The 42058-nt window shown below is 38.5% G+C and carries 36 protein-coding genes and 2 tRNA genes; 14 read left to right on the forward strand and 24 right to left on the reverse strand.

What is annotated here, in order from left to right; all coding sequences use genetic code 11:
- Positions 1-328: 328 nt before the first annotated feature.
- Positions 329-2677, forward strand: a complete 2349-nt coding sequence (gene hsdR / locus PN450_RS22090) for an EcoAI/FtnUII family type I restriction enzme subunit R (RefSeq protein ID WP_271837570.1) — start codon at positions 329-331, stop codon at positions 2675-2677.
- A gap of 71 nt (positions 2678-2748) precedes the next feature.
- On the opposite strand, the gene PN450_RS22095 is transcribed toward hsdR, so the two are convergent.
- The 3 genes from PN450_RS22095 to psaC form a co-directional block, all read right to left on the reverse strand.
- On the reverse strand, positions 2749-3378 hold the full coding sequence (locus tag PN450_RS22095) for a thermonuclease family protein (RefSeq protein WP_271837571.1): 630 nt from the start codon (positions 3376-3378) through the stop codon (positions 2749-2751).
- Positions 3379-3735: 357 nt separating this feature from the next.
- The gene (gene glmS / locus PN450_RS22100) at positions 3736-5613 is read right to left on the reverse strand and encodes a glutamine--fructose-6-phosphate transaminase (isomerizing) (RefSeq protein WP_271837572.1); all 1878 of its coding nucleotides are present in this window, start codon (positions 5611-5613) and stop codon (positions 3736-3738) included.
- A gap of 319 nt (positions 5614-5932) precedes the next feature.
- Complete coding sequence (gene psaC, locus PN450_RS22105; RefSeq protein ID WP_015080270.1) at positions 5933-6178, reverse strand: photosystem I iron-sulfur center protein PsaC; 246 nt, start codon at positions 6176-6178, stop codon at positions 5933-5935.
- 361 nt (positions 6179-6539) lie between these two features.
- On the opposite strand from psaC, the gene PN450_RS22110 reads away from it, so the two are divergent.
- Positions 6540-8183, forward strand: a complete 1644-nt coding sequence (locus tag PN450_RS22110) for a dipeptide ABC transporter ATP-binding protein (protein ID WP_271837573.1) — start codon at positions 6540-6542, stop codon at positions 8181-8183.
- Here PN450_RS22110 and PN450_RS22115 read toward each other — a convergent pair.
- Positions 8104-8439: a hypothetical protein gene (locus tag PN450_RS22115; protein WP_271837574.1), complete on the reverse strand. Its 336-nt coding sequence runs from the start codon at positions 8437-8439 to the stop codon at positions 8104-8106. The genes PN450_RS22110 and PN450_RS22115 overlap by 80 nt on opposite strands.
- Before the next feature lie 16 nt (positions 8440-8455).
- On the opposite strand from PN450_RS22115, the gene PN450_RS22120 reads away from it, so the two are divergent.
- On the forward strand, positions 8456-9175 hold the full coding sequence (locus PN450_RS22120; protein ID WP_271837575.1) for a class I SAM-dependent methyltransferase: 720 nt from the start codon (positions 8456-8458) through the stop codon (positions 9173-9175).
- A gap of 80 nt (positions 9176-9255) precedes the next feature.
- Positions 9256-9747, forward strand: a complete 492-nt coding sequence (locus tag PN450_RS22125; protein WP_271837576.1) for a GNAT family N-acetyltransferase — start codon at positions 9256-9258, stop codon at positions 9745-9747.
- Positions 9748-9831: 84 nt separating this feature from the next.
- Here PN450_RS22125 and PN450_RS22130 read toward each other — a convergent pair.
- The 7 genes from PN450_RS22130 to nuoK all read right to left on the reverse strand — a co-directional run bounded on the left by PN450_RS22130 (position 9832) and on the right by nuoK (position 17493).
- Positions 9832-9905: transfer RNA gene (locus PN450_RS22130), tRNA-Met, on the reverse strand.
- 146 nt (positions 9906-10051) lie between these two features.
- Positions 10052-12394, reverse strand: a complete 2343-nt coding sequence (locus tag PN450_RS22135; protein WP_271837577.1) for a peptidoglycan DD-metalloendopeptidase family protein — start codon at positions 12392-12394, stop codon at positions 10052-10054.
- 765 nt (positions 12395-13159) lie between these two features.
- The gene (locus tag PN450_RS22140) at positions 13160-13621 is read right to left on the reverse strand and encodes a tRNA (cytidine(34)-2'-O)-methyltransferase (protein WP_015080275.1); all 462 of its coding nucleotides are present in this window, start codon (positions 13619-13621) and stop codon (positions 13160-13162) included.
- A 213-nt stretch (positions 13622-13834) separates the two neighbouring features.
- Positions 13835-14974, reverse strand: a complete 1140-nt coding sequence (gene gshA / locus PN450_RS22145; RefSeq protein WP_271837578.1) for a glutamate--cysteine ligase — start codon at positions 14972-14974, stop codon at positions 13835-13837.
- Positions 14975-15207: 233 nt separating this feature from the next.
- Positions 15208-15996 (reverse strand): GNAT family N-acetyltransferase, encoded by a 789-nt coding sequence (locus tag PN450_RS22150; RefSeq protein WP_271837579.1) that lies wholly within the window; start codon positions 15994-15996, stop codon positions 15208-15210.
- 264 nt (positions 15997-16260) lie between these two features.
- A complete protein-coding gene (locus PN450_RS22155; RefSeq protein WP_148760329.1) occupies positions 16261-17181 on the reverse strand; it encodes an NAD(+) kinase in 921 nt (306 codons plus the stop codon).
- Between the two features lie 6 nt (positions 17182-17187).
- Positions 17188-17493 (reverse strand): NADH-quinone oxidoreductase subunit NuoK, encoded by a 306-nt coding sequence (nuoK, locus tag PN450_RS22160; RefSeq protein ID WP_015080280.1) that lies wholly within the window; start codon positions 17491-17493, stop codon positions 17188-17190.
- Positions 17494-17516: 23 nt separating this feature from the next.
- Between nuoK and PN450_RS22165 the strand changes: the two genes are divergently transcribed.
- On the forward strand, positions 17517-17651 hold the full coding sequence (locus PN450_RS22165) for a hypothetical protein (RefSeq protein ID WP_256370229.1): 135 nt from the start codon (positions 17517-17519) through the stop codon (positions 17649-17651).
- Here PN450_RS22165 and PN450_RS22170 read toward each other — a convergent pair.
- The 9 genes from PN450_RS22170 to PN450_RS22210 form a co-directional block, all read right to left on the reverse strand.
- Complete coding sequence (locus tag PN450_RS22170; RefSeq protein WP_015080281.1) at positions 17598-18209, reverse strand: NADH-quinone oxidoreductase subunit J; 612 nt, start codon at positions 18207-18209, stop codon at positions 17598-17600. The two genes, PN450_RS22165 and PN450_RS22170, sit on opposite strands and share 54 nt — an antisense overlap.
- Positions 18210-18307: 98 nt before the next feature.
- Positions 18308-18889 carry an NAD(P)H-quinone oxidoreductase subunit I gene (gene ndhI, locus PN450_RS22175; RefSeq protein ID WP_213713345.1) on the reverse strand — a complete coding sequence of 194 codons (582 nt, stop codon included), beginning with the start codon at positions 18887-18889 and terminating at the stop codon, positions 18308-18310.
- A gap of 84 nt (positions 18890-18973) precedes the next feature.
- Positions 18974-20092: an NADH-quinone oxidoreductase subunit NuoH gene (gene nuoH, locus PN450_RS22180; protein ID WP_148760333.1), complete on the reverse strand. Its 1119-nt coding sequence runs from the start codon at positions 20090-20092 to the stop codon at positions 18974-18976.
- A gap of 485 nt (positions 20093-20577) precedes the next feature.
- Positions 20578-21714: a citrate synthase gene (locus PN450_RS22185; RefSeq protein ID WP_168696122.1), complete on the reverse strand. Its 1137-nt coding sequence runs from the start codon at positions 21712-21714 to the stop codon at positions 20578-20580.
- Between the two features lie 87 nt (positions 21715-21801).
- Positions 21802-22296, reverse strand: a complete 495-nt coding sequence (gene sixA, locus PN450_RS22190) for a phosphohistidine phosphatase SixA (RefSeq protein WP_271837580.1) — start codon at positions 22294-22296, stop codon at positions 21802-21804.
- Positions 22297-22422: 126 nt separating this feature from the next.
- Complete coding sequence (locus PN450_RS22195; protein WP_271837581.1) at positions 22423-23649, reverse strand: hypothetical protein; 1227 nt, start codon at positions 23647-23649, stop codon at positions 22423-22425.
- On the reverse strand, positions 23646-24056 hold the full coding sequence (locus PN450_RS22200; RefSeq protein WP_271837582.1) for a RusA family crossover junction endodeoxyribonuclease: 411 nt from the start codon (positions 24054-24056) through the stop codon (positions 23646-23648). The genes PN450_RS22195 and PN450_RS22200 overlap by 4 nt, the downstream gene beginning before the upstream one ends.
- Before the next feature lie 194 nt (positions 24057-24250).
- On the reverse strand, positions 24251-25540 hold the full coding sequence (locus tag PN450_RS22205; RefSeq protein ID WP_148760339.1) for a DHH family phosphoesterase: 1290 nt from the start codon (positions 25538-25540) through the stop codon (positions 24251-24253).
- 653 nt (positions 25541-26193) lie between these two features.
- A complete protein-coding gene (locus PN450_RS22210; protein WP_168632120.1) occupies positions 26194-26691 on the reverse strand; it encodes an HNH endonuclease in 498 nt (165 codons plus the stop codon).
- 379 nt (positions 26692-27070) lie between these two features.
- Between PN450_RS22210 and alr the strand changes: the two genes are divergently transcribed.
- The 7 genes from alr to PN450_RS22245 all read left to right on the forward strand — a co-directional run bounded on the left by alr (position 27071) and on the right by PN450_RS22245 (position 36193).
- Positions 27071-28258: an alanine racemase gene (gene alr, locus PN450_RS22215; protein WP_148760343.1), complete on the forward strand. Its 1188-nt coding sequence runs from the start codon at positions 27071-27073 to the stop codon at positions 28256-28258.
- An 84-nt stretch (positions 28259-28342) separates the two neighbouring features.
- Positions 28343-28424: transfer RNA gene (locus PN450_RS22220), tRNA-Leu, on the forward strand.
- 182 nt (positions 28425-28606) lie between these two features.
- Positions 28607-29107, forward strand: coding sequence for a chemotaxis protein CheW (locus tag PN450_RS22225; protein WP_015080291.1), 501 nt, complete (start codon positions 28607-28609; stop codon positions 29105-29107).
- A 60-nt stretch (positions 29108-29167) separates the two neighbouring features.
- The gene (locus PN450_RS22230) at positions 29168-31792 is read left to right on the forward strand and encodes a methyl-accepting chemotaxis protein (protein WP_271837583.1); all 2625 of its coding nucleotides are present in this window, start codon (positions 29168-29170) and stop codon (positions 31790-31792) included.
- Positions 31793-31842: 50 nt separating this feature from the next.
- The gene (locus tag PN450_RS22235) at positions 31843-34752 is read left to right on the forward strand and encodes a hybrid sensor histidine kinase/response regulator (RefSeq protein ID WP_271837584.1); all 2910 of its coding nucleotides are present in this window, start codon (positions 31843-31845) and stop codon (positions 34750-34752) included.
- 69 nt (positions 34753-34821) lie between these two features.
- Positions 34822-35289 (forward strand): NUDIX hydrolase, encoded by a 468-nt coding sequence (locus tag PN450_RS22240; RefSeq protein WP_174782899.1) that lies wholly within the window; start codon positions 34822-34824, stop codon positions 35287-35289.
- A 94-nt stretch (positions 35290-35383) separates the two neighbouring features.
- Positions 35384-36193, forward strand: coding sequence for an alpha/beta fold hydrolase (locus tag PN450_RS22245; RefSeq protein WP_148760349.1), 810 nt, complete (start codon positions 35384-35386; stop codon positions 36191-36193).
- A gap of 96 nt (positions 36194-36289) precedes the next feature.
- Here PN450_RS22245 and phnE read toward each other — a convergent pair whose 3' ends face one another.
- The 4 genes from phnE to PN450_RS22265 all read right to left on the reverse strand — a co-directional run bounded on the left by phnE (position 36290) and on the right by PN450_RS22265 (position 39953).
- Positions 36290-37084, reverse strand: coding sequence for a phosphonate ABC transporter, permease protein PhnE (gene phnE, locus PN450_RS22250; protein ID WP_271822630.1), 795 nt, complete (start codon positions 37082-37084; stop codon positions 36290-36292).
- A gap of 33 nt (positions 37085-37117) precedes the next feature.
- A complete protein-coding gene (locus PN450_RS22255) occupies positions 37118-37894 on the reverse strand; it encodes a phosphonate ABC transporter ATP-binding protein (RefSeq protein ID WP_148760353.1) in 777 nt (258 codons plus the stop codon).
- 98 nt (positions 37895-37992) lie between these two features.
- Positions 37993-38964, reverse strand: coding sequence for a phosphate/phosphite/phosphonate ABC transporter substrate-binding protein (locus PN450_RS22260; RefSeq protein ID WP_271837585.1), 972 nt, complete (start codon positions 38962-38964; stop codon positions 37993-37995).
- A gap of 491 nt (positions 38965-39455) precedes the next feature.
- Positions 39456-39953, reverse strand: a complete 498-nt coding sequence (locus PN450_RS22265) for a pentapeptide repeat-containing protein (RefSeq protein WP_148760357.1) — start codon at positions 39951-39953, stop codon at positions 39456-39458.
- A gap of 148 nt (positions 39954-40101) precedes the next feature.
- On the opposite strand from PN450_RS22265, the gene gcvT reads away from it, so the two are divergent.
- Together gcvT and gcvH are read left to right on the forward strand one after the other, a co-directional pair.
- On the forward strand, positions 40102-41286 hold the full coding sequence (gene gcvT / locus PN450_RS22270; RefSeq protein ID WP_015080300.1) for a glycine cleavage system aminomethyltransferase GcvT: 1185 nt from the start codon (positions 40102-40104) through the stop codon (positions 41284-41286).
- 76 nt (positions 41287-41362) lie between these two features.
- Positions 41363-41752 (forward strand): glycine cleavage system protein GcvH, encoded by a 390-nt coding sequence (gene gcvH / locus PN450_RS22275; RefSeq protein WP_148760359.1) that lies wholly within the window; start codon positions 41363-41365, stop codon positions 41750-41752.
- The last annotated feature ends 306 nt before the right edge of the window (positions 41753-42058 follow it).

A 42058-nucleotide genomic window follows, 5' to 3' on the forward strand; every position in this document is an offset into this window, starting at 1 on the left:
GAAAACGAGTAAATCAATCCTGAAAATCCTCTAATCCTGGAAATCCTGATATGGCTAACGCCACGCTACGCTATCAGACAAAAAATGTACAGGCTGTTTATTGATATAATAAAATAGTATTTATTACCGACAGAAAACGAGTAAATCAATCCTGAAAATCCTCTAATCCTGGAAATCCTGATATGGCTAACGCCACGCTACGCTATCAGACAAAAAATGTACAGGATGTTTATTGATATAATCAAATAGTATTTATTACCGACAGAAAACAAGTAAATCAATCCTGAAAATCCTCAAATCCTGGAAATCCTGATTCAGACAAAAAATAATGAACGAAGCAGAAACCCGCGCCGAATTAATAGATCCTGCCCTCACAGCCGCAGGTTGGGGAGTTATTGAAAATAGCCGTATTCGCCGCGAAGTCATCGCCCCTGGTCGTTTAATTGGCAACAGTAAACGAGCAAAAGCAGACATCGCCGATTATGTATTAGTTTATCGTGGGGAAAAACTCGCCGTTATTGAAGCCAAAAAACGCGACTTACCCGACACCGAAGGTTTAGGACAAGCCAAAAAATACGCCGAAAAATTACAAACTCGCTTTGCTTACTCTACCAATGGTATTGGCATCTATCAAGTAGATATGCACACCGGGAAAGAAAGCTATATAAATCAATATCCCACACCCCATGAACTATGGGAAGCTACCTTTAATGAAGAAAATACATGGCGTGATTTATTTGCAACTATTCCCTTTGAAGACAAAAGCGGTACGTGGGAAGCCCGATACTATCAACATAATGCTATCAAATATGTTTTAGAAGCGATAGCTCAAGGACAAAACCGAATTTTATTAACCATGGCCACAGGTACAGGTAAAACCTTTATCGCCTTCCAACTGGCATGGAAACTGTTTCAAAGTCGCTGGAATCTCAGTCAAAAACCCACACGCCGCCCGCGAATCCTGTTTTTAGCAGATCGCAACATTTTAGCCAATCAAGCCTATAACTCCTTTTCCGCCTTTCCTGATGATGCCCTAGTCCGCATAGACCCCGAAGAGATTCGCAAGAAAAAACGAGTTCCCAAAAATGGCAGCGTCTTCTTTACCATTTTCCAAACCTTCATGACCAAAACGAGCGGCTGTCTGAGCGAAGTCGAAGACAGCACTCCCAAATTTAACGACTATCCCCCCAACTTCTTTGATTTTATCATTATTGACGAATGCCATCGAGGAGGAGCAAAAGACGAAAGCACCTGGAGAGGCATATTAGAATACTTTTCACCCGCCGTACAACTGGGACTCACAGCCACCCCCAAACGCGAACACAACGCCGATACCTACGCTTATTTTGGTGATCCAGTTTATATTTACGCCCTCAAAGACGGCATTAACGACGGGTTTTTAACTCCCTTCAAAGTCAGACAAATCGAAACTACCCTAGATGAATATACTTACAGCCTTGATGATGATGTGATAGAAGGTGCAATAGATGCAGAAAAAACCTACACCGAAAGCGACTTTAACCGCATTATTGAAATTCAGGAACGGGAACGCTACCGGGTGCAATTATTCATGGCAGAAATCAACCAAAATCAAAAAACTTTGGTATTTTGTGCTAACCAAGATCACGCCCTAGCAGTGCGAGATTTAATCAACCAAATGAAGATTAGTAATAATCCTAATTACTGTGTACGGGTAACAGCCAATGATGGGAAATTAGGAGAACAACACCTGAAAACTTTTCAAGATAATGAAAAAAATATTCCCACTATTTTAACAACTTCTCAAAAACTTTCTACCGGGGTTGATGCTCGCAATGTGCGGAATATTGTCTTAATGCGTCCTATCAATTCCATGATTGAATTTAAACAAATTATCGGTCGGGGGACTCGTTTATATGATGGAAAGGACTATTTTACTATTTATGATTTTGTCAAAGCCTACGAACATTTTAATGATCCTGAATGGGACGGAGAACCCCAAGAACCTGTGATAGTTACCCACAGAAAAGAACGGGAATTATCTCCATTTGATCAAGACAGAAAAACAGATCAAGATCCAAAAGAAAATATAGAAAATCCTACTCCTAAAACCATTAAAATTAAATTAGCTGATGGGAAAGAGCGGATTATTCAACATCAGATATCTACCAGCTTTTGGAGTCCAGACGGTAAACCCATGAGCGCGGAAGAATTTATAGAACGTCTTTTTGGGGAAATTCCCGAATTATTCAAAAATGAAGCCGAATTAAGAACTATTTGGAGTCGTCCAGATACTCGTAAAGCCCTATTAGCAGGTTTATCAGAAAAGGGTTATGATTCAGAACAATTAACAGAAATTAGTCGGTTAATTAATGCTGAAAAAAGTGATTTATATGATGTATTAGCTTATATTGCTTATGATTCCACACCTATTAGCCGCAAAGAACGAGTTTTAGCCCATAAATCCTTAATTTTCTCTCGATATATTGGTAAACAGCAGGAGTTTCTCGACTTTGTTCTAGATCAATATATTAAAGATGGAGTAGAGGAATTAGATCGGGCTAAATTACCACAACTGTTAGAGTTGAAATATCATACTGTTAGAGATGCTGTGACACAATTAGGAAGCGTTGCTAATATCAGCGAAGTATTTATCGAGTTTCAACAATATTTGTATTCCCAGAACAAAGCAGCTTAATACAGCACTTCCCGGTGTTATGAGGTACTTATTTAGCGGGCAAGATGCCCGCACTACAAGAGTTTCATGATTCAACTTTGTACCTCATAAGAGCGGAAACCGCTGTATTTTAGATCAGTGGTTCTCTTCATTCTATGTAAATTATTTGCTTTCCGATAATCCCAAGGATCAATAAATTTTCGATCACTCCAAATACCAATCCTTTGTTTTTGCGCTTGTGCTTCGGCTTGTTGAATAATATCCCTACTAGGACATTTGCTTAAATAGGGACGATATACTTTAGCTAATCCTTCTTTTAACAAGACTTCCTGTAAAAACGTACCATCTTTTGAACGAACTTCAGCAACTTTTCTCCCATAGCGATCGCTATCTGTAATATTTAACTTTACACGATTATTTGTTTGTTTAATCAGTTCCTCTATCCGTGTTTTCGCTTTCATACCCCAAACAAACTGATTGACATCTTGAGTAATTTTACTCTTCTTTTCTGTCTGAGAATGCGCTATTTCTGGAGCATCAATACAAGCAAACCGCACCGTAAACTTTTTACCATCAGCACTTTTCAATATTAATGTATCACCATCACTTACCCGTTCCACTAGATCACCTTGAGGAGCAAACAAACTATCACACGCTATTAAGCTAACTGCAATCGTAGCTGCACCTAGCCAAACTAATCCTTGTTTCACTAATTTATTCATTAGACATCTCCAAAGACAATTTAGCCTGTTATTGTGTAAAATTGCGCTAAGTAGGTCAACATAATAAAACCAAATTGTGTAAAGAAAAGTAAAATCTCCAAAAACCTCTTCACTCTTGCCTTTCCACAACGATACAGCGGTTTCCGCTCTTATGAGGTACAAAGTTGAATCATGAAACTCTTGTAGTGCGGGCATCTTGCCCGCTAGATATGTACCTCATAACTCTTGTAGTGCGGGCATACTTCGACCCTTCGACAGGCTCAGGGCATCGCAAGCTCAGTACAAGTCTTGCCTGCTAGATATGTACCTCATAACACCGGGAAGTGCTGTAATTTTTAACGCCGACCTACTTAGAATTTATTCAACTGTTACCGATTTCGCCAAATTCCTGGGTTGATCTACATCCAAACCCCGCCGCGCCGCAATATGATAAGCTAACAATTGCAACGGAATAACCGTGAGAATTGGAGACAGAATTTCCTCAACTTCAGAAACCGGAATTAAATCATTAAAAATCTCCGCCGCTTCCCCATCTTTAACAGAAGTTATCCCAATTAACCGGGAATCTCTGGCTTTTGCTTCTTGAGCGTTAGAAATTACCTTTTCATATACACTACCAGGAACAGCGATCGCTACCACCGGAACTTTCGCATCTAACAACGCAATTGGTCCATGTTTCATTTCCCCTGCTGGATATCCTTCCGCATGAATATAACTAATTTCCTTTAATTTTAAAGCCCCTTCTAACGCAATGGGAAAATTAATTCCCCTACCAATAAAGATAAAATCTTTGGTTTCTGAAAAATCATGTACTAAATGTTCAATATAACGTTCTTGCGTTTCTAAAATCGCTTCAATTTCCCCTGGTAACTGACGTAAACCTGTAAGAATTTCCTCAAATCTCGAATCACTAATTTCCTGACGACGATAAGCTAAATCTAAAGCCAAAGCATAAAACGCCATTAATTGTGCCACAAAAGTTTTCGTTGCCGCCACACCAATTTCAATTCCCCCATGAGTATTGATAATATTCGCCACCATATTACCTAAACTACTTTCTGGACGATTAGTAATCCCCAAAAGTCGTACTTGATACTTAGCTTCCTTCCCTTGTCGGCGGTCCTTTTCCATAGACAAAGCTGCCAAAGTATCAGCAGTTTCTCCAGATTGAGTTACGCCAATAGTCAAAGTATGAGGCGTTAGCGGTGATGGTGCATACCGAAATTCCGAAGCATATTGTACCTGAGTAGGAATTCCTGCCAATTGTTCTAATAAGTATTTACCTACTAATGCAGCGTGCCAACTTGTACCACAAGCGACAATTTGAATTTGTTCTAAATCTGCATAAAAATCTGCCGGTAAATCTAATTTTACTGGTGTTTCCGAACTAGCAGGGAAATAAGCCTCCAAACAATCCCGCACTACTCCCGGTTGTTCATAGATTTCCTTGAGCATAAAATGTTTGAATCCCTGTTTTTCCACCATAATGGGATTCCAGTTCAAAGTGCGGGGATGCTTCTTTAAACGATGTCCAGCGAAGTTATAGACCTCCACGCCTAAAGGAGTCAAACGAGCAATTTCGCCATTTTCTAGGGACAATACAGCGCGGGTATAGGGGGCAATGGCCGGGGTATCGGAAGCACAGAAAAACTCACCTTGGCCAAAACCAATGACTAAAGGCGCTTGTTGGCGAACTACAATCAACTCATCGGGGTAGTCAGCAGAAATAGCCGCAATAGCATAAGCCCCCTCTAATTTACTGACAGCTTCCTGCACAGCGTCTAAAAATACTGAAGGGGAAAGAGGATTTTCAGGAGAATGCTTTAAACACTCAGCAATCAAATGGGGAATTACTTCTGTATCTGTTTCTGAACGGAATTCATGTCCTAATGCTTTTAATTGTTCCCGCAATTCTCGATAATTCTCAATTATCCCATTTTGTACCACTGCTATCCGCAATGCTGTATCTAAATGAGGATGGGCATTATACTCTTCTGGTTTACCATGAGTTGCCCAGCGCGTGTGACCAATCCCTATTTGGGCAGGATTTTCGATTTGTTCCAGTTTAGAACGCAGGTTGAGTAATTTGCCTTTAGCTCGGACACAATCCACGTCACCTGCCAAAATAGTGGCAATTCCGGCTGAATCGTAACCTCTATATTCTAATTTTTCTAGTCCAGCCAGTAAAATATCTGTCGCTGGCTGAGTGCCTATATATCCAACTATTCCACACATTGCTTAAACCACTCCGGTTTCAGGATGATTAAATTTTAAGTATAGTTGCTGGAATTGGTGATTGGTCATTGGTGATTGGTGATTGGTGATTGGTCATTGGTCATTGGTGATTGGTCATTGGTCATTGGTGATTGGTCATTGGTGATTGGTCATTGGTGATTGGTGATTGGTGATTGGGTAACTTCTTTCTTTTTCCTGACAACTGACAACTGACAACTAACAACTGACAAAAAATGCTGAGGAATGAGGGAAGAATCTTGATTTTTCTCCCATTCTCACTCCTCAGCACTAAAGTACCAAGAATTTAGAAATGAAATTCTTAGTAAGCCAAGCCCATGCTGCGAGTTGTTTCAGCGCCTAGATAAACGCGAATACTCAAGAAATCGGTGGGGCAAGCAGTTTCACAACGCTTACAACCTACACAGTCTTCGGTGCGGGGAGAAGCAGCCACTTGAGCAGCTTTACAGCCATCCCAAGGAACCATTTCTAGCACGTCCGTAGGGCAAGCGCGGACGCATTGTGTACAGCCAATGCAGGTGTCGTAGATTTTAACGGTATGAGACATTTAAAAAACTGCTCCTTGCGGGTGTTCTTCTGGAGTGAAAGAATCATAATCAAGGCATAGTTTACCCCAGGGCTTGATAGCTTGTAAGCAAAAGGCTACATAACTTTAAACAATGTAATAGACACTTTAGATAATTTATCTACTAAGATCGCTGTTATCTAGCTGTAATCAGGAACATCGCCATCAAGTGTTTACCCAACCCCCTCTCTTCCCCAGATGCCGAATTGTAAAGATGTGTAAATTAACAGTCGTTTTTTAGAGGTTATCTATCATACCCATTATCTATAATCTATAGATTGATTAATCCTGGTCGAGTTATGATGAATCCCCAACAATATTAAAGGTTATAAAATAATTAATTATGAGTGAAGCTTTATTGAGTGTTGAAAATCTCCGTGTGGCTTATCCGCGACGGAGTGGAGAGGTAGAAAGCTGGGCGATTGATGGTGTATCTTTTATTCTCAAGCCTGGTGAAAGAATGGGATTGGTGGGAGAGTCCGGTTGTGGTAAATCCACTATTGGAAAAGCGATAATGCGTTTATTGCCTGCCTCTAGTCGCGTTGAAGGAATAGTAAATTTTCAAGGAAAACCTGTATTAGATTTAACACCAATTAAGATGCAAAAGTTTCGAGGTGAAGAGGTAGCTTTGATTTTTCAAGACCCCATGACGCGCCTTGATCCATTGATGACAATTGGGAATCACTGTATTGAAACTCTACAAGCCCATTTACCGGAATTATCGAAACAGCAAGCGAAGGAAAAGGCTTTAGCGACTTTGGCAAAGGTGAAAATTCCCGCTAGTCGTTGGAGTCAGTACCCCCATGAGTTTAGCGGGGGAATGCGTCAACGGGTAGCTATTGCTTTAGCTTTACTTTTAAGTCCTAAGTTAATTGTGGCTGATGAACCAACGACTAGTTTAGATGTGACTGTTTCTGCTCAGATTCTCCAAGAACTAACGCGATTGTGTGCAGAGGAAAATATGGGATTATTATTAATTTCCCATGATTTAGCAATGGTGGGGGAATATTGCGATCGCATTGGGGTAATGTATCAGGGTAAAATGGTGGAAATGGGAAAAACGGAAACTGTATTTGCTCATCCACAACATGAATATACTCAATCTTTATTAAAAGCCGCTTTACATATTCAAAAGGAAGAGGGAACAGGGAAAAAAGAACAGGGAACAGAAAAGGCAAATCCCATTTTAAAAATTACAGAACTCAAGCAACATTATACTATAGAACCGAATTTTATTGAACGGATATTTAAAGGAGAAGGACAAACGGTTAAAGCTGTAGATGGGATTAATTTAGAATTGTATGCTGGGGAAATTTTAGGATTAGTGGGAGAATCAGGTTGTGGGAAAAGTACACTTTCAAGAACTATCTTACAATTGATTAGTCCCACATCGGGAAAAGTCGAATTTTTAGGACAGGAATTAACAAGTTTATCCCGTCAAGAAATCCGTTCTTCTCGGAGACAAATCCAAATGATCTTTCAAGATCCTCATGCTTGTTTAAATCCAGCTATGACGGTAGGACAAAGTATAGCAGATCCTTTATTAATTCATAATTTAGCTAATGCTGTAAAAGCTAAAGAACAGGTTTTATGGATGTTGGAAAAAGTGGGTTTAACCCCAGCAGAACTCTATTATCACCGTTATCCCGCCGATTTATCTGGAGGACAACAACAACGGGTAGCCATAGCCAGGGCTTTAATTACTCGGCCAAAACTGGTAATATGTGATGAACCAGTGAGTATGTTAGATGCCAGTGTGCAAACTCAAGTCCTCGATTTGATGTTACAACTAAAGACAGAATTTGATTTAACCTATTTATTTATTACCCATGATTTGTGGTTAGCGCGGTTTTTGTGCGATCGCATTGCCGTAATGAATGGTGGTAAAATAGTTGAACTAGGACAGACTAAGCAAATTTTTGCTCATCCTCAACATCCCTACACCCAAACCCTCTTAGCTGCTGCACCTTTATTAGCAAAAGCTTAATAACAACTAACAACTGTACGGGCGAAGCATTTGGAGAACTATTTTTGGCAATGACTGATAATTTATCTTCCAAATGCTTCGCCCCTACTGACAATTGTACGGGCGAAGCATTTGGAGAACTATTTTTGGCAATGACTGATAATTTATCTTCCAAATGCTTCGCCCCTACTGACAATTGTACGGGCGAAGCATTTGGAGAACTATTTTTGGCAATGACCGATAATTTATCTTCCAAATGCTTCGCCCCTACTAACAACTGACAAAAATAATTAATGTCTAAAAATTTGCCTTCTAATTCTTATCAAAGAAATAGCTATTCCTCAGATAAATGGCAAGAGAGAATAGGACAAATAGCATATCGCTTTAATCATCAATATCAAAATCAGAAATTTGCAGTTCCCGACGAAGTAGAAGCAATGCCAATATTTCGAGAATGGATTAATGGCAGATTAAGTGAGAGAATAGTTTCACCATTTTGGGAAATTGCTCAACCTCAAAAAAACGAACATTGTTTAGATATTGGTTGCGGTGTCAGTTTTTTAATCTATCCTTGGAGAGATTGGCAAGCATTCTTTTATGGGCAAGAAATTAGTAATATAGCCAAAGACACCCTTAACTCCCGTGGTTCACAGTTAAACTCAAAATTATTCAAAGGTGTAGAATTAGGACCGGCTCACCATTTAAACTATGATGAAAGTCAATTTGATTTAGTCATTGCTACAGGATTTAGTTGCTATTTTCCTCTAGAATATTGGCAAGCTGTCTTGGTGGAAGTCAAACGAGTATTGAAACCAGGGGGACATTTTGTATTTGATATTCTTAATTCAGAACAGCCTTTAGCTGAAGATTGGGCTGTACTAGAAACCTATTTAGGTGCAGAGGTATTTCTAGAAACTGTCGCGGAGTGGGAAAAAACCATTAAAGTTGGAGGTGCTAAAATAGTTAAACGGCAATTAGGAGAATTATTCGAGTTGTACAAAGTTCGGTTTTAACAGAAAATTATCAAGCAATGGCCTCTTAACGCTGTATTATTTGGAGATATTTTATTAAGAATTTTGCCCAAATAGCCGCAATGATGATCCGCCATGCCCTAGAATCTGATTTACCCGCCATTGTCGCCATTTACAACGCTGCTGTTCCTAGTCGCATGGCTACCGCTGACTTAGAACCTGTGTCTGTGGAAAGTCGTTTAGCTTGGTTTCAAGGACGAGTCCCCTCACAACGTCCCCTATGGGTAGTGGACACGGAGGGTGTAATTGCTGGATGGTTGAGTTTCCAATCATTCTACGGTAGACCAGCCTATTATTCTACCGCGGAAATTAGTATTTATATTTCCCCAGATTTTCAAGGACGTGGTTTGGGAAAACAACTTTTAGAAAAAGCCATTCAAGAAAGTCCCAATTTAGGTTTAAAGACGTTAGTTAGTTTTATTTTCGCTCATAATCAACCCAGTTTAAAATTATTTGCCTGGTTCGGTTTTCAAGCCTGGGGGAATTTACCGAAAATTGCTGATTTGGACGGAGTGGAACGAGATTTGATAATTTTAGGTTTGCGAGTAATGTAGTCAAGAAAGCCTTCAAACAAATATTCAGCCCCAGTGATATAAATGACTGAAGGCTGAAACTATTATATATCAAATTGTTTTTAATGGCTCAGGTCAGATTTGAACTGACGACCCCAGGCTTATGAGTCCCGTACTCTAACCAACTGAGCTACTGAGCCACGTTGTTTTATCAACTTATATTAAGATAGCATAGAAATTTGCATCTGACAACTATCAATTTCCAAATTCTTGCCCCAAAAATAAAAAGAGGGAGGTAAACTCCCTCCATTAACCAGAGAATCACTTAATTCCAGATTATCTGCAATTAAATCCGATTTGGTAAGAAAGCGATAGGGTTAACAGCACCCTTGCCAGATGGATGAACTTCAAAATGACTGTGAGGACCAGTGCTAAAACCAGTGCTACCCATAGCCGCAATTGTCTGACCTTGTTGCACTCGTTGACCAGGTTGCACCAAAATCCGGCTATTGTGTCCATAGCGAGTTAAACTACCATCCTCATGGCGGATATCCACAACGTTACCGTAACCACCGCTATTCCAGCCAGCCTTCTCGACTGTACCAGCAGATGCAGCATAAATGGGTGTGCCTGTTGAGTTAGCAATATCAATCCCTCTGTGCATTCTTCCCCAGCGCCAGCCATAGCCAGAGGTCAGAACTCCCTTAGCTGGCCAAATGTAGCCTGTAGCGGCAGAATTAGAGGGGAAACTGGGATTGTCTTCAGTGGTTTGAGGCAAGTGTATATCCACTGCTGCTATAGGTGGTAAAGCTGGAGAAACAGAAGTTCCTCGCAATTTTCCTAAAGAGTCAGACGCATTAGCACGAGCAGGAGGCACTGTCAACTTAATACCAGATGAATTGCGGGGAGAATTCCATCTCGCACCAGTTTTACCGGGCAGGAATTCTGGGTTAATCGGCTCATTGGTGGGAGCAGATGCTGTTACTAGAGTCTTGAGCGGTTGATGACTATAACTTGGCAATATTGCTTGAGGTACAGCAATCTGGATGGCATTGGCTTGAGACACTACCGAATTATTGGATGATTCAATAGCAACAGGTACAGACTGACTATTGTTTTCAGATCCTGTAACAGCCACACCAGCTTGTTGAGCGCGGTATTTATATCGCAATCTCTCAATTTCTGCTTGCAAGCTGCGGATACGTTCATTACCTTTGGCTTTAGATACCTTTTGCACGGGTTTTTGTGACCCATGCTTTTGGTAAGAAGCTCTTGGTAATGGAGCATCACCACCTAAGCCATAAGAGTCACTGGGTGTAGGTAAAGCCTGTGGGACAACAATAGAAATAGCAGTCTGTCCTTGGCTGTCTGTCTCTATTGGTGCAGGAACATTAATCCGGTTAGCGATACTAGGATAATTTTTCCGTTCTTGCTCACCTGTCACCACTGGGACTGGGATAGTCACACCAGGAGTTTCCGTCTGTTCTAGCGGCTCTATTACTCTTGGTGGAGGAACGGGAACGCTGGTATTGTTAGCAACAAATGATCTGGGGTTAAAACTAGGATTATTTAAAGAAGAATTATCTACCCGGCCAGAGGTTTCTAATATCTTGTTCGGAGGAATAATTAACCTTTGATTAATTTGCAGTTGATTAGGATCACTCAGATCATTAGCTCTAACTAGCTCAGAAACTGAAGTACCGTAATTGTTAGCAATTTCCGCTAAGGTGTCTCCAGGCTTAACTTGATATGTTGAGGGAGACAATTGTGCGACAACTTTTGTTGATGCTGATGCAGGTATGGGTATTTCCTGTATCGTCGGACTTGTTTGTTTATTCGGTTTCAACCGATAAATAAGCTCGGATTGTTGAGAATCAGTCAAATTTTCCGATTGTTCTGGTACGGATTTATTAGCTACAGTGGTTGGTTGTGCTTCCTTAATCCCAGTTTTTAATAGATCTTGGGTTTGTTCAGACCGCAAATCTGCCAAACTATTTCTTAACCGAGTTGATTTTTCCTGTAAGCGATTCAGGGCAAACTCTTGCTGTGCTTTCAGTTGAGCATTAACATTACCGCTGGCTAACTCCCCTGCTGGCAAATTTTGGGTACTGCCAGTTACCGCTTCCACTTTAGACAATTGTGGCGCTGTCTCAGGCAGTTGGCTATTTATGGGTAATGTCGCTTGAACTGGAGGATAGCTCACTTCCTGCCCTAGTTGAACAGAATTTCTATCAGCGGGATTGGCTGGGGAAATTACATTGGATGCAGTGCCTTCGACGGCTATGTTTTTGGTGGCAATTTGCCATTTAGCTTCAAGCCCAGGTACTTGTGAAACCACTGTTGGTTCCAATATAACGGGAGTTGCTACCGCGCCTGTTGGTGAAATGCTTGGGGACTCCAGTTTGGAGGTGGCAAATTTCATCTCAGTCTCGGAAACAACCGGCATTGTTGAAGCTGCTTTTTGACTGCCAACAGGAGCCGCTGCTTGGGCTTGATCGCTTTGTCGAGTCACCAAAAGGCTGGTTGCTCCCATTGATATTGCCAAGCCAATCATAGCTGCCCGATGAGTCCGCGCCCGGCGGGTCATTTTGGGATTGATCTCATAATTTGTTTGCTCTACCTGGGCATCATCGCCGCTGGGGGTATTGTTCAACACAGCCTTATCTCTTTTTTTCAATGCTCGTTTCAAAGACGACCTCCTAATGATCACTAGCGTTTAACTGATCTCGATTTTTAAGTTGGATATTAATTCATGATTGATCTCACATCAAACCATATATCAAGATCACATTCACCAGAGACACTTACGCAAGATTAACGTGCTTCTCTGATTTAAACAAGTTCTACACCTGACTAAACTTTCAAGTTTTTGGTGCTGTCTTGTCTAAGTCACTCCTCACAACCTAAAAATTCTCACTCTTGAGAGTTATCTCCACTCATTTTGCTACAAAACCACTGAACTAAACAAATATCATAACTTGGCTAGGTCTATTGTCTTTATTAGTTCATGAGCTTGGACAACTTCTGCAATAGCAATGATCCCGCTGTAGACGTTTTCAAGATTTTTTGACTAAATCCGTTTTATCAATAGGACACTTTACTTTTATTCTTCCCTAAAAAACAACCGTATACAACATCTGCAATTTTCGCATTATTTTGGTGTATTTCTGGATACAAAGTTATCCAAATCATTGAGAGTAATGGTTTTCGGTAATTTTCCTGTTTCGATTCATCATCTGAGAATTAACTAAATTCTATCCTTGGTGGTTAGATCACCCTGAAAATATCTATACAAATTTCTTATGTCATGTTAGCGGAGCTTATCAGTATTTATCACTATTCACCTTTTGCTTATGTATGTTATACAACATTATTATAGCAAGTTTTGGTGTGATTGATCTGATAAATATGTTTCTATCACACTTAATCCTAAATTTTTGTTGGTGAATATGAATTATTGTAAATAGCCTAACTGACGACGACATTCAAATAAACCTATGGCCACACTGACTGATAGATTCAGGCTACGAACACCAGGTTCATACATGGGAATATATAAGGTAGAGTCACAAGTTGAGAGAGTAGCTGCTGGTAAACCTGCTGTTTCACTGCCAAAAAGCAGCCAATCATCCGCTTGAAATTCAAAATTAATGTAGTTAAAATCACCACGAACACTAAAACCTAAGCATCTACCCCCACGTTGTTTTTGTACGCTTTGAAATACTTCTATGGAGTCATGATAATGGAATTTAACGTAAGGCCAATAATCTAACCCGGCTCGTTTCAGATAGCGATCGCTAATTTCAAATCCCAAAGGACCGACCAAATGTAATTCCGTGCCTGTAGCGGCACAAGTCCGGGCAATATTGCCAGTATTCGGAGGAATTTGTGGGTTCACTAAAACTATCTGGGGCATCTTTTGCAAATCTAAATTGTATATTAGGGAATTTCTTGCTGTCTAAAAATCTACCAAAATGTAGAGGCGATATATAGTTTTTTTTAATATGTTACGAAGTATTTTCCATTGATTATTTTTTTTAATCATTTCAGCGAGAGGAAATAAGAATCTGAGTGAGGAGAATATGTATCTTTGCCTATTCCCTCTTGCCTATTCCCTCTTGTCTGGTGTCTATTCCCGCACAGATGAACATAGTTTACTTTCTAGTTCGGTTTCCCGTTCTTGGGTAGAAATAATGGCTTGGGCAATTACACGCTGAATATCAACGCCTATTTTGTGTAGTTGTAACCATTGTTGAGCTTCATTACCTTCTCGGAGAATTTTTTGCAAGGGGGAGAGGAAACAACTAAAGCCCTGTTGTTTGGCAATACTCCGAACTTCATCATATATTTCTGCTATCCAATCTCTGGCAAGAATACTCCTACCATCTTGCCATCGCTGCAATCTTCCATCAAGACTGTCAGTAGCAGCAGCCATTTCGTTTTTCATGGTTAAGGTGATCAATTCTTCGGGAGAAAACGGACTTTGAGTTAAAGGATCAATAGCTGGGTTATTGATAATTTGGATTAACCGCGCTTCTAATAAAGCTGTCATTGCTAACAAAGCAATGGGATCTGTTACCAAGTCACAAATTCGCAGTTCTAAGCGATTTAAATCATAAGGACGGCGATCGCCATTTGGACGCACTGATACCCACAAATGTCGGACATTTTGCATTGTCCCAGATGCTAACTGTTCATTTACCCATTGAATATGATCCGCATGACTAGCAAATAAGGGGACATGATGGGGAGTTTGGGGAAATAGTCCCCAGCGGGTGGAATGATAACCAGTAGTTTTACTATTTAGGAAAGGAGATGAGGCACTCATAGCTAGGAATAGAGGTGCTTCCATTCTCATGATTCGACAGGCACGCATTAATATCTCTGGGTCACTGATACCAACATTGATATGGACGCTGGCAGTAACTACCTTTGTGCCATAGGTTTGTTCAATGTAATCATGATAGGGATTGGTGGGGTCAGAACGCAAAAAGAGATCGCTTCCTTGCAAAGATAATGTACTACCCGGGATCAAAGTATAATTATCTAAGCTTTGGAGATAGTTCCGCAACTCTTTTCTAGGACGTAGTAAAGCGCACAATAAATTGTCATAATTCATAGATGGTTGAGTTATATACTCCACATTCCGGCTATCCGGCTCACGCATAAATCCATCTAAATTTGTAGTAATTTGATCCGATAGTCCGACAATATCACCTTGAGGCGTACCAGTGTACATCTCAATCTCAAAGCCTTTTAATAAGACCATATTATTCTCCAAAACTTCTTCTAATGTTCATAAATTGTATCTAATTAGACGATTTTTTGCATTTTTTATGTATATATAAATTTAGGTAAGGAAAAAGTCATCAGAATTACAAAAAAGGGAACAGGGAATAGGGAATAGGGAACAGATAAGAAACACTCATTTTCACCAGTTTAGAGCTTCAGTCAAAAAAAAGATGTTTTTAAAAGATGCGTAGCCCGAAAAAAACAGTGTCATTATTTCAATCTCATGCCATAATGCCATCTAGTAAAATCAGTAATATTAGAAATAACTAAAAAGTCAATAGTTTTAAATTGCTGATCAATAGCTGGTAAACTGCATACTTTAGCCCCAATATTTAGATATGCTTGAAAAATATTAGGAATTGATATATTAGACTTTTCTGGATGATTTTGCGGAATTTCTATCAAGTATTTTGCATGAGGACATACTAAAATATGAGGATGGATAAAATTATTTTGTTTTAAATAATTAAAAGTACAAGCTGCTTCTCGATGAGATTGTGTAAGTAAAGATGCACAGCCAAAAAAATATTGTTGTTTAGTCCAAAGTAAATAATTAGCTAATCCTTTCCACAGTAATAATAGAGTATGACTATTGCGGTACTTCTTAGCTATACAAGCACGTCCCACCTCAACAGAAGATTGAAGAACAGCATCAGGAATACCATGAAGATCAAATATATCAGCCGCATCAAATCCTAGATATTGAGCAGCCATTGTATAAGTTTGCATTCTATAAGTACCAATCGTTTCACCCGTATTTTTAGCAATGAGTAATAAATGATGACAAACTTGATCAAACTTATCTTGATCCATTTGGGCAATATTAGAATTAGATAATCCTAAACCGAGTTCTAAATTAAATACTTCAAATCGCAATTGAAAAATAGATTCTAGTTCTTGAGGATTTGCAGCTAGACGCAGGATATATTTATCAGTTTGCAAAATGGGAAAATCAGGAGGATGGAGTTGATAATGATTGTAGCGATAAGAAAGTTCCATCTATTTTCCTAAATATGGCTAAGATATAGATCCCCGACTTCTCAAAGAAGTCGGATATCTGGTTATTCTAGTGATTACATTCTTTTCATTATGAACTTAACTGCTCAAAAAATCTGGTGATAAGATACAAAATCACCCAGTTCATACTTTCAATTGTCAGTAAGAATAGATATTAAAAACCCCCAAATATCTTAAAATTGGGGGCGAAGTTGAATTTACTATGACGGACTTACCGGGATAATATTTAGAAAATAAACATAAAAATCAACTGCGGTGATTATTGTTGTAGCGAACCCTTGTACCAGCCCAAAGTAATTTTTCCCGCAGTGTTTGATAATATGAATTATTTGCCCGTAATACAATAAACTTAGCGCGACAATCAGCCATTCGGACATCAACACGATGTCCTGGCCAAATGGAAGTAGATAACACACCATCCATCCAGAGTTTGGTACTTAAATCATAATCGCCCAAAGGCCAAATACTGACCACAGAACCAGGGGGTAAAACCAGAGGACGACTAGAAAGACTCATGGGACAAATGGGAGTGATGGTAATTGCTTCCATCCCATCGTGCATAATTGGTCCACTGGCAGAAACAGTATAACCAGTAGAACCTGTGGGAGTAGAGATAATTAACCCATCTCCCACATACTGATCTACTATCTCACCATCAATTTCCATTTCTAGAATGGAGGTAATCATTCTGTCAGCAGAAGCGGGTTTGACACAAAACTCATTTAAAGCCAAGTAACTTTCTGTCACGGGTTCTAAATTTGAGCCAGTTCCTTCATAGACCGCTGCTTGTAACATCATCCGCCGTTGGATAGCATAACGGTCTTCTAACAGCCTGTCCCAAACTATTTCTGGATCTTGAAACTCATCTACTGACTCAGTTAAAAACCCCAAATGGCCGCCTACATTCACTCCGAGAATGGGGATGCCGGCTGGGGCTAAATGTCTGGCACTTGTGAGGACAGTACCATCACCACCAAGTACCAAAGCAAGATCAATTGGTTGATTAGCAGAGGCCAAAAAAACCGGATAGGGGTTATCTTTTGGCCCACTAGGTCCCATCAATACTTGGCAATGACGATTTTCTAGTTGTTTAGCACAAAGTTCAGCCCAGCTTTTACTCTGGGGATCTCGTGCTTTATAAGCAATGATTACCTGCTTGAGTTGCACGCACTATTACCACTTCAGAAGATTAAACTGCTCCATATCAACGGTATCGCGGTTGCGATAAATCGTCAGCACAATCGCTAAACCCACTGCCGCTTCTGCGGCTGCCACGGTAATCACAAAAACTGTGAAAACTTGACCTTTAATTAAGGTTGAATCAAGGAAGTTGGAAAATGCCATTAAATTTAGATTAACGGCATTCAGCAATAACTCAATTGACATCAGTACCCGCACTGCGTTGCGACTGGTAATTAAACCATAAATCCCAATGCAAAACAAAGCTGCGGCTAGTAATAAAAAGTATTGGAGTTGCATGATTGTCGGTTGTCAGTTGTTAGTTGGTAGGGGCGAAGCATTTGGAGAAGCATTTTTCGCAACTACCGATAATTTATCTTCCAAATGCTTCGCCCGTACAGTTGTCAGTTGTCAGAACTTCTACCAGTGCCGATGAGTTCTTTGGGGCGTTCTGGTAGGGTTAAAATTGTTTGTTGTAGGTCAGAAGTTGGTACTTGGTCAGGTAAATATTCCCGACGTGCCAAAATAATTGCTCCTACCATTGCTATTAGCAACAGAACGGAAGCTAATTCAAAGGGTAGCAAAAAGTCGCTGAAGAAATGCTCACCAATGACAATGATGGAATTTTGACTAACTACGGGATTAGTTGTATAAGCCCAAGGCGTAGCTAATACCATTGTACTTAAAAGCGCAAATAGTCCAAAACTCACTAAAGCTGTAAATACTTTCCGTAATCCCGCACTAGGTAATGGTGAAAAATCCTGTCTTTTGTTTACCAACATAATGGCAAACAGAATTAAAACGTTAATTGCACCAACATAAATTAGGATTTGTGCTGATGCGACAAAATCACCATTTAGCAATAGGTATATTCCCGCCATGCTGATGAATACACCTCCCAGCAAAAAGGCGGAATAAACAATGTTAGAGAATAGCACCACACCTAGTGCTGTCCCAATCATCATTACGCCAAGAATGCCAAGTGATACAGACTGTACTCCTTCGGCTAGATTCACTGTTTTTGTCCTTAGTTAGTTGTCAGTTGTCAGTTGTTAGTTGTCAGTTGTCAGTTGTAAATTATCTTTCCTAATGACGAATGACTAATAACTAATGACTAATTATTTTTTTCTACCAAGTCTTCTGGACGAGAACCTGCACGGGGGGCATCGGCGGGGACTCCGTGGGGGTCCATTACGCCTTTAGGTAGGTAAACAAGTTCTCGTAATGGTGTCACCATTGGATCGTTTGTAACTTTATAGGGCAAACGTCCCAGGGCTACGCTATCGTAATTAAGTTCATGGCGATCATAAGTAGCTAGTTCATATTCTTCTGTCATGGATAAACAGTTGGTGGGACAATATTCCACACAGTTACCGCAGAAGATACAAACTCCAAAATCAATACTGTAGTGTTTGAGCTTTTTCTTTTTAGTGCCTTTGTCCATTTCCCAATCAACTACAGGGAGATTAATGGGACAAACACGCACACAGACTTCACAAGCAATACACTTGTCAAACTCATAGTGAATGCGACCGCGAAATCTTTCACCGGGAATCAATTTTTCGTAGGGATATTGAACGGTAACAGGTCGCCGTCTCATGTGGTCAAAAGTAACAGATAATCCTTGACCAATATAACGACCTGCTTGGACTGCTTCTTTGGCGTAATCACCAACTTGTTTGAGGAATTTGAGCATTTTTGTGTCTCTCTCTTTGTCAGTTGTCAGTTGTCAGTAGTCAGTTGCCAATCATGAATGACATTGACCACTGACTGCTGATATTTACCCACCGAAGGCGAAGGGAAAGGCTAGTTTGAAGGCTGCGGTTAATAGGAGATTTACCAAGCCTATTGGTAAGAGGAATTTCCATCCTAAGTCTAGCAATTGGTCAATCCTTACTCTTGGTACTGTCCAACGAATGAGGATGGCGAAAAATACTAGTAAGTAGGCTTTGATTACGGTCATGGTAATGCCTATAACCGCTGTGACTACCTGAATTGCTTGGTCACTTTCGCTGACTCCTAACCAACCAGTGATCATGTCAAGGGGTATAGGACAATGCCAACCACCAAGGTACAAAATTGCTACTAGTAAGGCAGAAAGTACCAGGTTAATGTAGGAACTGAGGTAGAAGAGGGCGAATTTCATGCCTGAATATTCGGTTTGATACCCTGCAACTAGTTCTTCTTCTGCTTCTGGTAAGTCAAAGGGTAGGCGCTCGCATTCTGCTAGGGCGGCTATCCAAAAGATCACGAAACCTAATGGTTGTCGCCAAATGTTCCAGCCCAAAATGCCAAAATTAGATTGCTGATTCACGATGTCAACGGTGCTGAGACTGTTGGACATCATAGCGATCGCTAGTACACTCAATGCTAAGGGAATTTCATAACTGATGGACTGCGCTGCTGCCCGTAAACCTCCCAACAAGGCATATTTATTATTGGAGGCATAACCCGCCATTAATAAGCCAATGGGCTGAATACTGGATAATGCAATCCACAAGAATACGCCCATACCGACGTTAGCAATGATAATATTCTGTCCAAATGGCACAATTAAATAGGACAGAAATACTGGTAAAACGACAATAATTGGACCAATGGTAAATAGCCAAGGATCTGCTTTTGCGGGGATGATATCTTCTTTAAATACCAGCTTCAGACCGTCTGCTACAGGCACTAGTAATCCAAATGGTCCTTGGTATTCAGGACCAATCCGTTGCTGTGCTGCCGCAGAAATTTTCCGTTCTAGCCATGTGGCAACTAGGACACCTACTGTAGCCCCAATCAGCATCAATACCATTGGTAATGGCATCCATAGGGCTTTGGCCGCTCCTGGGGGTACGCCTAAGTCCTTGACAGATTGAATAAAAGTTCCTTGGAGGTCAATTCCTGGATTCATGTTTGCTGCTCTTTAAGTCAACGTGCTGATGAACTGTGAAGGATGAAATCAGTTATTCTAATTTTCATCTTTTGTCTTCAGCTTTAGTAATAATCTCTGCTGAGATGATGACCGATTGAAGTTCAATACATTTGCCAATTCATGAGTCTAGTATATCCTTGGATGGTTTTCACCATGAGACTCCACAAGACAACTTCTACTTATGGTTGGGATTGGGAATTGATGATTGGTGGCTGAGGAAATGGGCAAAAGTTTCCCCATTAAGTCGTTAAACAAGACAAATTAGCCGCTTCCCAGTTGGTAACGGTTGTCTATGGTCTACAAATTGTCTGATTTTCCCACACTGGCTGCTGTTGTCAAGTTGCCAATTTTAGCGGGTTTTGATTTTGGACGACAAGCCTCAATGGTAGATAGGACAGTTATCAATCTGCCCATTAGAGGACTTGAATTGAACATCCAAAATCTAGAGTTAATTTATTTGTTAGTTAACGTTGGTCAATGGGAGTGTAGGCGATTTCGTGACGACCGTTGTAAATTTGGGTAGGACGGAAAATCCGGTTTTCTACCAGTTGTTCTTTCCAGTGTGCTAACCAACCTGCTACACGAGCGATCGCAAATACTGGTGTAAACAAGTCTGTAGGAATTCCCATTTTCCTATACACTAAACCGGAATAAAAGTCAACATTAGGATAAATCCCTCTGTCACCCAGTTTTTCCGAAACTACCCGTTCCATTTCCACGGCTATTTCATAGTATTCGTCATAGCCAAACTTCTCAAACAACTGCTCTGCCAAGCCTTGTAAGATTGTAGCGCGGGGGTCTTTGACTTTGTAAACTCGATGTCCAAAACCCATAATTTTAGCTTTGCGTTGCAGAAGATTATCCACATAAGGGACAACATTTTCTACAGAACCGATTTCTTCTAACATCTGAATTACTTCTTCATTCGCTCCACCATGCAATGGTCCACCTAAAGTACCTACTGCACTGGCAACTACTGCATAAGGATCAGTTAAGGTTGAAGCTGTTACCCTAGCACTAAAAGTAGAAGCATTCATTGTATGCTCAACATGAAGAATTAAGCAGATATCGAAGATTTTAGCGGCTAAAGGATCAGGCTCTTTCTCGTTGAGCATATACAGGAAGTTAGCCGCATAGCCTAAATCATCTCTAGGCTTAACTGGATCATTACCTTCCCGCATTAACTGGAACGCTGCTACCATCGTGGGAATAGTCGCTATTAAACGAACAGCCGCGGTACGAATGTAGACAGGATTATGTAAATCCCGACGAGAATAGAATAAACCTAAAGCAGCAGCCGAGGCTTGAAGAGCATCCATCGGATGACCACTTTCAGGAAAGCATTTCATCATATCCCGAATGCGGTATTTGATGCGTCTGTGGAAGAGAACTTCATGCTCAAATTCTTTCAGTTCTTCCTTTGTTGGTAACTCACCCCAAATTAACAGATATGCAGTTTCTAGGAATGTACTTTTTTCGGCTAATTCCTCAATCCTGATACCACGATATTCTAGAATTCCTTTCTGCCCGTCTACATAACTAATACTCGACTGGGCTGCGGGAATACCTTCTAAACCAGGCTTGTATTCGCATACCGTCATGGCAACACCATTTACTTTGTAAAATATCTGCTCACGCTAACTCACCAGAGACTATTTTCACCACAAAAGTTGCAGATGTAACAACTATTACAGCAGGTACTTGGGTGGTGTCAACCAAAACATTTGACTACGACCCCAAGCTGAACCATCATCTGGTAGTTTTATTCCCATCATACCTGCTTTTTTGAGGATGATGCTCTCTTTTGCTTCTCCCCACAGGAGAATTTCTGCCCAATGGCTTAAATTAGGCTCATGGCCTACTAATCCTAGTCGGGTTTTTTGGGGATAATTTCTAGGTTGAAGCCATTCTTGTAGCCAATTTTGAATATTACCATCAAAGCTAAGATGATCTGATGCTTCTAACTGGGAACTCAGTCCAGCAGCAATGAGTATTTCTGCTGTTTGGTAAGCACGGACTAGGGGACTGGTGAGAATTAGATCAAAGTGTAATTCTAGCTTTAGTAATTTTTGAGCGACTTTCTCGGTTTTTTGTCTTCCTTCTGGGGTGAGTTGTCGTTCTTCGTCTTTTAGTTTCGGTTGATGTTCTTCGGCAATGCCGTGACGAATTAAGTATAGTTCCATGTTTTTAGTTGGGTGTTTTTATATGATTTTTTGTTTCGCGCAAAGACGCAAAGAAGCAAAGGCGCAAAGAAGAGGGTAAAATTAGTAATTTCATATTAATATCTATATCAAAAGAATCTAGATCTCTCATATTTTAGCCTTTGCTAATAATCCATATAATATTTCAATCCGTTTGTAATTAACTATATCAATAATAGTTACTTTTTTAGGTTGAACTTCAAAAATGATTCGATATATGCCTACCTTGGCAATAAAATCATTATCTGAGCTTGAATTCAGTTGAGAAACTTCAATTTCTGAACAATCAGGAAATTTTTCTAGATAACTAATAGCATGACTAATCTTTTCTTTTTCTTGAGTTGGTAAAGCATCAAGTGCTATTTGTGCGTTATCATCCAAAACTATTTCATTTTTGTTTGGCTGTTGATTATTAGATTCAGTATAAAGATCCCAATATTCATCAGATAGGTGTTTAAGTTCATTGTAAAAATTAGTGAATCCTTCTTGATCCGAAATCTCCTTAATCTCTACCAGTGTTCTATCCTTTGTTTCTGTTGGTACGGTTGATAAGTCGTGTAACGCAGAAACTAATATTTCTTGAAATTTCTGATTTCTTTGTGCTGTGGTTTCCTTAATATTTTCGGTCATACTAGCCACTGTTTTGCTTAAAAGGCTTCTATGTATGGCAGGAATCCATTCTCCCAATAACTTAACAATCAACATTATAAAGGTATGTAAAACCTCCGAATCTAGCTTCTGAATATAACCGTGAGCCAGACGATTACGCTTTTCTAAGTAAGCTTGAATAATATCAAATTCAGAAATTGATAACTCTCCTAAAGAGTACATTGTTCTTAGCAATCTTATGACTGGTAAACGTTCAACAGGAATTGATACATCAACTGCTCTTTTTCTTAATGCTCCCTCAAAAACACTCCAGAGAAAAAGAAAAGCAGGTTCAATATTATTATTTTCAATAAGCTTGCTAACTTGACTAAAATAGTTGATTAGTTCTTCCCAGGAAGGTAGTTCTTCCGATGTTCCAGGTAATGATTCGGCTTCTATATCTTCAAGTGTTACCAATAAAAAACGCCAGCCCGGATGTCTACTAATTTCTTCCGCTACAGATTGTAAACGCTCAACTGAAACTGGACTAATGCTGGTTTTTACTTCAATTATTAAACCAGATTCATTTTGATTTTTAGTAGCAAGAATATCGGGTTGATAGTTATCCAAATCAAAGGGTAATTGATTCGCCTTCGGGTTTTGTATAACTGTAAATCCTTCATCACGATACTTTTTGATCAAAGATTCAACTTTATCATCACGTAAACTTTTAGTATTGTCTATCATAAGTATTGTTCCAATGGTTGAGATTCACTTACTTTGACATAAACACACTCTTCGCCAATGATGGCACCTTCCCGCAATAATAAAGGTAAATTTGTTATATCAATCGGATCTGACATAAACCGACGGTGACTATCTACATCTAATACTAAATTATCATCTTCATAAACTAAGCCTATAAGTGCATCCTGTATTGGTTTGATAATGTTATCAGTATCAGGTGGAGAATCATCACTACAAATGTAAACTAGCGTAAGCTGTAGATAAGATACTTTAATTGGACTGTCACCTTTCCAAAACTTTTCGGCTTCAGAACGAACAAAATTTTTCCATTCATTCAGTCCTTTCGGTTTTGCTTGTAATGAAACAGACCGTCTGGAAATGAGAAATTCAAAAGGTATTATTGGCATTCCCAGTGCATCTCTTGATTATAACTTAACAAACTTATAAGCACTTTCCAAAACTTACTCCTCAAGTCTTTGGCATATTTCTAAATTGTACCAAATTTATACCTGCTTCTTTGACAGCAAAAGCTAAATTCATTTGCATGGGTTCAGCACTGCTAAACCCTAAATCAATCAAGTCTTTTAATCCGGTTTCAAGACTAAATTGGATTATCTCTCGGATTCACCAATCTCAATAATTTCTGTTTGATTTGTGCGTCGAAAACTTCCCATTTGATTTTGGCATAAGCCGAGTTTTCATTACCACCAGATAAGAAACCCATGGGAATTTCAAAGCCTCCTGCACCCGTTCTTCCACCACCAAAAAATCGCCCAGTGCTATCCTGTCCAAAGGCTTCTTTAATAAATTCATCAGGATCTAAAGTAAGTTTTGTGGTTCTCAGAGATCCTATCACCACTTCTAGTTCGTCATCTTCATCATGAACGATTCCATAAACTACTGCGGTATGCACATTTTCTTCCGTAACGAGAAAATCAGCGGCTTGGGGAATTGCATCCCGGTCATCATAGCGCAAGTAACCAACACCAGCTATGGAAAAGTTATTTTGAACGATGCGGTTTTTAAGCGATCGCTCGATCACATCCATCACCCGCTTAGAACGATTTGCTTGCAAAATAGCATTTAGTAACTGAGCATCATAAAACCTGCTCAAATACCCAGCAGCCATAAAATCTTCTTCTTGGGCTTGCATCAACCGATTTGTATCTGAGCGCAAACCGTGCATTAAAGCTGTAGCACATTTAACGTGCTGGCTAATGCTGTTATCTAAAGTTAATAATCCTGCTTGTAAGTATTGAGTAAAAATTGTGGCTGTAGCTCGCACATAAGGACGAACATCAACAAATTCTGACTTGAGTTCCCCTTGTAAACTATGATGATCCACCAGCACTATCAGGGGAATTCCCGCTTGTTGGATTGCTGGTAATAATTGAGATGTAGTTCCCTGGTTGTCAATTAACACAAACCCTTGATAAGACGACAAATCTTTATTTTTTAAAGTTTGCATCGTCCAGCGTTGAGCAGGTAAATTAGTTAGCTTAACTAAAGCAATATTTTCCTGATGGCTTAAAGTTCCCGCGTAAACAATATCACACTTAATATCATACTGTTGGGCAATTAGTTGGTAAGACCAAGCACAAGAAAGAGCATCAGGATCGGGAAAATCCTGTAAAATCACTAATTGACGTTCATGGCGATGTGCAAGCAGCGTTTTCTGTAACTCTTCTGATTTTTGAGATGCTAGAGAATTGCCACGCTGAACTAAATAGATACCTCCATCACCATTAGAGGATGATAAGGAAGTTCGGGTTAAAGTTGGAAGCTCAATTAGCTCTTTCTCCTTCTCTTTCTCTTTCTCTATTTCCTCTGGATGCGGATCTGTGGTCAATGATAAACTCTCAAATTGAGAAGCCGGATAATTCACGTACATAAGTAACTGTATTTTTAAGCGGGGAAAGGGGGGTATCCATTCAGGCATAATCCAAGCAATAATGCGCTTGTAAAGCTACAGGAGACTTGGCAAAAATCTAAAATTAATTGTCTTGGCACTTTGTCGGGCGGTTTATTTTTGTCAATAGCATGAGTCAAGGATCTATTACATCTACCTCAAGTGCTACAGAGATGCTGAAAATCAGGTACGCTTTACCTCTTGGGTTATATAAAACCTCATAATTTGTGGCTTTGTCTAAACAAATATGCAGATTTTTATGAAAAAAATTTGATAATTATCTTGAATATTTATTTGACTTGTGTTATATTGGACATTCCGTGTGCAAATTGACATCTCAATTTCTAGCTGGCAAGTCATCCACTTATAATTGTAACAAATTATCAGTTAAGAACAAAATCTATCTATATATCGTTTTTTAAAGGACAAAACGCCAATTCTGGAAATTAAGGTTGTTTGATGCTGCGGACATGAAAATATCAGCTTAGTGGAAACTTGCCATAAGCTGTAATAAATACTCATCAAAAGCAAGTGAAACCCCTACTTGTAGTCACTATCGTTGACTTTATTTAGTCAAACGGATATATCTACAGGTAAATTTTGACCTGAACTTTTGTAGTTAATTTTGGGTAATGTCAAAGACCTATGACATACTTTTGCCACTCCTGGTGAAGTCCACTTTTCAGATGCTTCGTTACCTCAAAGTAGAGGCTACTGTAAGGTTGACGGGGTAAATGACGCAAAGGCATTCGGGCTTCTTGAGGTGTACGACAGCCTTTTTTGATATTGCAGCGTACACAAGCAGTAGTAATATTCTCCCAGGTATCTCCACCTCCTCGTGATCTCGGTATCACATGATCGAGAGTTAACCCGTCCCCTGTGTGACCACAGTATTGACAGGTATGGCTATCACGATGCAGGATATTTCGCCGAGTGAGAGGAATTTCCATATAAGGAACGCGGACATAGTGGCGCAACCGGATCACGGTCGGCATGGGAAAATCCGAGTAAAGGAATTTACCGTTGTATTCTAAGCGTTCAGCTTTGCCTTTAATCAACAACACGGTGGCACGTCGCCAACTGGTGATGTTGAGCGGTTCGTAAGAGGCGTTCAGGACTAAAACCTTCCTCATGAATCTGCGCTCAAGGTATTAGTTTTACACATATTAACACAAATATACTCCGCTGGGGATATGAGAATAATTTATACTTTTGTCCTTGACTCAGATCCCGGACTTCTTAAAGAAGTCCGGGATCTTATTTACCTAAAATCGCCATAAAAGAGGATTTAGGGGTTGACTTTTGATTTCAAATCTGTTATCATAAATTTGACAAGGAAGAACTATCTTCTGATAATTCCAAAAATTATTGAGTATTCAGACACACTAATAATATTGCTCGTGCTACTATCTTGTATAAATTACCGGATCAAAGTTAAACTTCCTGATTAAAGTGATATAGCTTCTAGGGGATGTGAGAAGCTTTTCGGTGGTGTGATAGGAGTGAAGTGCAATGTTAAGTCGCAAGCAAACCCCGATTTTTGCTGACAATCAGGAATGTGATACTTATGCTTGGTTTTCTCAGCGGGCTTGGGTAGAAATTGATTTAGGGGCGTTGTCTGATAATGTCAAGCAGTTGGTCAAGTTTTTATCACCACGCACCCAATTAATGGCAGTTGTTAAAGCGGATGCCTATGGACATGGGGCGGTAGCAGTTGCTAAAACTGCCTTAGAAGCGGGTGCTGGTTGGTTAGGTGTAGCGACTGTTCCTGAAGGTATTCAATTGCGGGAAGATGGCATTAAAGCCCCGATTTTAATTTTAGGGGCAACCAACACGCCAGAGCAAATTCAGGCGATCGCTCATTGGCAACTTCAGCCCACACTTTGTAGTCCTAAGCAAGCTTTAGAATTTTCCAACACATTAGAAACTATTAACTATAATTCTTCTTTATCTGTCCATATCAAATTAGATACGGGAATGTCTAGATTAGGCACTAATTGGCAACAAGCGGCGGAGTTTGTGCAGTTGGTACAAGGATTACCCCATTTAGATATTGCCAGTATTTATTCTCACTTAGCAACAGCAGATAGTCCCGACGCTACGGTGATGATGGAACAGCATAGCAGATTTGAAGAGGCGATCGCCCACATCAAAGCTAAAGGGATCACAATTCCCAGTTTACATTTAGCCAACTCAGCCGCTACCCTGGCAGATTCAAGATTACACTATGATATGGTGCGGGTAGGTTTAGCCATTTATGGGCTTTATCCTGCTAATCACTTACAAAATCACATCAAACTGCAACCCGTTTTACAACTCAAAGCTAGAGTTACCCAAGTTAAAACCATAGCCGCAGGAACTGGAGTTAGTTATGGTCATCATTTTATTGCTCCTCAAGAAATGCGTCTGGCTGTAGTTGGCATTGGTTATGCAGATGGAGTTCCTCGTCATCTTTCTAACCAAATGCAGGTGTTAATCCGTGGACAGCGTGTGCCACAAATTGGTGCAATTACCATGGATCAAATTATGTTAGATGTGAGTTCCATCCCCGATTTGCAAGAAGGGGAAATCGTCACTTTGCTAGGAGAACAAGGAAAAGAACAAATATCCGCTGATGATTGGGCAAATTGCCTCAATACCATTTCTTGGGAAATTCTTTGCGGCTTCAAGCACCGTCTACCTCGTGTAGCTGTGATGTAGAGCAATACCCCATACCCTGATTTTAAATTTTGTATTTTTACCTATTGCCATAAATATTTTATTGTGCTAAGGTAAGGTATTGATGCGGATATGGCGAAATTGGCAGACGCGCTAGATTTAGGTTCTAGTTCCGAAAGGAGTGAAGGTTCAAGTCCTTTTATCCGCACTTTTAAATAAATAGCCAAATTAAAGGCACTCAGGAAAATTAAATCCTGATAGTGCTTTTTTGTGTATATTATACTCATTGATCAAAACATAGCAGAGTGATTTTAGACATATATTTTACAAAAAAAAACAGCAAAGGTATTGCTATATAACCCCATAAATTAATGTTCATAATACTCGCCCATGAAAAAATTACACATTGACTTTAATCATCAAGCAGCCGTATACAACAGCCGAGAAAATGGCTATCTTAAATTTCAACTTAATCAACAAACTGGTGCTGTTTTATCCATTGCTCATACTCAAGAAGCAGTTGTTGTACCTGTGACATCGGTTACAGCTATTCCGAATATGCCCGCTTGTATATTAGGATTGATGAATTGGCGCAGTCATATAATTTGGGTAGTTGATTTACCTAAGATGTTTAATTTAGAATGTCTCGATCATCGGTTGCGTCAGTATAATATCATTGTTATTCAAATAGAATCAATGATTTTGGGTTTAGTTGTCCAAGAAATTAAAGGCACAACTAAGTTTATTGCTGATGATATTCGTTCTCCCGTAGGACAAGTAGCATCTAGTTTAGTACCTTACTTGTGTGGTTGTGTGGTGCAACAGGAAGAAATTTTATTGGTATTAGATGCAGTGCATATTTTACGTTCGGATATTCTTGGTATTAACTAATAATTAATACTCGGAAGAAGGGGTAATTTTTTTATTTTATAAATGTGGTGTGAGGAATATATGTTGAATAAAACTGATATCAAACAAAGTGGCAATTCTCAAAATAACGCATCTTTAATTTCTTCAGCAAAAGTTGTTGATATTAGAGGAGAAAATTCTAGTTATAATAGGGTGTGGCATCAGGGAATAGGATATTTACGACAATTTAAATTGAGTACAAAAGCTATAATTTTATCCATAGCTATTGGTACTTTACCAGTTTTGGGAATTGGGGCGATCACTTATCTTTTTGGGAGCAAATTAATTACAAAGCAAATTATTACATCCCAAGAAACTAAAGCAATTAACTTGAGTGATAAAGTTAATAATTTTATTGGACAACGTTATGGAGATATTCAAGTATTATCTGGTATATCTTTTTTAAGTCCTGCTAATTCTGGAAACAAAGCCGGATCAGAAAAATCTAGGAAAACAAGTAAAGTTGATGTCAGCATCATTAATATAGAAACACAAGCATCCTTGGATCGCTTGATAAAAACTGTTAAGGTTTATGATAGTGTCGCTGTATTTGATCTTAATGGAAAAGTGATTATTCAATCAGCCGGAGAATCTTTAATTTCCGAAAAACAACGGATCTATTTTCAAGAAGTAATCAAACAAAATACTCCTATTATTAGTCAAGCAGAAATAGTTAAAAATATAGGCGCAGTAATTTATATAGCTGCACCAATTAAAGATCCAATTCGGGGTAATACTATTGGTATAGTCAGAACCCGTATGCCTGTAAAGGCTTTAGAACCAGTAATAAAAAGTTATATAGATGAGACTAATCAATATTATTTTTTAGATGGAACAGGAAGAATTTTAATTAGTTCCGATCAAAATTTAGTTGGTGAGAAGTTGATAGGTATATATCCTAGTTTAACTAATGTTTTGAATGCGAAAAATATTGATACATTTACAGCCAGGTCCAAAAATAATCAAAAGCAGCAACTCATTAGTTATGTACCATTGCCAATATTATCAGGTTTACCGAATATCAATTGGCAGTTACTTGTGGCGAAAGATGCAGCAATTGCCTTTAAGCCGCAGAGAGAATTTTTGACATTAATTGCTAGTACAACACCATTAATTGCATTATTGATGACGTTGTTTATAGCTTGGTTAGGTCAGTGGATTAATTCTAAAATTTTTAGTACATCTATAATATCCTCTAAGGAAATTCAAGAGCAAATACATTTAGATGTATTTAATAAAGAAGAGGAACAAGAAAAAGAAATTGAATGGCTAAAATTATTCCTAGAAATTACTAGAAAAATTCGTCTAAATCTTCAGTCTGAGGTTATTTATCAAACTGCCATTTCCGAAGTTAGTCAAGTTCTAAAAACAGACAGAGTTATCGTTTATAAACTGCATCGAAAAACCCAAGCTGTTAAGGTAATTGCTGAATCAGTAATTGATGATTACCAAAAAATGCTCGGTGTATATAACAATGATTCCCACTGGCGAGAACTTGGTAAAAATAGTCAATTTGAGGCAATATCAAATATTGAACAAGAGTCAAGTTTAACGCGTAGTTATATCGAGTGGTTAAAGAAATTTTCTGTGCAAAGCAGTTTAACAGCACCAATTTTAAGTCATGGAGAAATTCAAGGATTTTTGATTGCTCATCATTGCCATAATTTTCATATTTGGCAATCTGAAGAAATTAATTTTTTGACCCAAATTGCTACACAAATTGGCTATGCTTTAGAACAATCCCATTTACTAGTAGAGATAAAAAGATTAAAAGCACATAGTCAGACAAACACTAATCAAGACACTTCAGAACTCCAGAATTTTCAGAATAGTATTCAGCAAATTGTCAATCAAATTCAACAAGCTATTGGTGAAGTAAATGTTTATTTGGAAAAATTCACAACAGAAGCAATTATCGAACCTGAAAAAATACACCTAAGCTTAGAAACCATTGACAATATGACTATTGCTATTCAATCTGTAGCTGATATAGCACAACAAGCTGTTACCATTGTTAATGATGCTAACCATAGGGCTACTAAAACTGAAGCAGCGATGGATTTAACATTGCAAAATATTTTCTCTGTCCAAGAAACAGTTGATGAAATAGCTAAAAAGGTCAGACGGTTAGGAGAATCTTCCCAACAAATTTCCCGTGTAGTTTCTGTAGTTAATCAAATTGCTATGCAAACTAATCTATTAGCAATTAATGCCGGAATTGAAGCTGCAAGAGCCGGGGAAGAGGGTCAAGGGTTTGCGGTAGTAGCTGAAGAAGTAGGAGAATTAGCCGCCAGAAGTGCAGCCGCAACTCAAGAAATTGAGGAAATAATTGAGAAAATTCAACGAGAAACTGGTGAAGTATTAAAAACAATGATCATGGGAACTAATCAAGTTACTCAAAGTAGCCATATTATCGAAGATGCCAAACATAGTTTACAACAAATTGTTAATGGATCACAGCAAATAAATACCTTAGTTCAGTCAATTTTGATTTCTACTACATCTCAAGTCCAAACATCACAAATTGTTAGTCAAACTATTAAGGATATTACTATTATATCAGCCCGTAATAGTGATAATTCTCTTGAGGTTTCCCAATCTTTACAAAAAGTAGTAGATATTTCTCAGGAGTTAAAAGATACTATTGAGACTTTTCCACCTAATTGATATTCTCATTTGTTCTGAATTAATAACTAATGACTAAGGACTAATGACTAATGACGAAAGATAAAGAATTAGAAATCCAGATGCAATTTCTGGAAGAAGCAACTGATTATCTCAATACTTTAGAAGGAATATTACTGGAAATTGACACCAGTAAACGCATCGAACTAGAACATATTAATGCTGCTATGCGAGCCGCTCATTCTATTAAAGGTGGAGCAGCTATGATGGGATTTCGGGTATTAAGTGATTTAGCTCATAAATTGGAAGATGCTTTTAAAGTTTTAAAGACTCAGAAAGATTCCTTGGAACTTGATACTCATTTACAAAGTTTATTACTATCTAGTGTTGATTGGTTGCGACAGATTGTGGAATTACTGGCCAAGGGTAATGATTTAGATGATAGTTGGTTAGGAAAATTTTGTTACCCAATTTTTGACGAACTTTATGAGCGTTTAGGTGAACCTACCCCAGAAGATATCACAACTTTACTATCATCAGAAGATGATCCAGAAATTATTCCTTTATTATTTGAAACTGAAGTTGAAGAGTATTTACAACACCTAGAAGCTAGATTAAAAAATAGTAACAAATCGGGATTAAGAGCAGAGTTAGTAATGATGGCAACTGAGTTAGGTGGGTTAGGAGAAATGCTGCAATTAACGGCATTTACCCAACTATGTCAATCAGTTAGTCATTACTTAGAAACTGATCCTGATAGTGCTGTGGAAATTGCTGATTTAGCATTAAAAGCATGGCGACAATCTCAAACTTTAGTATTAAGTAATCTTCGAGGTAATTTACCAACAAGAATTGATTTTGGTAAAGTTATTAATCATAATCTTCCTGAGCCATTAAATAAACAGGATTATTTATTAAATAAATCAGCTATTTCTGATTTTCAATTATTAGAAAATGTCGAATTATCTCCAGAAAGTGCTGATTTTGTTAGTGCTGATAGCGGATTGGCTTCAGAGAATCTGCCAATAGATTACAAATATACCGAACGCAAAACTGATATTCATTTATTTCCTAAAGAAAGAGAAAATCAGGAAAATACAGTTAGAGTTCCTAGTAAACATTTAGAGAAAATTAATGATTTGTTTGGAGAAGTGATTATTCAACGTAATGGGTTAAATGTGCAAATGGAAAGATTACGTAAATTGGTGCGTAATCTCAGTCAAAGAGTCCAAATTCTTGATCAAGAAAATCAAGAACTGCGAACAGCTTATACAAAAATGATAACTCATAATCATCTGGTAGAGGAATCAGCTAATCATGGTAATCAAGGAACAGAAAATAATTTTATAGAACAAGATAGCTATCAAAAATTGAATCTTTTATCTCAAAATGTCATGGAAACTATTGTTCAAGTTGCAGAAGTTACCAGTGATATCCAATTAAGTGTGGATGATACAGACCAAATAGCGCGAAAACTGAATAAAACTTCTAAACAATTGCAAAGACAATTAACTCAGGTGAGAATGCGTCCTTTTTCTGATTTATTGGAACGTTTTCCTAGAGCTATTAGAGATTTAAATGTTGAATATGGAAAAAATGTGCAGTTGAAAATTGAAGGTGGAAATACTTTAATTGAAAGAGGTATTTTAGAGGCTTTAAATGAGCCTTTAATGCACTTGTTACGCAATGCTTTTGATCATGGAATTGAAGATTCTACTACTCGTAAAACTCAAGGAAAACCCGAACAAGGGTTGATTGAAATGAAGGCAGTTTATCATAGTAATCGCACAATTATTACTGTCCGTGATGATGGTCAAGGTATTTCTTTAGAAAAAATTCGTCACCGCGCTTCAAAAATGGGTTTGGATGATTCTTTATTGGCGAGCGCTAGTGATGAAGAACTACTATCATTGATTTTTGAGCCAGGATTTAGCACCTCGGAACAGGTAACAGCTTTATCTGGTCGGGGAGTAGGCATGGATGTAGTCCGTAATAACCTGAAATTAGCGCGAGGAGATGTGAATGTTGACACCCAAGCCGGAGTGGGGACAAAATTTACTTTATCAGTCCCATTTACCTTGTCAGTCGCGCGGGTTTTATTGGTTGAGAGCGATCGCTTAGTGTTAGCATTTTTTACAGACGTAATCGAGGAAATTTTCCTCCTAGAACAGGAGCAAATCTTCTTCCTAGACGGCAAAGAATTTATTAACTGGCAAAACCATCAATTACCATTGCTGCGTCTAAATAGTTACTTTGAGTTTAACTGCTCCCGCTACAATAACCTGGAATTAGAAACTTTGCCGATCATTAATGCTATAAGTGTATTGATAGTCAAACATGATCATCAACAGGTCGCAGTTCAAGTAGAACGCTGCTGGGGTGAGCAAGAGGTAGCTATTCGTCAAGTAGAAGGTAATATTCCCCTTCCCAGTGGGTTTAATAACTGTACAATTCTTGGTGATGGTCGAGTAGTTCCCCTGATTAATACTAATGATTTAGTCTTATGGATTACAACAGGTGAACGTCCCCATATCAGTAATAAATTACCAACAACTAGATTACAAACTGCATTCCTCAAACCGCCAAAAGTAGCAACTGTCAAACAACCTAGTCGCCAAAAAGGGGTAATTTTAATTGTTGATGATTCCATTAATGTCCGCCGTTACCTCGCCCTAACTCTCGAAAAAGGTGGGTATCAAGTAGAACAAGCTAAAGATGGTCAAGAAGCTTTAGAAAAGCTGGAAAGTGGTTTACAAGTGCAAGCGGTAATTTGTGATATTGAAATGCCCCGTATTGATGGTTATAGCTTTTTAGAGCGGATTAATAACAATACAGAGTTAAGAAATATTCCTGTAGCCATGTTAACTTCCCGTAGTAGTAGTAAACATCGTCAGTTAGCTATGCAATTAGGGGCAAAAGCCTATTTTTCTAAACCATATAATGAGCAAGAATTATTAAGGACATTAGAAGAAATAATTTTCCAGATTGCAGAAACAACATGATTGAATTAAAAATATATAAAATACAATAAAGCAATTTTAAATTTGAAAATTTTGGCTGTTTTTAAACCAATGATTCAGTCCACACGGGGCTTATGGCACTTTGGACAAACGGTACTGGGTATTATATTCCGCCACCCCATTACTGGTACAAGTATTATCCCCATTTTACCTGATGGTCAGATTGTTCTCATTAGAAGAAAGGATGATGGTCGTTGGTCATTGCCTGGTGGTATGGTGGATTGGGGAGAAGATGTTCCTCATGCAGTCCGTCGGGAATTGATGGAGGAAACAGGGCTAGAAGTGGTCACAATTCGCCGTTTAGTGGGAGTTTACTCTTCACCAAATCGTGATCCTCGGATTCATTCTATCTGTATTACTGTTGAAGTCGAAGTTCAGGGAAAAATGGCAATAACAGATTCCTTAGAAGTCATGGAAATTCAAGCTTTTCCTCCTAGTTCTTTACCAAAACCAGATATGTCTCATGATCATTTTCGTCAGTTGCAAGACTATTTAAATGGCTTAACAACACTTGCATAAAATATCAAAGATGAAAGATTTTGGGTTTGAAAATTAAATCCAAAGTCTATAATTAAAAATTGCCCAACTTAGACAACTAAATTAGTAAATTAAAATGAATCTTTTATTTCGTAACTCCCGAATCAAACTTAGTCAAGGGGTACTGTTTTGGCGTGAAGTTGGTACAGGAATACCCATGATTTTTCTACATGGTGCATGGAATGATGGCAGTGAATGGGTATCGATAATGGAACTATTGGCTAAAAATATCCATTGCTTCTCACCAGATTTGCTAGGTTTTGGTGAATCAGCAAATCCTAATATTCACCATTCTATAGATTTGCAAGTCGAGTGTTTAGCTGATTTTTTAGAAGCTTTGAAATTAGAAAAAGTCTATTTAGTTGGTAATTCTCTTGGTGGTTGGATTGCGGCTAGTTATGCTTTAAAATATCCAGAGCAAATATCTGGTTTAATATTGTTAGCGCCGGAGGGTGTCGCAGCAAAAGGACAAAAAAAGGAATGGCAAAAAAGACGGCGGTTATTTAACTGTTCACCATTGATAATTAAATTTTTACGCTTCATTCTGCCGCTGATGAGATTGATTGGTTGGGAAGAAAGAATTGTTAAAGATTTAGAATTAAGAAGAGAATTATTACAATCCTCTACGGCTTGTCAATTACTTTTTAACCGCAAGAAACCAGAAATAGAAGCAGAATTATTAGAAAACTACTTACCAGAAATTAAAGTTCCCTGTTTGATTTTACAAGGTAGTCAAGATACAAAAACTGCTATATCGAAAAGTAATACTTATGCTCGATTAATTCCTCAAGTTCAGTTACATAATATTGCTCATGGGGAAAGTAATTTACCAGAAACTTGTGCTGGGGTTGTTGCTGAAGCTATTTGGGATTTTATTAATAAGTAGTCAGGAGTCAGGAGTCAGGAGTCAGGAGGAAGAAGAAAGAAGAAGAAAGAAGGAAGAATAGTCTTAAATCTAGGAAAGTGATCATTGAGATTAAGACTAGATTGACTCTAAATATCGGCGTAACTTACTACTAAACCAGTCAATAACTGTGACCACTACTAATAGCACTAACATCATGGTTGTGGCTTTGGTATATTCAAAACCATCTATATAGCTTTTTAATTGAAACCCTATTCCCCCAGCACCAACTACTCCTAAAACCGAAGCAGCACGAATATTATATTCAAACATCCACAGGGTGTAACCTAATCCTAAAGGTAATATTTGGGGTAATATCCCATACTGGACAATTTGTATTTTCGATGCCCCAATTACCTGTAAAGATTCTAAGGAACGATGATCTACAGATTCTATTGCTTGTTGATAAAATTTAGCAAGATAACCAATAGTATATATTGACAATGCCAATGTTCCAGCAGGTGCGCCTAAACCTGTAGCAGCAACAAAGATTAAACCTAAGATAATTGAAGGTACGGAACGAACAGCATTTTGCAGTAGGTTTGCTATCCATCTTAGCCATAAAGGGGCGATATTATTAGAACTGGCTATGGCAATTGGTAATGATAAAACTGCACCTAGGGATGTTCCCCAGACAGACATTTGCACGGTTTCAATTAATCCTTTAATAGCAATATCTAAAACTTGTAAGTTGGGAGGAAATAACCGAGAAATAAAGTCTATTATGAAAGGAAAGCTATCTTTTAATAATTTAAGATCAACTTGTAATCCTTGTAATGCCCAAATGTAAACTCCTATCATCAATAGAAATACAAGTGAGGGAATAAGCCAAGGATAACGATGAAAAATTTGTGAATTAGAAATTTTTTTCATTGTTTTTAATAACTAAATATAAATTCAACTTTCTTAAATGATATGTGATGAAAATTGCGCTTGTAAATTTTCACATTTACCATCATAAACTACTTTTCCACTATCTAGAATTATTGCCCTTTGAGCGTATTCTGTAGCTAGTGCTAAATCATGTAAAACGGTAATAATAGTTAATCCTTGTTGATGCAATTCTGATAAAGTTGTCATGACTTGTTGTGAGGCTACCACATCTAAACCTGTGGTAGGTTCATCGGCTAAAAGTATTTGTGGAGATTGCATTAATGCTCTAGCAATTGCTACTTTTTGTTGTTGTCCACCACTCAATTGACTAGTTTTTTGATATATTTGCTCTCTTAAACCTAATTGTATTAATAATTCTAAGGCTAATGTGCGATCGCATTGCGGAAATCCCCATAAAGTTTGTCTCGTCTTTCTCACTCCCAATTTTCCACATAAAACATTATCAATTGCTGATAATTGACGAATTAATCCCCCTCCTTGAAATAACATTCCCACATCTCGACGAATTTGCGGTAAGTTTTGATCACCCACAGAAACACCATTAATTGTAATTTCTCCCTTAACTAAGGGAACTAAACCCACAAGTGATTTCAATAATGTTGATTTACCAGCCCCATTCAATCCTAACAATACGACAAATTCACCTTGATTAATTTGGCAATTGATATTATTTAAAATTGGCCGGTGTAGAGATGCAATATAATCTGTTTCTAAATGACAACATTCAATAAAATTCACGTTACTTTTAGATAAATGATAATTTGTAATTACTTCAGAGAAAGGAGTCATGGTTAGTTTTGTGAAAATTTCATCAGAAAATGATAATTTTGTCAGAATTAAGAATTTTATTCCCAATATTCCTAATTCTGAATGCTGACCTTTAAAGATTATTCCATCCCCGCATTTTTCAGGGCTTCCCGCACTGGTTGAAGATGACGATTATGATCAACTCTTACCAATTCTGTGGAATTATATAAACTGCTTAGTAACTGATTATTTTCGGATTTGTTTAACTTTAATAAAGCATTAATTAGCTTTTCTCTAATGATAACTGGGACATCATCATCAATCGCAATACCATGAGCCGGAACACCAGAAATTTTATGTAATATCCTGACTTTATCTCTATTCTCAGCCGCCAAATAGGGAGGGAAAAGAGCATATTCTGAGACTACCGCTACATCTGCTTGACCTCTAACTACAGCATCTAAGGCTTTACTATAATTTCCACCATAACTAACTTTACCAAAGAAGCTATCCAAGCGATCGCGGTTAGGGACAAAACCCTGTTTAACTAACTCACTTACGGGAAAAATAAACCCAGAACCAGATGTTGGAGAAGTAAAAGCAATAGTTTTTCCTCTGAGTTGTTCTAAAGTTGCTTTTGGAGAATTTTTACGTTTTAATTGGCTATTATTGGGAACAACAAAAATAGAATTATAAGTATACCTACCAGAGTAATTTTTGCGAACTTCAGCCAAATATAACCGAGAATTTGCTAATTGTTCAGCCTTTAAAGCCGGACGGCTACTTAAAAACGCTACATCAGCCCGATTTGCTCTTAAAGCTTCTACTGCGGCTGTCTCATCACCTACTTGCGCTTTAACAGGTATCCCTAACTCCTGAGATAAAAAAGCAGCCACATTATTAGCTTTATTTTGCAAGTCTGTGGAATCAGAACGACTAGGAAAAACTATAGTTAAAGGGTTCATTTTCTGAGCAACTAAGCGTGGTGCTGGTTGATTTTTCAAGGGGTTAGCTACGGCTATTTGCATAGAACCCAAACCACTCAAAGCCATTCCCGTCAAGGCTAACAGCCCTCCACTAATCCCCCAAAATTCCTTTTTATTTATTGTCATTTTTTTAACTCCAATTAGAATATTTTTGCGAATTACTTGCAATTATTACCATAAAAAACCTTAGCTTTTTTAATAATAAAAGTCAATAAGCAAAAAAAAGAATTATTCATAACAGTGTTAAAAATCTTTTTATCGGATTTTTATACCAATTCTATTAAAAATGCACTGAATATTAATACCTTCGCCATTGTTCGTAGGTTGGGTTAAGCGACAGCGCAACCCAACGCATTTTTTGGTTTTAAGTAGGTTAGCATTGAAAATTGTCGTTATGGCACTAGGCTTGAGGCAAGGGTGAAGAGATTTTGGGCGATTTTACGTTTCTTTACACAGATTGGTTTTATTCTGTTCACCTACTTAGTGCCTGAAGTTGGGTTTGGTCTTTGTTCAACCCAACCTACGAATCAAGGCTTTTTCAAACCTTTAACCTTTAAATCTCTTCCCTTTGCGCCTTTGCGCCTTGGCGTGAGACTAAAATTCATAACCCTGGGGTTTTACTTACATCCTAAAGATGCACGAGTATCTACACCTGTTTTAGAATTTACACCACTGGCATTAATACAGATTTTTTTTACCTGTATCATATCTAGAATTGCATTGGTAAAATCAGCACCAGTAACATCAACCTGATCAAAAGTGGAACGCAACATCATGGCTTCTGTAAAAACTGCATCACTTAAATCAGAATTTTTGAATCTTGATAAATAAGCAATACCTTGACTAAAATCTACACCGTGAAAATTCACAGTATCCAGTAAAGTACCGTTAAATACAGCACCACGTAAATCAGCATTGTTAAAATTAGTATTCTCTAATTTCACACTTGTAAACTCAATCCCAATTAAACTTTGTCCAGAAAAGTCCTTCCCCCCGACTCCCTTGTTAGTAAGAGAATTAGTTACACTCGAAGAGCTTGCAGCTTGCGCTGATAAGGGAAACACAAACAACACTAAGGCTAAAATCAGACTAGCTAATATTGAGCGATACTTCATAATCTTTGCTTAATAAATCTCAACAATTCCACTATTAATCATTAAACCGCAGGAAGGATGCAGAAGTAATTCTCTGCTAAATTACCAGCAATCCCGTAGGATAGATAAATGTTGAGGTGCTATCCCAAGTAAATATAAATAACCACCTGTGGCTAATCAAGAAAATACTCCCCTGTCGGCAGTCGCTCATGGGGGAAACCCCCAAGACCGCGCTGCCTCCCAATCTCTGACGCGAACCCCTTTATATCAAATGGGTGTAGAACTCAAAGCCAGATTCACCAGCTTTGGGGGCTGGGAAATGCCCATACAATACAGCGGTATCACCCAAGAACACCACGCTGTCAGAAATACTGCGGGAATGTTCGATATTTCTCACATGGGCAAATTTACCCTCCAAGGTAAAAACCTGATTTCCCAACTTGAGTATTTAGTTCCTTCCGATTTAAGTCGTTTACAGCCTGGACAAGCGCAATATACCGTCTTACTTAACCCCCAGGGCGGAATCATTGACGACATCATTATTTATTACCAGGATACAGACAGTGCTGGTAAGCAAAATCTAGTCATCATTGTTAACGCCTCAACTACCGACAAAGACAAACAATGGCTATTGGCACATCTTGATCTTGATGTAGTTAAATTTCAAGACCTGTCACAGGATAAAATCTTAATTGCTGTTCAAGGCCCAACAGCTACTCATTCTCTGCAATCCTTAATTTCAGCAGACTTATCACCTATTAAGGCTTTCGGGCATTTAGAAACAACCATTTTCGGAAAACACGCATTCCTCGCCCGGACAGGGTACACTGGCGAAGATGGTTTTGAGGTGATGGTAGATTCATCAGTGGGTATAGATTTGTGGCAGAGTTTATATGATCTTGGTGTTGTGCCTTGCGGACTTGGTTGTAGAGATACATTGCGTTTAGAAGCGGCAATGGCACTTTATGGGCAAGATATTGATGATACCACCACACCGCTAGAAGCTGGTTTGGGTTGGTTAGTACATTTAGATACTAAAGGTGATTTCATTGGTCGGGAAGTTTTAATACAGCAAAAAGCCCAAGGAATGTCCCGTAAACTCGTAGGTTTGCAAACACAAGGACGAAATATTGCTCGCCACGGCTACCCCGTATTATCATCAGATCAGGTGGTAGGCGAAGTAACAAGTGGTACTCTCTCACCTACGCTTGGTTATCCCATAGCCTTAGCTTATGTTCCCACCCAGTTAGCAACCCTCAAGCAGCAGCTAGATGTGGAAATTCGCGGCAAGGCTTATCCTGCGGTAGTTGTAAAACGCCCATTTTATCGCTCAAAGAATCGTGTTCCTAACTGATAATCTTTGCGGTTTTTGAGGAATAATGTGGTTTAGGTTACTGTTGTAACACTATTTTTTTAACAGAGAACGTGATATGTCTTTTGAATATCCCCAGGATTTGCGATACTTAGACACCCATGAATATGTTCGTCTAGATGGCGACATTGCTACTATCGGTATTTCCGAATTTGCTGTTGATCAATTAGGTGATATTGTTTTTTTGGAACTGCCAGAAATTAATGATGTTATCACTCTAAATGACCAATTTGGTACAATTGAATCAGTAAAAGCCGTAGAACACCTGAATTCACCAATCAGCGGTACTGTCATAGAACGGAATCAAGCTGTAATTGACTCTCCTGAAGATATAGCAGAAGATCCCTATGGAGAAGGTTGGTTGATTAAAGTGCGTATTAATGATGCTGCTGAAATAGAAGACGCTATGACAGCAGATGGATATCGCGCTTTGGTAGAAGGTGAGTAAATAATTTAACATTCATATTACTCAAAATGTAGAGATGTTTCCCAGTAACGTCTCTACATAGGGTTTGCTGAATAAACCTACAACCCAGACGCATCAAGATTTTTATCTGTATAAAGTTTTTAGCTACAGTCTGCTTCGGCTTTTTTCGCAACTTGAAAAGCTGAGATAAGTAAGTTGGCGCAAAGAAATCAAACTATGTAAAGATAAGTAAATACGGAAAATCAATCTACTGAGGTGATTAAAATATGGGCGCTCGTTTAAGGGTATTTTTAACTCGTGAGCAAGATAAAACCCTGTTGAACCTAA

Origin of the sequence: Dolichospermum lemmermannii CS-548, assembly GCF_028330815.1 — a bacterium.
Lineage (GTDB): Bacteria > Cyanobacteriota > Cyanobacteriia > Cyanobacteriales > Nostocaceae > Dolichospermum > Dolichospermum lemmermannii.

What these genes read in the sequence shown, in the direction of transcription:
- hsdR (WP_271837570.1), top strand. Translation starts at nt 329, where the DNA reads ATGAACGAAGCAGAAACCCGCGCCGAATTAATAGATCCTGCCCTCACA.
- PN450_RS22095 (WP_271837571.1), bottom strand. Translation starts at nt 3,378, where the DNA reads ATGAATAAATTAGTGAAACAAGGATTAGTTTGGCTAGGTGCAGCTACG.
- glmS (WP_271837572.1), bottom strand. Translation starts at nt 5,613, where the DNA reads ATGTGTGGAATAGTTGGATATATAGGCACTCAGCCAGCGACAGATATT.
- psaC (WP_015080270.1), bottom strand. Translation starts at nt 6,178, where the DNA reads ATGTCTCATACCGTTAAAATCTACGACACCTGCATTGGCTGTACACAA.
- PN450_RS22110 (WP_271837573.1), top strand. Translation starts at nt 6,540, where the DNA reads ATGAGTGAAGCTTTATTGAGTGTTGAAAATCTCCGTGTGGCTTATCCG.
- PN450_RS22120 (WP_271837575.1), top strand. Translation starts at nt 8,456, where the DNA reads ATGTCTAAAAATTTGCCTTCTAATTCTTATCAAAGAAATAGCTATTCC.
- PN450_RS22125 (WP_271837576.1), top strand. Translation starts at nt 9,256, where the DNA reads ATGATGATCCGCCATGCCCTAGAATCTGATTTACCCGCCATTGTCGCC.
- PN450_RS22140 (WP_015080275.1), bottom strand. Translation starts at nt 13,621, where the DNA reads ATGCCCCAGATAGTTTTAGTGAACCCACAAATTCCTCCGAATACTGGC.
- gshA (WP_271837578.1), bottom strand. Translation starts at nt 14,974, where the DNA reads ATGGTCTTATTAAAAGGCTTTGAGATTGAGATGTACACTGGTACGCCT.
- PN450_RS22150 (WP_271837579.1), bottom strand. Translation starts at nt 15,996, where the DNA reads ATGGAACTTTCTTATCGCTACAATCATTATCAACTCCATCCTCCTGAT.
- nuoK (WP_015080280.1), bottom strand. Translation starts at nt 17,493, where the DNA reads ATGCAACTCCAATACTTTTTATTACTAGCCGCAGCTTTGTTTTGCATT.
- ndhI (WP_213713345.1), bottom strand. Translation starts at nt 18,889, where the DNA reads ATGCTCAAATTCCTCAAACAAGTTGGTGATTACGCCAAAGAAGCAGTC.
- nuoH (WP_148760333.1), bottom strand. Translation starts at nt 20,092, where the DNA reads ATGAATCCAGGAATTGACCTCCAAGGAACTTTTATTCAATCTGTCAAG.
- PN450_RS22185 (WP_168696122.1), bottom strand. Translation starts at nt 21,714, where the DNA reads ATGACGGTATGCGAATACAAGCCTGGTTTAGAAGGTATTCCCGCAGCC.
- sixA (WP_271837580.1), bottom strand. Translation starts at nt 22,296, where the DNA reads ATGGAACTATACTTAATTCGTCACGGCATTGCCGAAGAACATCAACCG.
- PN450_RS22195 (WP_271837581.1), bottom strand. Translation starts at nt 23,649, where the DNA reads ATGATAGACAATACTAAAAGTTTACGTGATGATAAAGTTGAATCTTTG.
- PN450_RS22200 (WP_271837582.1), bottom strand. Translation starts at nt 24,056, where the DNA reads ATGCCAATAATACCTTTTGAATTTCTCATTTCCAGACGGTCTGTTTCA.
- PN450_RS22205 (WP_148760339.1), bottom strand. Translation starts at nt 25,540, where the DNA reads ATGTACGTGAATTATCCGGCTTCTCAATTTGAGAGTTTATCATTGACC.
- PN450_RS22210 (WP_168632120.1), bottom strand. Translation starts at nt 26,691, where the DNA reads ATGAGGAAGGTTTTAGTCCTGAACGCCTCTTACGAACCGCTCAACATC.
- alr (WP_148760343.1), top strand. Translation starts at nt 27,071, where the DNA reads ATGTTAAGTCGCAAGCAAACCCCGATTTTTGCTGACAATCAGGAATGT.
- PN450_RS22225 (WP_015080291.1), top strand. Translation starts at nt 28,607, where the DNA reads ATGAAAAAATTACACATTGACTTTAATCATCAAGCAGCCGTATACAAC.
- PN450_RS22230 (WP_271837583.1), top strand. Translation starts at nt 29,168, where the DNA reads ATGTTGAATAAAACTGATATCAAACAAAGTGGCAATTCTCAAAATAAC.
- PN450_RS22235 (WP_271837584.1), top strand. Translation starts at nt 31,843, where the DNA reads ATGACGAAAGATAAAGAATTAGAAATCCAGATGCAATTTCTGGAAGAA.
- PN450_RS22240 (WP_174782899.1), top strand. Translation starts at nt 34,822, where the DNA reads ATGATTCAGTCCACACGGGGCTTATGGCACTTTGGACAAACGGTACTG.
- PN450_RS22245 (WP_148760349.1), top strand. Translation starts at nt 35,384, where the DNA reads ATGAATCTTTTATTTCGTAACTCCCGAATCAAACTTAGTCAAGGGGTA.
- phnE (WP_271822630.1), bottom strand. Translation starts at nt 37,084, where the DNA reads ATGAAAAAAATTTCTAATTCACAAATTTTTCATCGTTATCCTTGGCTT.
- PN450_RS22255 (WP_148760353.1), bottom strand. Translation starts at nt 37,894, where the DNA reads ATGACTCCTTTCTCTGAAGTAATTACAAATTATCATTTATCTAAAAGT.
- PN450_RS22260 (WP_271837585.1), bottom strand. Translation starts at nt 38,964, where the DNA reads ATGACAATAAATAAAAAGGAATTTTGGGGGATTAGTGGAGGGCTGTTA.
- PN450_RS22265 (WP_148760357.1), bottom strand. Translation starts at nt 39,953, where the DNA reads ATGAAGTATCGCTCAATATTAGCTAGTCTGATTTTAGCCTTAGTGTTG.
- gcvH (WP_148760359.1), top strand. Translation starts at nt 41,363, where the DNA reads ATGTCTTTTGAATATCCCCAGGATTTGCGATACTTAGACACCCATGAA.